At 72.0% G+C, this 57,671-nt stretch carries 46 protein-coding genes, 2 pseudogenes and 1 riboswitch (1 of these 49 running past the window's edge); of the genes and pseudogenes, 33 read left to right on the forward strand and 15 right to left on the reverse strand.

Annotated features, from left to right (window positions below; translation table 11 throughout):
- The first annotated feature begins 69 nt into the window (after positions 1-69).
- From ABZ840_RS32985 to ABZ840_RS33015, 7 genes and pseudogenes are all read left to right on the forward strand, one after another.
- Positions 70-402 carry a small basic family protein gene (locus tag ABZ840_RS32985; RefSeq protein WP_003984969.1) on the forward strand — a complete coding sequence of 111 codons (333 nt, stop codon included), beginning with the start codon at positions 70-72 and terminating at the stop codon, positions 400-402.
- Positions 403-1,133: 731 nt separating this feature from the next.
- Positions 1,134-2,060, forward strand: coding sequence for a DUF881 domain-containing protein (locus ABZ840_RS32990; RefSeq protein ID WP_361566163.1), 927 nt, complete (start codon positions 1,134-1,136; stop codon positions 2,058-2,060).
- A 439-nt stretch (positions 2,061-2,499) separates the two neighbouring features.
- Complete coding sequence (locus ABZ840_RS32995) at positions 2,500-3,036, forward strand: FHA domain-containing protein (protein ID WP_361566166.1); 537 nt, start codon at positions 2,500-2,502, stop codon at positions 3,034-3,036.
- Positions 3,037-3,053: 17 nt separating this feature from the next.
- Positions 3,054-3,803 carry a MerR family transcriptional regulator gene (locus ABZ840_RS33000; protein ID WP_361566169.1) on the forward strand — a complete coding sequence of 250 codons (750 nt, stop codon included), beginning with the start codon at positions 3,054-3,056 and terminating at the stop codon, positions 3,801-3,803.
- Positions 3,804-3,877: 74 nt separating this feature from the next.
- A complete protein-coding gene (locus ABZ840_RS33005) occupies positions 3,878-4,351 on the forward strand; it encodes a bifunctional nuclease family protein (protein ID WP_030263902.1) in 474 nt (157 codons plus the stop codon).
- A 219-nt stretch (positions 4,352-4,570) separates the two neighbouring features.
- Positions 4,571-5,188, forward strand: coding sequence for a MerR family transcriptional regulator (locus tag ABZ840_RS33010; RefSeq protein WP_361566172.1), 618 nt, complete (start codon positions 4,571-4,573; stop codon positions 5,186-5,188).
- 147 nt (positions 5,189-5,335) lie between these two features.
- Positions 5,336-6,697, forward strand: a pseudogene (locus ABZ840_RS33015) (DNA polymerase IV); the annotation flags it as partial.
- 161 nt (positions 6,698-6,858) lie between these two features.
- Here the strand turns inward: ABZ840_RS33015 and ABZ840_RS33020 are convergent.
- Positions 6,859-7,272: a PRC-barrel domain-containing protein gene (locus tag ABZ840_RS33020; RefSeq protein WP_361566175.1), complete on the reverse strand. Its 414-nt coding sequence runs from the start codon at positions 7,270-7,272 to the stop codon at positions 6,859-6,861.
- A gap of 113 nt (positions 7,273-7,385) precedes the next feature.
- Positions 7,386-7,483: riboswitch (glycine riboswitch) on the forward strand.
- Between the two features lie 188 nt (positions 7,484-7,671).
- Between ABZ840_RS33020 and gcvP the strand changes: the two genes are divergently transcribed.
- Positions 7,672-10,557 (forward strand): aminomethyl-transferring glycine dehydrogenase, encoded by a 2,886-nt coding sequence (gcvP, locus tag ABZ840_RS33025; protein WP_361566177.1) that lies wholly within the window; start codon positions 7,672-7,674, stop codon positions 10,555-10,557.
- 102 nt (positions 10,558-10,659) lie between these two features.
- Here gcvP and ABZ840_RS33030 read toward each other — a convergent pair whose 3' ends face one another.
- The gene (locus tag ABZ840_RS33030) at positions 10,660-10,866 is read right to left on the reverse strand and encodes a DUF5999 family protein (RefSeq protein WP_030263889.1); all 207 of its coding nucleotides are present in this window, start codon (positions 10,864-10,866) and stop codon (positions 10,660-10,662) included.
- Between the two features lie 433 nt (positions 10,867-11,299).
- On the reverse strand, positions 11,300-11,884 hold the full coding sequence (locus ABZ840_RS33035) for a hypothetical protein (RefSeq protein WP_361566180.1): 585 nt from the start codon (positions 11,882-11,884) through the stop codon (positions 11,300-11,302).
- A gap of 535 nt (positions 11,885-12,419) precedes the next feature.
- Here ABZ840_RS33035 and ABZ840_RS33040 point away from each other — a divergent pair.
- Positions 12,420-13,922 carry a glutamate-cysteine ligase family protein gene (locus ABZ840_RS33040; protein ID WP_361566183.1) on the forward strand — a complete coding sequence of 501 codons (1,503 nt, stop codon included), beginning with the start codon at positions 12,420-12,422 and terminating at the stop codon, positions 13,920-13,922.
- A gap of 339 nt (positions 13,923-14,261) precedes the next feature.
- Entirely contained in the window at positions 14,262-15,065 is an 804-nt protein-coding gene (locus tag ABZ840_RS33045; protein WP_361566396.1) for a CPBP family intramembrane glutamic endopeptidase, read from the forward strand.
- Positions 15,066-15,266: 201 nt separating this feature from the next.
- Here ABZ840_RS33045 and ABZ840_RS33050 read toward each other — a convergent pair whose 3' ends face one another.
- The gene (locus tag ABZ840_RS33050; protein ID WP_361566186.1) at positions 15,267-16,100 is read right to left on the reverse strand and encodes a PhzF family phenazine biosynthesis protein; all 834 of its coding nucleotides are present in this window, start codon (positions 16,098-16,100) and stop codon (positions 15,267-15,269) included.
- A gap of 232 nt (positions 16,101-16,332) precedes the next feature.
- On the opposite strand from ABZ840_RS33050, the gene ABZ840_RS33055 reads away from it, so the two are divergent.
- On the forward strand, positions 16,333-16,926 hold the full coding sequence (locus tag ABZ840_RS33055; RefSeq protein WP_361566189.1) for a PadR family transcriptional regulator: 594 nt from the start codon (positions 16,333-16,335) through the stop codon (positions 16,924-16,926).
- A 168-nt stretch (positions 16,927-17,094) separates the two neighbouring features.
- Here the strand turns inward: ABZ840_RS33055 and ABZ840_RS33060 are convergent, their stop codons facing one another.
- Complete coding sequence (locus tag ABZ840_RS33060) at positions 17,095-17,550, reverse strand: SRPBCC family protein (protein ID WP_361566191.1); 456 nt, start codon at positions 17,548-17,550, stop codon at positions 17,095-17,097.
- Between the two features lie 336 nt (positions 17,551-17,886).
- On the opposite strand from ABZ840_RS33060, the gene ABZ840_RS33065 reads away from it, so the two are divergent.
- Both ABZ840_RS33065 and ABZ840_RS33070 read left to right on the forward strand, forming a co-directional pair.
- A complete protein-coding gene (locus ABZ840_RS33065; protein ID WP_361566399.1) occupies positions 17,887-18,432 on the forward strand; it encodes a Clp protease N-terminal domain-containing protein in 546 nt (181 codons plus the stop codon).
- A 122-nt stretch (positions 18,433-18,554) separates the two neighbouring features.
- A complete protein-coding gene (locus tag ABZ840_RS33070; RefSeq protein WP_361566194.1) occupies positions 18,555-19,613 on the forward strand; it encodes an EamA family transporter in 1,059 nt (352 codons plus the stop codon).
- Positions 19,614-19,780: 167 nt separating this feature from the next.
- Here the strand turns inward: ABZ840_RS33070 and ABZ840_RS33075 are convergent, their stop codons facing one another.
- Entirely contained in the window at positions 19,781-20,482 is a 702-nt protein-coding gene (locus ABZ840_RS33075; RefSeq protein ID WP_361566197.1) for a pyridoxamine 5'-phosphate oxidase family protein, read from the reverse strand.
- Positions 20,483-20,519: 37 nt separating this feature from the next.
- On the opposite strand from ABZ840_RS33075, the gene ABZ840_RS33080 reads away from it, so the two are divergent.
- Positions 20,520-21,851 carry an aminotransferase class I/II-fold pyridoxal phosphate-dependent enzyme gene (locus ABZ840_RS33080; RefSeq protein WP_361566200.1) on the forward strand — a complete coding sequence of 444 codons (1,332 nt, stop codon included), beginning with the start codon at positions 20,520-20,522 and terminating at the stop codon, positions 21,849-21,851.
- Between the two features lie 140 nt (positions 21,852-21,991).
- On the opposite strand, the gene ABZ840_RS33085 is transcribed toward ABZ840_RS33080, so the two are convergent.
- On the reverse strand, positions 21,992-23,020 hold the full coding sequence (locus ABZ840_RS33085; RefSeq protein WP_361566202.1) for a DMT family transporter: 1,029 nt from the start codon (positions 23,018-23,020) through the stop codon (positions 21,992-21,994).
- 75 nt (positions 23,021-23,095) lie between these two features.
- Between ABZ840_RS33085 and ABZ840_RS33090 the strand changes: the two genes are divergently transcribed.
- Positions 23,096-24,001, forward strand: a complete 906-nt coding sequence (locus tag ABZ840_RS33090) for a LysR family transcriptional regulator (protein ID WP_361566204.1) — start codon at positions 23,096-23,098, stop codon at positions 23,999-24,001.
- Positions 24,002-24,388: 387 nt separating this feature from the next.
- Here ABZ840_RS33090 and ABZ840_RS33095 read toward each other — a convergent pair.
- From ABZ840_RS33095 to ABZ840_RS33105, 3 genes and pseudogenes are all read right to left on the reverse strand, one after another.
- Positions 24,389-25,630 (reverse strand): annotated as a pseudogene (locus tag ABZ840_RS33095) (carboxyl transferase domain-containing protein); the annotation flags it as partial.
- Positions 25,631-26,156: 526 nt separating this feature from the next.
- Entirely contained in the window at positions 26,157-27,725 is a 1,569-nt protein-coding gene (locus ABZ840_RS33100) for an acyl-CoA synthetase (RefSeq protein ID WP_361566207.1), read from the reverse strand.
- A 124-nt stretch (positions 27,726-27,849) separates the two neighbouring features.
- Positions 27,850-29,235, reverse strand: a complete 1,386-nt coding sequence (locus ABZ840_RS33105) for an SLC13 family permease (RefSeq protein WP_361566210.1) — start codon at positions 29,233-29,235, stop codon at positions 27,850-27,852.
- Between the two features lie 223 nt (positions 29,236-29,458).
- Between ABZ840_RS33105 and ABZ840_RS33110 the strand changes: the two genes are divergently transcribed.
- The gene (locus ABZ840_RS33110) at positions 29,459-30,226 is read left to right on the forward strand and encodes a FadR/GntR family transcriptional regulator (RefSeq protein ID WP_361566213.1); all 768 of its coding nucleotides are present in this window, start codon (positions 29,459-29,461) and stop codon (positions 30,224-30,226) included.
- Between the two features lie 46 nt (positions 30,227-30,272).
- On the opposite strand, the gene ABZ840_RS33115 is transcribed toward ABZ840_RS33110, so the two are convergent.
- Positions 30,273-30,743 carry a pyridoxamine 5'-phosphate oxidase family protein gene (locus tag ABZ840_RS33115; protein ID WP_361566215.1) on the reverse strand — a complete coding sequence of 157 codons (471 nt, stop codon included), beginning with the start codon at positions 30,741-30,743 and terminating at the stop codon, positions 30,273-30,275.
- A 169-nt stretch (positions 30,744-30,912) separates the two neighbouring features.
- On the opposite strand from ABZ840_RS33115, the gene ABZ840_RS33120 reads away from it, so the two are divergent.
- Complete coding sequence (locus tag ABZ840_RS33120) at positions 30,913-31,575, forward strand: cysteine hydrolase (protein WP_361566218.1); 663 nt, start codon at positions 30,913-30,915, stop codon at positions 31,573-31,575.
- A 30-nt stretch (positions 31,576-31,605) separates the two neighbouring features.
- Here ABZ840_RS33120 and ABZ840_RS33125 read toward each other — a convergent pair whose 3' ends face one another.
- The 3 genes from ABZ840_RS33125 to ABZ840_RS33135 form a co-directional block, all read right to left on the reverse strand.
- Positions 31,606-32,205 (reverse strand): Rieske (2Fe-2S) protein, encoded by a 600-nt coding sequence (locus ABZ840_RS33125; RefSeq protein ID WP_361566221.1) that lies wholly within the window; start codon positions 32,203-32,205, stop codon positions 31,606-31,608.
- 213 nt (positions 32,206-32,418) lie between these two features.
- Positions 32,419-33,321 carry a LysR substrate-binding domain-containing protein gene (locus ABZ840_RS33130; RefSeq protein WP_361566223.1) on the reverse strand — a complete coding sequence of 301 codons (903 nt, stop codon included), beginning with the start codon at positions 33,319-33,321 and terminating at the stop codon, positions 32,419-32,421.
- Positions 33,322-33,444: 123 nt separating this feature from the next.
- Positions 33,445-35,769 (reverse strand): prolyl oligopeptidase family serine peptidase, encoded by a 2,325-nt coding sequence (locus tag ABZ840_RS33135; RefSeq protein ID WP_361566226.1) that lies wholly within the window; start codon positions 35,767-35,769, stop codon positions 33,445-33,447.
- A gap of 184 nt (positions 35,770-35,953) precedes the next feature.
- Here ABZ840_RS33135 and ABZ840_RS33140 point away from each other — a divergent pair, with 184 nt between their 5' ends.
- From ABZ840_RS33140 to ABZ840_RS33185, 10 genes are all read left to right on the forward strand, one after another.
- Positions 35,954-36,955, forward strand: coding sequence for a LacI family DNA-binding transcriptional regulator (locus tag ABZ840_RS33140; protein ID WP_361566229.1), 1,002 nt, complete (start codon positions 35,954-35,956; stop codon positions 36,953-36,955).
- Between the two features lie 85 nt (positions 36,956-37,040).
- A complete protein-coding gene (locus ABZ840_RS33145; RefSeq protein ID WP_361566232.1) occupies positions 37,041-38,018 on the forward strand; it encodes a LacI family DNA-binding transcriptional regulator in 978 nt (325 codons plus the stop codon).
- A 233-nt stretch (positions 38,019-38,251) separates the two neighbouring features.
- Positions 38,252-39,646 (forward strand): NCS2 family permease, encoded by a 1,395-nt coding sequence (locus ABZ840_RS33150; protein WP_361566235.1) that lies wholly within the window; start codon positions 38,252-38,254, stop codon positions 39,644-39,646.
- A 125-nt stretch (positions 39,647-39,771) separates the two neighbouring features.
- Positions 39,772-41,571: an adenine deaminase C-terminal domain-containing protein gene (locus ABZ840_RS33155; RefSeq protein ID WP_361566237.1), complete on the forward strand. Its 1,800-nt coding sequence runs from the start codon at positions 39,772-39,774 to the stop codon at positions 41,569-41,571.
- 262 nt (positions 41,572-41,833) lie between these two features.
- On the forward strand, positions 41,834-43,117 hold the full coding sequence (locus tag ABZ840_RS33160) for an extracellular solute-binding protein (protein WP_361566240.1): 1,284 nt from the start codon (positions 41,834-41,836) through the stop codon (positions 43,115-43,117).
- A 12-nt stretch (positions 43,118-43,129) separates the two neighbouring features.
- Complete coding sequence (locus ABZ840_RS33165) at positions 43,130-44,086, forward strand: sugar ABC transporter permease (protein ID WP_361566243.1); 957 nt, start codon at positions 43,130-43,132, stop codon at positions 44,084-44,086.
- Complete coding sequence (locus tag ABZ840_RS33170) at positions 44,083-44,955, forward strand: carbohydrate ABC transporter permease (RefSeq protein WP_361566246.1); 873 nt, start codon at positions 44,083-44,085, stop codon at positions 44,953-44,955. The genes ABZ840_RS33165 and ABZ840_RS33170 overlap by 4 nt, the downstream gene beginning before the upstream one ends.
- Before the next feature lie 12 nt (positions 44,956-44,967).
- Complete coding sequence (locus tag ABZ840_RS33175) at positions 44,968-45,582, forward strand: hypothetical protein (RefSeq protein WP_361566402.1); 615 nt, start codon at positions 44,968-44,970, stop codon at positions 45,580-45,582.
- A gap of 64 nt (positions 45,583-45,646) precedes the next feature.
- Positions 45,647-48,388 carry a Tat pathway signal sequence domain protein gene (locus tag ABZ840_RS33180; RefSeq protein WP_361566248.1) on the forward strand — a complete coding sequence of 914 codons (2,742 nt, stop codon included), beginning with the start codon at positions 45,647-45,649 and terminating at the stop codon, positions 48,386-48,388.
- A complete protein-coding gene (locus tag ABZ840_RS33185) occupies positions 48,385-49,902 on the forward strand; it encodes an alpha-N-arabinofuranosidase (protein WP_361566251.1) in 1,518 nt (505 codons plus the stop codon). Before ABZ840_RS33180 ends, ABZ840_RS33185 begins: the two co-directional genes overlap by 4 nt.
- A gap of 17 nt (positions 49,903-49,919) precedes the next feature.
- On the opposite strand, the gene ABZ840_RS33190 is transcribed toward ABZ840_RS33185, so the two are convergent.
- Positions 49,920-51,737, reverse strand: a complete 1,818-nt coding sequence (locus tag ABZ840_RS33190; protein ID WP_361566405.1) for a rhamnogalacturonan lyase — start codon at positions 51,735-51,737, stop codon at positions 49,920-49,922.
- Positions 51,738-52,027: 290 nt separating this feature from the next.
- Between ABZ840_RS33190 and ABZ840_RS33195 the strand changes: the two genes are divergently transcribed.
- The 6 genes from ABZ840_RS33195 to araD all read left to right on the forward strand — a co-directional run.
- On the forward strand, positions 52,028-52,579 hold the full coding sequence (locus ABZ840_RS33195; RefSeq protein WP_361566254.1) for a SigE family RNA polymerase sigma factor: 552 nt from the start codon (positions 52,028-52,030) through the stop codon (positions 52,577-52,579).
- The gene (locus ABZ840_RS33200; RefSeq protein ID WP_361566257.1) at positions 52,579-53,304 is read left to right on the forward strand and encodes a hypothetical protein; all 726 of its coding nucleotides are present in this window, start codon (positions 52,579-52,581) and stop codon (positions 53,302-53,304) included. Before ABZ840_RS33195 ends, ABZ840_RS33200 begins: the two co-directional genes overlap by 1 nt.
- Before the next feature lie 104 nt (positions 53,305-53,408).
- Positions 53,409-54,242 carry a pectate lyase gene (locus ABZ840_RS33205; RefSeq protein ID WP_361566260.1) on the forward strand — a complete coding sequence of 278 codons (834 nt, stop codon included), beginning with the start codon at positions 53,409-53,411 and terminating at the stop codon, positions 54,240-54,242.
- Positions 54,243-54,403: 161 nt separating this feature from the next.
- Positions 54,404-55,072 (forward strand): GntR family transcriptional regulator, encoded by a 669-nt coding sequence (locus ABZ840_RS33210; RefSeq protein WP_361566263.1) that lies wholly within the window; start codon positions 54,404-54,406, stop codon positions 55,070-55,072.
- The gene (locus tag ABZ840_RS33215; protein ID WP_361566265.1) at positions 55,069-55,980 is read left to right on the forward strand and encodes a dihydrodipicolinate synthase family protein; all 912 of its coding nucleotides are present in this window, start codon (positions 55,069-55,071) and stop codon (positions 55,978-55,980) included. The genes ABZ840_RS33210 and ABZ840_RS33215 overlap by 4 nt, the downstream gene beginning before the upstream one ends.
- On the forward strand, positions 55,977-57,671 hold the 5' portion of the coding sequence (gene araD / locus ABZ840_RS33220) for an L-arabinonate dehydratase (protein WP_361566267.1). The gene runs 27 nt beyond the window's last position; 1,695 of the gene's 1,722 nt are visible here — the first part of the coding sequence; the start codon lies at positions 55,977-55,979; its stop codon lies beyond the right edge, outside the window. The genes ABZ840_RS33215 and araD overlap by 4 nt, the downstream gene beginning before the upstream one ends.

The following is a 57,671-nucleotide window of genomic DNA, read 5'->3' on the forward strand; positions in this document are numbered from 1 at the left end:
CGTACGAACCGCACAGCCGAAGACCGGTGCCCCGCAGCCGGGCGGCACCGACACAGGGAAGGGCACATCGTGATCGCCGTACTGGGCCTCATCGTGGGAGTCGTGGTCGGGCTTGTGGTCCGTCCCGTGGTGCCGACGGTGGTCGAGCCCTACCTGCCGATCGCCGTCGTCGCGGCGCTGGACGCCGTGTTCGGCGGCCTGCGGGCGATGCTGGACGGCATCTTCGACGACAAGGTCTTTGTCGTGTCCTTCCTGTCCAATGTGGTGGTCGCCGCACTCATCGTCTTCCTCGGGGACAAGCTGGGTGTAGGTGCCCAACTCTCCACCGGTGTCGTCGTGGTGCTCGGCATCCGCATCTTCTCCAACGCCGCCGCGATTCGCCGGCACGTGTTCAGGGCGTGAGGCCGATGCCATCCGACGAGCACGACGAGACTCCCAAGCGCGACGCGTCTTCGGAGAGCGACAACGAGGGGACGGCGCCGGTGAGCGCCGCGTCCCAGGAGAGCGGCGCGGCCGCCACGGGTGATGCGTCCTCCGAGAGCGGTGTGCCCCCGAAGGGTGACGAGTCGTCCGCCCACGAAGAGGCGACGCCCGCGGCCTCCGAGGGCGAGGGGCCGGAGCGTTCTGAAGGGGCGGCCGGGTCGCAGAAACGTCCCGTGGCGCCGGCAAGCGGCGCAGAGGCCGGAGAGCGTGGCGCTGCGGAGCGGCGCGATGTCCCGGAGCGCCGCGAAACGCCCAGGAAGCCCGAGAAGCCCGAGTCCTCCGAGGTGAAAGGCGCTACAGATGCGCCTGAGGAGCCCGAGTCGGGTGAGGCGCAGGGGAAGGCGACGCCGCCCGGCCGTGCGACCACGCAAGGCTCCGGGGAGGGCGCTCCGCAGCGCTCCGGACCGGGCCGCCTTCAGGGCCCGCTGCAGGGACCGCCTCAGGGGCGCCCGCCGCGCCCCGTACAGGGGCAGGGGCGCCCTCAGGGGCGGCCGGGTGCTCCTCAGGGGCGTCCGCAAGGGCCCGGGCAGGGTGGGCCGTACGGCGCTCACGGCCCCGTACGCGGCCGTCCGCAGGGCCCCGCACGCGGACCCGTACCAGGCCGTCCGCAGGGCCCCGGTGGCCGTCCTGGGCCCGCCGGACGGTTTCCCATGCCGCCCGAGAGCCAGGGGCCCGGCGGTGCCCCTCAAGGCGCGCAGGGCGGCCGTCCGGGCGGCGCGTCGGCTGCCCCTCACGGGCACCGTCACGCGGCCCCCACTGCCTCCGGAGCGGGGAACCACGGATCCGTACCGCCCGGACCGCCACCCACCGGGGGTCGGCCGTCCGGGGGGACCCCGGAGCCGGCGGACGGCCCCCAGCTCACCGGCCGGGAGCGCCTCAAGGCGGGCCTGTGGCCGCCGCGGCTGAACCGGGCTCAATTGATTGCGGCCGTACTGCTGTTCATTCTCGGGCTCGGGCTCGCGATTCAGGTACGTTCCACCAGTGACAGCAGTGCGCTGCGCGGAGCGCGCCAGGAGGACCTGGTGCGCATCCTTGACGAGCTCGACGACCGCTCGCAGCGCCTGGAGGACGAGCAGCGGCGGTTGGAAGGCCAGAAGACCGAGCTGGAGAACAGCTCGGACCAGGCCGAGGAGGCCCGTAAGCAGACGGTGGAAAAAGAACAGCAGCTCGGGGTGCTGGCCGGTACGGTGGCGGCCGAGGGGCCCGGCATCTCGCTCACGATCGACGACCCGTCGCGCTCCGTCGAGGCCGACAAGCTCCTGGACACGATCCAGGAGCTGCGCGCGGCCGGCGCGGAGGCCATTCAGGTCAACGACGTCCGTGTCGTGGCGAACACCTACCTCTCGGACGTGCGGGGCGGCGTGGAGATCGACGGGAAGCGGGTCGCCCAGCCCTTCCGCTTCAAGGTCATCGGCAAGCCCGAGGACCTGGAGCCGGCCCTGAACATCCCGGGCGGAGTCGTTCAGACATTGGAGAAGGAGCAGGCCACGGTGTCTGTGACCCGTCAGGACAAGATCGTCGTGGACGCCTTGCGCAAGGCGGAACGGCCCGACTACGCGCGGTCGTCGTCGCAGTGAGGCGGGAACGTATGGCGAGGCCTGCGACGGGGCATGAGCTAGCCGGGGGTCGGCGCACCGCACAAGTGGTGCGTGGTGGAAACTGTGTGAAGGCCACGGACGTTGAATGGATGTCCGGATCGGCCGGTGTGTGCATCGAGGGTTCGTCCTGCCCCACGGGCGGGTCTGTTTCGTTCAAGGGGAATCGCCCGTGAGTTTTTTTGCAAAGCTGTTCGGCAAGAGTGACCGCAAGGACGGCGGCAACGTCTCTGCGCGGCACGCCGCGCCGCGGCAGTCAGGTGAGCCGGCGGCAAATGAGGAGCGTCCGCTCTTCCGTGACGAGGTGGCCGGCTCCGCCGGTGGCACTTCCGGTGGTCAGCGGCCGGGTTCTGTTGACCCTGCCGCGTCCGCCCCCATAGGTTTCCAGGAACCATCAGCCGCTACGGGTGGAGGGTCCGCCTTGCCGGTTTGTACGAGGTGCGGGCACCGCAATGCCGAGGCGAGCCGGTTCTGCTCCAACTGCGGCGCGCCGCTGCGCGCCGGGGGGCAGGCCGAGCGTCCGTCCGAGACGACCTCGACCATCTCCATCTCGGGGATCGAGGCCTACGACGCGGAGACGACGGGGCAGACCCCGATGCCTTCGCTGTCCCCCGAGGCCCAGGCCGCCGTGGACGCGCTGCCGCTCGGCTCCGCGCTCCTCGTCGTACGCCGGGGCCCCAATTCCGGCAGCCGCTTCCTGCTGGACAGCGACCTGACCACGGCGGGGCGCCATCCGCAGAGCGACATCTTCCTGGACGACGTGACGGTCTCCCGCAGCCACGTGGAGTTCAGTCGCGGCCAGGACGGCGGCTTCACCGTCGCCGACGTCGGCAGCCTGAACGGCACCTACGTCAACCGTGAGCGGATCGACTCCGTCCCGCTCGCCAACGGCGACGAGGTGCAGATCGGCAAGTTCCGCCTGGTCTTCTACGCGAGCCAGCGGGGCGTCGGCATCTGACCCGCCAGGGAAGGCACATGCACCACACAGCGTCGGGCGGTGCCGGGTCCTCCGGCACCGCCGCCGCGGGCGGCGAGCTGGTGAGCATCGGTACGGTGCTCAACCTGCTGCGCGACGAATTTCCCGAGGTCACGATCTCCAAGATCCGTTTCCTGGAGTCCGAGGGGCTCGTCGAGCCGCAGCGTACGCCGTCCGGGTACCGGAAGTTCAGCACGGAGGACGTGGAGCGGCTGGCGGGCGTGCTGCGCATGCAGCGCGACCACTACCTGCCGCTGAAGGTCATCCGTGAGCATCTGGACGCCCTGGCGCGCGGTGAGGACGTGCAGCTCCCGGCGCCGGCCGCGGCGCCCAAGGAGCTGCTGGACGGTGTACAGGAGCCGTCCGGCGAGTATCCGACGGCCGCCCGGATCGGCCGCGACGAGCTGCTGGCCGCCACTGAGGTGGACGAATCCGAGCTCGCGGACTGGGAGGCGTACGGACTGCTCGCCCCGGCGTCCGACGGCGGGTACGACATCGAAGCCGTCGCGGTCGCCAAGCTCGTCGCCGAGCTGGGCCGTTTCGGCCTGGAAGCGCGTCATCTGCGGGCGGTAAAGGCCGCGGCGGAGCGCGAGGCGGGCCTGATCGAGCAGGTCGTGGCGCCGCTGAAGCGGCACCGCAACCCGCAGACCAGGGCCCACGCGGAGGCCACGGCCAGGGAGCTGGCCACGCTCTCCGTACGACTGCATGCGGCCCTGGTCCAGGCCGCTCTCCACGTCCGGCTGCCGTGACCTTGGGTGAGGGCGTCCCCGCCGAGGGGGTGCCCGACTATCCAAACCGGCCGGGCACGTCCTAGGGTTGCTGTGTGAACGAGCTCGACGTCGTGGGTGTCCGGGTGGAAATGCCTTCCAACCAACCGATCGTGCTGCTGCGCGAGGTGGGAGGCGACCGCTACCTGCCCATTTGGATCGGGCCCGGCGAGGCGACCGCCATCGCCTTCGCCCAGCAGGGGATGGCCCCTGCGCGGCCGCTGACGCACGACCTGTTCAAGGACGTGCTGGAGGCGGTGGGCCAGGAGCTGTCCCAGGTGCGCATCACCGACCTGCGGGAAGGCGTCTTCTACGCCGAGCTGGTCTTCGCCAGCGGCGTGGAGGTCAGCGCCCGCCCGTCCGACGCCATAGCGCTGGCGCTGCGCACGGGTACGCCGATCTACGGGACCGACGGGGTGCTGGACGATGCCGGCATCGCGATCCCGGACGAGCAGGAGGACGAGGTGGAGAAGTTCCGCGAGTTCCTCGATCAGATCTCGCCCGAGGACTTCGGGACCAACAGCCAGTAGGGCGGGTGCGGATTCGCCGTCGGCAGGTGGCGTGCGGGGCGCACGACAGCACGCCCGGCGCACAACCCACCAGACATTCCCCGCATAAAGTCACGTGAAACCACTCGTAGGGTGATTATCACTCGGCGTGGCGAGCGCGGCGATCGTTGACGCACCCCGAGTGACTGCATACCGTCGATGAGGCAGGTCCCGTCCGGGACGTGGAGGACGGAGGTCGGCGTGGCAATCACCGGCGACGGTACGGCGGCGGGAGGGGCATTGCCGCTTCACACTGGCGCGGCGAACCGTGCCCCGATAAACCGTGCCCCGGCGCAGGCCACCGGCAAGCCGGTGGACAGGGGCGCCGAGACCATTGGGTACCGAGGTCCGACGGCGTGTGCCGCTGCGGGCATCACCTACCGGCAACTGGACTACTGGGCGCGTACGGGCCTGGTGGAGCCCAGTGTGCGGCCCGCGTACGGGTCGGGCACCCAGCGGCTCTACAGCTTCCGGGACGTCGTCGTCCTGAAGATCGTCAAGCGGCTGCTGGACACCGGCGTCTCCCTGCAGAACATCCGCACGGCGGTGCAGCACCTCGCCTCGCGCGAGCTGTCCGATCTGGCGCAGATGACGCTGATGAGCGACGGCGCGACGGTGTACGAGTGCACCTCGCCCGACGAGGTCGTCGACCTGCTCCAGGGCGGCCAGGGCGTCTTCGGCATCGCCGTCGGCGTGGTCTGGCGGGACGTGGAGGCCGGGTTGGAGCAGCTGCACGGGGAGCGCGTGGACACCGGCGAGACCCTCGTCGGCCACAATCCCCACGACGAGCTGGCCCGCCGCCGCAACCGCGCGGTCTGACGCCGCCGGGGCCCGTCGAGGAACGGGCCGACGGCAGGCACGAGGGGTCCGGCCGACCTGGCCGGACGACATCTTCCAGCAGGTCACCAGAGGCTTCACGGCCCGCCGAGCGGCCGATTGTCAGTGGCGTACGGCACCATCAATCACGTGAGACGTGCGCCGACGATCCTGCATCTGGACATGGATGCGTTCTTCGCGGCCGCCGAGCAGGCGGCCAAGCCCAGCCTGCGCGGAAAGCCCGTCGTCGTGGGTGGCATCGGCGGGCGCGGCGTCGTCTCCACCGCCTCGTACGAAGCCCGCGTCTTCGGGGTCCGCTCGGCCATGCCCACCGCCCAGGCGCGCCGGCTCTGCCCGAACGCCGCCTACCTCGCGCCGCGCTTCCATGTGTACCGCGAGGTCAGCGACAAGGTCATGGCGCTGCTCCACGAGCTGTCGCCCCTGGTGGAGCCGCTGAGCCTGGACGAGGCGTTCGTCGACCTGGAGGCCGGCGGGGTCGCCGACGACGGAGATTCGGCCCGCGCGGTGGGGGAGCAGCTGCGCCGCGACATCCTCGCCGTCACGGGGCTGACCGGATCGGTGGGCCTCGCCGGCGCCAAGATGCTCGCGAAGATCGCGTCCGAGCAGGCCAAGCCGAACGGGCTGGTGCTGATCGAGCCGGGCACCGAGCGGGAGCTGCTGGGGCCGATGTCCGTGCGGACGCTGCCGGGCGTGGGCCCCGCCACGGCCGAGGCGCTGCGCAAGGCCGGGATCCACACGATCGCCGAGACCGCCGAGGCCGGCGAGGCCGAGCTGGTGCGGCTGCTGGGGCGGGCGCACGGCGCGGGGCTGTACGCCATGGCGCTGGGGCAGGACGACCGGCCGGTGGTCGCGGAGCGGGACGCCAAGTCGATCTCCGTCGAGGACACCTTCGAGGTCGACCTCACCGACCGTACGCGGGTGCGCGCCGAGGTGATGCGGCTGGCGGACCGGTGCGTGCAGCGGCTGCGGGCGGCCGGGCGCTCGGGCCGTACGGTCGTGCTGAAGGTGCGCAACTACGACTTCTCCACGTTGACCAGGTCCGAGACCCAGCGCGGGCCGACGGACGACCCCGCGGTGGTGCGGGATGCGGCCGGGCGGCTGCTGGACCTGATCGACACCACCGGTGGCGTGCGGCTGCTCGGCGTGGGCGTGAGCGGCCTCGCGGACTTCACGCAGGAGGACCTCTTCGCCCAGGCGGCGACGGAGCGGGCGGCCGAGGAGGCCCGGCTCGCCGAGGAGGCGAAGGCGGCCGCCGGAGCGGCCGGCGGGGAGAGTGGGGCGGAAGAGGCGGAGGAGGTCGCTGAGCGCCCCAGGAAGTGGGTGCCGGGCCTGGACGTGGTCCATGCCGAGTACGGCCCTGGATGGGTCCAGGGAAGCGGTCTGGGGCGGGTCACCGTACGGTTCGAGCAGCCGTGGTCGGCGCCGGGGCGGGTACGGACCTTCCTCGTGGACGATCCGGCACTCACGCCGGGGGAGGCGCTGCCCCTGGTGGGCGGCGGGCCGGACGCGCGCGCTGGGGAAGCGCCCATGAAGGCCGACGACAGCGCGGCGTCGCCGCCGATCCCCGACGGCTCGTTGCCGCCCTCGTCGGTCCCCGACGGTCCGCAGCCGTCCTCGTCGATATCATCCGACGGCTCGCCGTCGTCCGGTGTTCAGTCCTCCGGCGAGCCCGCTATGCGGCCGAACTCCCGGTCGGTGGAGCCGGCAGGTGAGCGGTCCCCGGGGTCCTCGCCGGCGAGCACCGCGTCGGTGGCGGAGATATCCAGCCGGTAGTGGTGGTAGAGCTGGAGTTCCTGCTCGGGGGAGAGGTGCCGGCCCACTCCGAAGTCCGGCGCGTCCTTGATCAGCTTCCGCTCGTACGGCACGTGCAGCGCGTCGTCGACCAGCCGGCTCGGCTCCAGCGGCACGAACGCGTCCCGGCTGAAGAGTCCCGTCCGGATCGCCGCCCACTCCGGCTCGCCGGTCGCGTCGTCCAGGTACACCTCGTCGATGGTGCCGATCCTGGTGCCGTGCCGGTCGAACGCCTTGCGGCCGATCAGACTGCGGGGATCGATGTCGGTCTGCACGGTTCCTCCTACCTGCCGGAACTGCCCTGTGCACCCTACGAAACGGCACATTTCCCGCCCCGGCCACTCGGGGGATGCCGAGCAGCCACGCTGGTAGGCTGGTCAGCGATCGATGACCCCGTGCGGGAGAGCCCTCCGTCCCCCGGGCCGGAGGCGCCGAAGGAGCAACTCCTCCCCGGAATCTCTCAGGCACCCGTACCGCGCGGACGAGATCACTCTGGAAAGCAGGGTGGGCCACGGACCAGCGCAGTGCCGGAGCCCCTCCTCACCGACGGTGAAAGCCGGGCGTTGCGTACGTTCCGGTGAAGCTCTCAGGTTGAGATGACAGAGGGGGAGGCCGTCCGGGCACCCGCGCCGTGGTGCCCCTCGTAGGTCCCAGAGACCAGGAGGCCCCCGCAGATGACCACCAACCGCATCTCGCTGACCGAGCTGGAACGCGGCACCCCCTTCGAGCAGCGTCACATCGGCCCGGACCAGGAGTCCCAGGCCAAGATGCTCGCCCACATCGGCTTCGGCTCGCTGGACGAACTCACCGCGGCCGCCGTCCCCGATGTGATCAAGAGCGCGGAGGCGCTGGACCTGCCCCAGGGGCGGACCGAAGCGGACGTCCTGGACGAGCTGCGGGCCCTCGCGGACCGCAACCACGTGCTCGCCCCCATGATCGGCCTGGGCTACTACGGCACGTTCACGCCGCCGGTCATCCTGCGCAACGTCATGGAGAACCCCGCCTGGTACACCGCGTACACCCCGTACCAGCCGGAGATCTCGCAGGGCCGCCTGGAGGCGCTGCTCAACTTCCAGACCATGGTCGCCGACCTCACCGGCCTGCCCACCTCCGGCGCCTCCCTGCTGGACGAGGGCACCGCGGCGGCCGAGGCGATGGCGCTCTCCCGCCGCGTCGGCAAGGTCAAGAAGGGCGTCTTCCTCGTCGACGCCGACTGTCTGCCGCAGACCATCGCCGTCATAGAGACCCGTGCCGAGCCCACCGGTGTCGAGGTCGTCGTCGCCGACCTGAGCGACGGCATCCCCGCCGAGATCGCCGAGCGCGGCGTCTTCGGCGTGCTGCTCCAGTACCCCGGCGCGTCCGGCGCGGTCCGTGACCCCCGCGCCCTCATCGAACAAGCTCACGAACTTGGCGCGATCGTGACCGTCGCGGCCGACCTCCTGGCCCTGACGCTGCTCACCTCGCCCGGCGAGCTGGGCGCCGACATCGCCGTCGGCACGACCCAGCGCTTCGGCGTCCCGATGGGCTTCGGCGGCCCGCACGCCGGTTACATGGCCGTCCGCGAGAAGTTCGCCCGCAGCCTCCCCGGCCGCCTCGTCGGCGTCTCCGTCGACGCCGACGGCAACAAGGCCTACCGCCTGGCCCTCCAGACCCGCGAGCAGCACATCCGCCGCGAGAAGGCCACCAGCAACATCTGCACCGCGCAGGTCCTCCTCGCCGTCATGGCCGGCATGTACGCCGTCTACCACGGCCCCGAGGGCCTGGCCGCCATCGCCCGCCGTACCCACCGCTACGCCACCGTCCTCGCCGAGGGCCTGCGCGCCGGCGGCGTCGAGGTGGTGCACGGTACGTACTTCGACACCCTCACCGCACGGGTCCCCGGCCGCGCCGCCGAGATCGTCGCCGCCGCCCGCGAGGCCGGCGTCAACCTCCGCCAGGTCGACGCCGACCTGGTCGGCATCGCCTGCGACGAGACCACCGGCCGCGCCCAGCTCACCGCCGTCCTCGGCGCTTTCGGTGTCCAGGGCGACATCGAGCAGCTCGACGCGGCCGCCGCCGACGCGCTGCCCGAGTCCCTGCTGCGCGCCGACGACTACCTCGGCCACCCGGTCTTCCACCAGTACCGCTCCGAGACCGCGATGCTGCGCTACCTGCGCACCCTCGCCGACCGCGACTACGCGCTGGACCGCGGCATGATCCCGCTCGGCTCCTGCACGATGAAGCTGAACGCCACCACCGAGATGGAGCCGGTGACCTGGCCGCAGTTCGGCCAGCTGCACCCCTTCGCGCCGGTCGGCCAGGCCCAGGGCTACCTGACCCTCATCCAGGAACTGGAGGAGCGCCTCGCCGTCGTCACCGGCTACGACAAGGTCTCCCTCCAGCCCAACGCCGGCTCCCAGGGCGAGCTCGCCGGCCTGCTCGCCGTCCGCGCGTACCACCGCGCCAACGGCGACGAGCAGCGCACCGTCTGCCTCATCCCGTCCTCCGCGCACGGCACCAATGCCGCCAGTGCCGTGATGGCCGGCATGAAGGTCGTCGTCGTCAAGACCGGCGACGACGGCGAGGTCGACACCGACGACCTGCACGCCAAGATCGAGCAGTACCGCGACGAGCTGGCCGTCCTGATGGTCACCTACCCGTCCACGCACGGCGTGTTCGAGGAGCACATCACCCAGATCTGCGCCGCCGTGCACGACGCGGGCGGCCAGGTCTACGTCGACGGCGCCAACCTGAACGCGCTGGTCGGCGTCGCCGAGCCGGGCAAGTTCGGCGGCGACGTCTCGCACCTGAACCTGCACAAGACCTTCTGCATCCCGCACGGCGGCGGCGGTCCCGGCGTCGGCCCGGTCGGCGTGCGCGCGCACCTCGCGCCGTACCTGCCCAACCACCCGCTCCAGCCCACCGCGGGCCCCGAGACCGGCGTCGGCCCGATCTCCGCGGCCCCCTGGGGCTCGGCCGGCATCCTGCCGATCTCCTGGGCGTACGTCCGCCTCATGGGCGGCGAGGGTCTCAAGCGCGCCACCCAGGTCGCGGTGCTCTCCGCCAACTACATCGCCAAGCGCCTGGAGCCGCACTACCCGGTGCTCTACACCGGCCCCGGCGGCCTCGTCGCGCACGAGTGCATCATCGATGTACGGCCGCTGACCAAGGCCACCGGCGTCAGCATCGACGACGTCGCCAAGCGCCTGATCGACTACGGCTTCCACGCGCCGACCATGTCCTTCCCGGTCGCCGGCACGTTCATGATCGAGCCGACCGAGAGCGAGGACCTCACCGAACTGGACCGTTTCTGCGACGCGATGATCGCCATCCGCGCGGAGATCGAGAAGGTCGGCACGGGGGAGTGGGACAAGGACGACAACCCGCTGCGCAACGCTCCGCACACCGCGGCCGTCCTCACCGGCGAGTGGCAGCACGCCTACACCCGTGAGGAAGCCGTCCACCCGGCCGGCGTCGACGCCACCGCCAAGTACTGGCCGCCGGTGCGCCGCATCGACGGAGCCTTCGGCGACCGCAACCTCGTGTGCTCCTGCCCGCCGCTGGAGGACTACGCCGGCTGACGGCAGTCCGGCGCCCGTACGGCACGCACCACACGGGCGCCCGCACACAAAAGGGCCCTCGGCGCTATCCGCCGGGGGCCCTGCTCGTTCCCGCTCACCGCGTCAGGCCGCGGTGACGACCTGCCCGGTGCCCATCGGCCGGTGCGGGTCGATGACCTGCCCGTCCGGCAGGAGCTCACCGGTGTCCTCGAAGAGAAGTACGCCGTTGCACAACAGGCTCCAGCCCTGTTCCGGGTGGTGCGCCACGAGATGCGCGGCTTCCCGGTCGGCGGACTCTGCTGACGGACACGGTGGCTGGTGCTGGCACATGGATGCTGTCTTTCGCTGCGGTGTGGTGGTGGACGTCTTCCTGCGGCGCGATGAAGTGTTCATGGCCGCCCCCCGTTCGGTAGTTCGCTCCCAGTGTTGCCCTACAGAACTGATTCCGCAGGGATTTCGCAGCAGCCGTACTTACTCGGTAAGGACGCATCACCCGTGCGGGCGGTTGCCGCCGCCAAGACAGCACCTATGGGTGGTTCCGTCTGGTCATTCCGGGCTAGTCCCGTGGCGGAACGGCGCGTTCGGGGAAGTTCCGGACGGACATGCGCCCGCACATGGCTACCCGTACTGATGCCCCGCCGAACCACCCGGGACACCCGCGGACAACAGTGCGCCCCGCGGTGAGGAGAACCGCGGGGCGCACTCCGGCAATGCGGTACCTGCCCGGCAGACGGCGTTTCGAGGGACGCCGCGTACCGAGTGCCTACGCCGGCGAGCCGAGGAGGGGTGCCGGGGTGAGGCGGAGCGTGAGACGGGACAGGAGATCGGCGACACGGTGCGGCCGGTGGGCGGCGATGCCGGGCGGTGCCGGGGCCAGTGGGACCAGCAGGTCCCCCGGTACCGGGCAGCCTTCGGCACCGTCCGCCGAGATGTCCTCGTGCAGCCACAGCGTGAGCATGTACAGCTCCGGCACGGAGAGCAGCCGTGGCTGATACGCGGCGGGCACGGATTCGGCCTGGTGCAGGGCCCGTTCGATCGCGGACACGTACGGTCCCTCACCGAAGTGCGAGAACGCCCAGCCGTCCGGCGTGAGCATGGCATCCGCCGTGGCCAGCGCGCGTTCGCCGCCACGGATGAGGAATCGCCAGCCGGTCAGGCGGGTACGCGGGGTGCCGCGCCGCGAGACGTCGTCGAGTACATGGACGGGCAGGGGACGTTCGGGGCGCAGCGGCCCCTGATGGACACGGAGGGCGGGAGTCGGGGCCTCACGTACGGCAGTAGGAGAACCGAGGGCGGTGAGGACGCTGCGCAGGGCGGGAGCAGGGGCAGGGGGTACATGCAGCGGCATGGTGGGTCGCCTCTCACTTGGGAGACACGGTGGTGCTGGGCACGTGCGGACGACGCTGTCAGCAGGCGGGAGCAGAGCGTGGCCGACCGGGGCCATGGCCCGGCGGGGGTGTCAGCCGCTGTGCCTCAGCCTCGGAAATGCCCCGCTAGCTGGGCGCCAACTCTCTGCCTCGTCCACGAAGTTTATACGACAGGTGTTCAGTGCTTGTTTCGGCTACCGCTGACGGAGATTTTTGGCAAGTCGTATTACGGCCCGTTCTCCGCGGTGTTTTCGATGCAATTATGCACCCTGTTGGTGCACGGACCTCGGATTACTCCGACGACGCGGTCGGCCGGATGTCATCGTGCTTTGGAACAGGGCCAATGCGCCGGGCGCGAGCCCCCGCCGTATGCCCTCGGAATGTGCCATTCGGTCCGACCTCCCAAGCCTATCGGGGGCACCCGGCCCCCCGAGGCGTTATCGAACCGATTGCCGGGCATCATCGACCGCACGGACCCGCGCCCCGCGGGCCCGCCACGTCAGGAGGGACGCTCCGATGGGGGAGAAGGTCAGCGCCGGCGGAATTGATCCCGGCGACCGGCAGCGTTATCGAAGAAGGCTCAACGAGTGCCTGGAGGCATTGGAGAGGCTACTGGCCGAGAAGCGGTTCGACCGCCCCAAGAACCTCATGGGCCTGGAGATAGAATTGAATCTTGCCAGCGCCGACGGCATGCCCAGGATGATGAACTCCGAGGTGCTGGAACGCATCGCCAGCCGGGATTTCCAGACCGAGCTCGCCCAGTTCAACCTGGAAGTCAATATCCTGCCGCACCGCCTCTCCGGACGCGTGCTGGACCAGCTCGCCGAAGAACTGCGCACCGGCCTCGCCTACGCCGACCGCAAGGCCCGCGAAGTCGCAGCACGCATCGTGATGATCGGCATTCTGCCCACCCTCACCGCGGAGGACCTGGTCTCCTCCAACCTCTCCGAGGCCGACCGCTACACACTCCTCAACGACGAGATGCGGGCCGCCCGCGGCGAGGACTTCGAGATCGACATCGAAGGAGTGGAGCGGCTCACCGCCACCTCACCCTCCATCGCCCCCGAAGCCGCCTGCACCTCCGTACAACTCCACCTCCAGGTCACCCCCGGCCGCTTCGCCGCCGTATGGAACGCCGCCCAGGCCCTCACCGCCGTACAGATCGCCATCGGCGCCAACTCGCCCTTCCTCTTCGGCCGCGAACTGTGGCGCGAATCCCGGCCACCCGTCTTCCAGCAGTCCACCGACACCCGCCCGCCCGAACTCCAGGCCCAGGGCGTCCGCCCCCGCACCTGGTTCGGCGAACGGTGGATCGAATCGGCCCACGACCTCTTCGAGGAGAACGTCCGCTACTTCCCCCCACTGCTCCCCATGTGCGGCGAAGAGGACCCCCTCGCCGTACTGGAGAAGGGCGGCGTACCGGAACTCTCCGAACTCGTCCTCCAGAACGGCACGGTCTACCGCTGGAACCGCCCCGTCTACGCCGTCACCGAAGGCGTCCCGCACCTCCGCGTCGAGAACCGCGTGCTGCCCGCCGGCCCCACCGTCACCGACGTGATCGCCAACGTCGCCTTCTACTACGGCCTCGTACGCGCCCTCGCCGACGACCCGCGGCCCGTATGGACCCGGCTGCCGTTCGCCGCCGCCGCCGAGAACTTCGAGACCGCCTGCCGCTACGGCATCGACGCCGCCCTCCAATGGCCCCGCCCCGGCCGCTCCGGAGGCATCGCCCAGATCCCCGCCGTACGCCTCGTACTCCAGGAACTGCTGCCCATGGCCGCCGCCGGGCTCGACGGCTGGGGCGTCGCTCCCGCCGACCGCGACCACTACCTGGGCGTCATCGAGGCCCGCTGCCGCCGCCGCGTCAACGGCGCCTCCTGGCAGGCCGCCGCCTACCACCGCGCCCTCCAGAGCGGCCTCGACCGCCAGGAAGCCCTCGCCGCTATGACCCGCCGCTACAGCGAACTGATGCACGAGGGAAGGCCGGTGCACGAGTGGGAGCTGGAGGGGGTCGTGTAGTCGTGTAGGAGGGGAATGGGTGTGGGGGGGCGGGGAGTGTTGCGCTGCGCGTCTGCGGACGCCGGGCGCTGTCCGTCCCCCTCCCCGGCGCGCGGGCGCTGCGCGGGCCGCCGGTGGCCGGCGGGCGGAAGCGCTCCATGCAATGCCCCGTGCGACGCCCCCGCGTGCGACGACTTCGGGGTCTTCGGGCAAGCTGTGACCTCCACTGCGGTGTGTGCCACGTGGATGCGCTCGTCGCGGCCTGTCGAGTGCGATCCCGTAGCCGCATTCGAGACCCTGGCGAGGCAGTGGAGGCGTACAGGCGCTATCGCGGAACTGGAGGCAGGCGTGCAGTCCGAAGTGCACCCCGTTGCTGAATCTCTCCCCGGCGAAGGCCCGCCCGGCGGCCTCTCCCGCAGGACACTGAGGAACGAGACACTCATCGTCCTCGCGCTCTCCCTCGGGGCCAGCGCGGTGTCCGCCCTCATCAGCTTCGTGGGAGCACTCACCGAACCCGGCGGCCTCAAGGACCAGGCGGCGAACCTCAACAGTTCCCACGCGCCCGGCCGCCCCTGGCTCGATCTCGCCTGGCAGCTCTTCGGGATCGCCACCGCGCTGGTTCCCGTAGTGCTCGTCGCCCACCTGCTCCTCAGGGAACGCGCGGGCGGACTGCGCGCTCTCGGCCTCGACCGCCGACGCCCCGGGTTTGACCTCGGGTGGGGAGTCCTGGTGGCCGCCGCCATCGGAGGCAGCGGACTGCTGCTCTACCTGGGCGCCCGAGCGGCCGGCGCGAACCTCACCGTCGTCCCCGAATCACTGCCCGACGTCTGGTGGAAATTCCCGGTACTGATCGCCTCCGCCGTGCAGAACTCGGTCGTGGAAGAAGTGATCGTCCTCGGCTACCTGCTCCGCCGCCTCGGCCAGTTGGGATGGTCACCGACGGCCGCGCTCCTAGCCAGCTCGCTCCTGCGCGGCTCGTACCACCTGTACCAAGGCATCGGCGGATTCGTCGGCAACGTCGTGATGGGCGCACTCTTCGTACTTATCTACCGCCGCTGTGGACGACTAGCCCCCCTCATCATCGCCCATGCCACCATCGACCTAGTCGCATTCACCGGCTACGCCCTCCTGGCGGGGAGGGTGGGGTGGCTGCCGACGGGGTGAGGGGGAGTGGGGTGGGGGTGGGGGGGAGGCCCCCCGGGGGAAGCGGAGATCAAACGGGGACGCCGCCACTTACCCCCGCCACCTCCCCACCCGACCTTCTCTCCCCAGCCACCCCTCCCAGCCACCCCCCCCAGCCACCTTCCCCCAGACCACCCCCCCCACCCGCCGCCGACCGCCCCGCCTCACCGCGCAGGTCGCGTCTCACCGCCCAGGTCGCGCCGCCTCCGTCAGTTCGCCCCTGATGACGGTCACCGCGCTGCCGGTCAGCAGCGTGCGATCGCCGCGCAGCGTGGTGCGGACGAGGCCGGTACGGGTGGAGCCCTGGAGCCCGGTCAGCTCGTCGCGCCCCAGCCGCGCTGACCAGAACGGCGCGAGCGCCGTGTGCGCGCTCCCCGTCACCGGGTCCTCGGCGATGCCGACGCCGGGGAAGAAGCAGCGCGTGGCGAAGTCGTAGTCGCCGTCCGGGTTCTCGGCGCGCGCGGTGGCGATCACGCCCCGCTCCCCGAACCGGACCAGCGCCGCGAGATCGGGCGACAGCTCGCGGACGGTCCGCTCGTCCGCCACCTCCACCAGCAGGTCCCCCACCTGCGGGCCCGTCTCGTACGTGGAGACCGGCTGGGTACCGAGTGCCGCGGCCAGCCCCTCCGGTACCGGTACGGCGGTGAGCGGCGCGGTCGGGAAGTCCATCCCGATGGAGCCGTCGTCGGACGCGGTGGTGGTGAGTACGCCGCTGCGGGTGGCGAAGCGCACCGTGCCGGTGGCGATGCCGGCGGAGTGCAGGACGTGCGCGGTGGCGAGCGTGGCATGGCCGCACATGTCGACCTCGGTGGCAGGCGTGAGCCAGCGCAGCGCCCAGTCCGCCTCGTCGCTGTCCGGGAGCGGCAGCGCGAACGCGGTCTCCGAAAGATTCACCTGGGCCGCGACCTGCTGCAGCCAGGACTGCTCGGGATACGACGAGCCGTCGAGCGGGACGACTCCCGCCGGGTTGCCGCCGAAGGGATGGTCGGTGAAGGCGTTGACGATATGGATCTGCATGACGTGAGCGTAAGCACCCTGGCCCATGAGCAATGAGTGCCAATCGAAGGAAATTGGACTGGCCTGAGGGCCGTTGGATTGGCGCCGGCCCGCCATCACCCGTTTGGCATGTCAATGTGGCCGCCTTCTATGAGGCCACTCCGAATCTTCTCCATGTCGACGCTTGTCGGCCGAACGCTTCCGATATATCGTTGAAGCATCGCGACAGATCAAAGATAGGAGTGACGCGAAGATGCGAGCACATGGACATGAACACTGGAACTCCGGACGCCGAGGTGGCGGTCGGGGTGAGTACGAGGGGCGGCGTGCCGCCTTCGGGCCGTTCGGGCCGCCCTTCGGTGGGCCTCCGTTCGGCGGCGGTCGAGGTCGAGGGGGTCCGCGCGGTCGTGCGCGGCGCGGTGACGTACGCGCCTCGATCCTGGCGCTGCTCAAGGACCGCCCCATGCACGGTTACGAGATGATCCAGGAGATCGCCGAGCGCAGCGGCGGCGCGTGGAAGCCGAGCCCCGGTTCGGTCTACCCGACCCTGCAGCTGCTGGAGGACGAGGGCCTGATCGCCAGTCGGAGCGAGGGCGGCAAGAAGCTGTTCGAGCTCACCGACGAGGGGCGTACGGAAGCGGAGAACGGCTCGGACGCCCCTTGGGAAGACGCCGGTCGTGGCGTCGACTGGGAGGCGATGAGTGAGATCCGTAAGGCCGGCGGCGGCCTCGTCGAAGCCTTTCGGCAGGTGTGGGCGACCGGTACGCCGGAGCAGCGCGAGAAGGCGATCGCCGTGGTCAACCGGGCGCGGAAGGATCTCTACCTGATCCTCGCCGAGGATGAGTGAGCCGGTCGGCCCATGGTGGAGGCGAGGGCCGTGGTCGTGACGATGTCCGACCGCGGCCCTCGTGTGCTCAGCCGGTCGGCAGGCCGGCCGTTCAGTGGCTCGGCTGCTCAGGAGACGAGCTGAGCCCGTGGCAAGACCGCTGGTCAGTCGATCGGGCCGGTCAGCTGGTCAGGCCACGAGCCCCGCGAGTCTGTCGAGGGACTCGTCGAGTGCCGACTTCGCCGAATCCTTGAGCTTGCCGGCCATCAATGACACGGCCGCGCCGGTGAACGACCCGTCGATCCGGACGGTCGTCGCCTCGGTCGCGGGCCCGTCCGTTTCCTCCGTGCCGGCCGGCGTGAGGGCGTACCGCATACGGAGGGTGACGCCCATCGGTCCCTTGCCCTCTATGTCGAGCAGGCGTGCGGGTTCCACGGCGCGTACCGTCCAGCTCACCTCGGCGGGGAAGCCCATGAGCTTCATGTTCTCCGCGTAGGTGGCCCCGGGCTCCAGCGTCGCCGGGCCCCCTTCGGGGAAGCCGGTGTGGGTGGCGTTCCACCGGCCGTAGGCGTCGAAGTCGGTCACGTGGCGCCAAATCTCTTCCGCTGGTGCTGTGATGCGGGCCTGGGTGGTGACGTCGGCCATGTGGGCACCCCTTGGTGACGGCCCGGTGGGCCGTCCTCGTCGGCGATGATCCTGGCGAGAGCTCGGTGACCGTGCGTCCGGCCGAGCCTTCACTCCGGTGGTGCCGCGGAAGGTAGCCGCTGGTGGCGCAAGGTTCAAGGCTGATGACCCGTCAGGTTGCTGGGTGCGCACCGGCGGGGTGCGAGGGCGCGTACGCATCCCTGGGCGCCCGCGTACGTGCCGGGCATATCATCCGTAGGGATGAGATTTCCTTACCAGGTGCCCAACCATGGTGGGATGCGCAAATGCTCCCTCCCGGGGATGTTCCGGTAGCAGGAGGCTGGTGGGGTGGGGTACGTGCAAAACCGTACTGCGTACAACAGCGGAGCGGGTCCGTCCCCGGAGGATCTCGACGCCTGTCTGACTGCCGAGCTCGCGTCGGTGCTCTCAGCTGCCCGCAGGCGGGCCACGCGTGATGGAGACCGGCAGGTGGACACTGCCCACCTGCTGCACGGACTTCTCGAATCCGACCCCGCCGTGCGCGAGGTGGTCGATCCCGAAGGGGACAGGACGGCACGGCTGCTGGGCTATCTCGTGCAGCGCAGCATCGGTTACGGCCTGCAGTGGCACGGCACCGTGGAGGACTCCGGGGCCGTGCCGATGGTGGCCGAAGGCGGGGTTCCGGGCTGGTCGCCGGCCGCGGCGGCCGCCATGGACGGCGCGCTGGACCGTGCGCACGCCCGTTACGCCATGCATGCCGGGTGTCTCGATCTCCTGGCCGCACTCGTCGACGACTCCGAGTGCCGGGCCGTCGAAGTGCTGCGCCGTGCCTCTGTCGACACGGTGCTCCTTGCGGCGCGGCTCGACCGGCAGACCCAGGAAGTGGTGGCGGACGAGTTTTAGTTCCCGGGGCTTCACCTGCGACGGCACGCCTGCCGCAGTAAGCCGCGATGTTCTCTCTCCGCCCTTGCCGTGACAGGGGTCTCGGTGGTGAAGCTGCTGACCTCCCCTGTCATGATGGCCGGATGCACGAGACTTCGGGGACGGAAACGAGCCTGCGTGGCCGGTCGAGAGGGTTCGGGCTAGGCCTCGCTCTCCTGTCGGCGTTGGCCTTCGGAGGATCGGGTGTGGCCGCGAAACCGCTGATCGCGGCCGGTCTGGAACCGCTGTACGTCACCTGGTTGCGGAGCGCGGGCGCCGCCCTCGTCATGCTGCCGGTCGCCTGGCGCCACCGCGCCCTGCTGTTCCGCCGCCCCGCACTGCTCATGGGCTTCGGACTGCTCGCCGTGGCGGGCGTCCAGGCCTGTTACTTCGCCGCGCTGTCCCGTATTCCGGTCGGTGTCGCGCTGCTCATCGAGTACCTCGCCCCCGCGCTCGTCCTCGGCTGGGTGCGATTCGTCCAGCGGCGGCCCGTCAGCCGCGCCGCCGCGGCCGGGGCCGTCCTCGCCGTCGGCGGTCTGGCCTGCGTCGTCGAGGTGTGGGCGGGGCTGAGCTTCGACGTGCTCGGGCTGGCGCTCGCGCTCGGCGCGGCCTGCTGTCAGGTGGGGTACTTCGTCCTTTCCGATCACGGCGGCGACGACGAGGACGGCGCCCACCCGCTCGGCGTGATCGCGTACGGGCTGATCTTCGGCGCGCTCCTTCTGACCGTAGTGGTGCGGCCCTGGAACGTGGACTGGTCGGTGCTCGCGGGCAGCGCCGACATGGACGGCACGACCCTCCCCGCCGTACTGCTGGTCGCCTGGCTCGTGCTGCTGGCGACGGTGCTCGCCTACCTCACCGGCGTGATCTCCGTCCGTCGGCTGTCGCCCCAGGTCGCGGGTGTCGTCGCGTGTCTCGAGGCGGTGATCGCCACCGTACTGGCCTGGGTGCTGCTCGGCGAGCACCTGTCCGCGCCGCAGATCATCGGCGGCGCGGTGGTACTCATCGGCGCGTTCATCGCGCAGTCCAGCACGCCCAAGCCGCCCCGGGACGTGGCCTCGCGTACCGGTGACGAGACGCGCGCGGAGGCGGCGATGCCGGCCGGGTCGACCAGGTCAGCCGGGTCGACCGGGTCAGCCGGGTCGGTCGGCTCGACCGGCACGTAAGGGCGCAGCCCGGTTCTCCTCGATCCTCCTGCCCCCTCACTCCTCGCCCCTTGGCCTCTCGCCCGTCGCCTCTCACCCCTCACGCCTTGCGAGCCGGGGCGGAGGTTTGCCCGGCCGCGGGGCGTCGTCGGAGGGCGCGCCCCAGGGGTGGACGGGCGTGGCCGGCCTCAGAGGTTTTGGAGGTAGGCGGGGACGGCCGTGCCGGGGGCCAGGTCGTCGGAGGGTATGAGCGGGCCGTATGTCGGAGCCACCGGTACGACGCCGCTCCAGTGGGGGAGCGAGAGATCTTCGGGCTCGTCGTTCGGCCCGCCGGTACGGATCTTGGCGGATACCTCCGTCAGGTCGAGCCGGATGACGGCCGTGGCGGCGAGCTCCCTGGTGTTGCCGGGGCGGGAGTCGGCGGCGCGGCCGGGCAGGACGTGATCCACCAATGCGTCGAGCGCTGCCGTCTTTTCTTCCGGGTCGGTGACCTGGTGGGCGGTGCCGTGGACCACGACGCTGCGGTAGTTGATGGAGTGGTGGAAGGCGGAGCGGGCGAGGACCAGGCCGTCGACGTGGGTGACGGTCACGCACACCGCCAGGCCGGGGTCCGTCCCGCCGGCCATCCGCAGCGGTCGTGAGCCGGTGGACCCGTGGAGGTAGAGGCGGTCGCCGACCCTGCCGTAGAGCGTGGGGAGCACGACCGGGGCGCCGTCGCGGACGAAGCCGAGGTGGCAGACGTACCCGGCGTCGAGGATCGAGTGCACGGTGTCGTGGTCGTACGCGGCGCGGTCGGCGGACCGGGTCGGGACGGTGCGCTCGCCCGGAGCGTAGGCGGCGGGGGACTCTGCGCCGGCTTCGGCCGTTGTGGTGGATGCGGGCTCAGGCATGTTGCCAACTCCATTGCACTAGTGCATAATCATGTTTGTGCTAGGAGAGTATCGGATTGAAGGGCGGCGCGCATCGGATATTGCCGCCAGCGTCGAGCGAGCCATCGGTGCGGGCGAGCTCCAACCAGGTGAAGTCCTCCCGCCCATGCGGGAGTTGGCTGTCTATCTCGAGGTGAATCCCAATACGGTCGCGTCCGCGTACCGGACGCTGCGTGACCGCGGAGTGGTCGAAACCGCCGGGCGGCGCGGCACTCGCGTCCGGTCGCGCCCGACCAGTACGCCACGCGAGGCGCTGCGGGTCGACGTGCCTCCGGGCGTACGCAACGTGTCCGACGGCAATCCCGACCTCGAGCTGCTTCCGGCGCTGGGCCCGGCGCTCGCCGCCGCGGCCGATCGCGCCGCCGCCCGCCCGACGCTGTACGGCTCGCCGTTGGTGGACGAGGAACTGGCCGGACGGGCGCGAGCCGCGTTCGACGCCGACGGGGTGCCGGCCGGACCGGTCGCCCTCACTTCCGGCTCGCTCGACGCCATCGAGCGGGTCCTCGCCGCGCACCTCCGCCCCGGCGATGCGGTCGCGGTCGAGGATCCGGGGTGGGGGAGTCTGCTGGACCTGATCCCGGCGTTGGGACTGCGCCCCGTTCCGGTCGGCGTGGATCAGGACGGGCCGCTGCCGACGGAGTTGGAGCGCGCGTTGGCGCTCGGCGTACGGGCGGCGATCGTCACGGATCGGGCGCAGAATCCGACCGGTGCGGCGGTGGGCGCGACACGCGCCGAGGAGCTCCGGTCGCTGCTGGCCGACTACCCGACCGTTCTGCTGGTCGAGGACGACCACAGTCACCCCATCGTCGACGTTCCGCTGCGACCCCTGGCGGGGGTGACCGACCACTGGGTGCTGATCCGGTCGACGGCCAAGGCGTACGGCCCGGACCTGCGGCTGGCGGTCGTCACCGGCGACACGGTCACGGTGGACCGGCTCCGCGGACGGCAGCGGCTCGGGCCCGGCTGGGTGAGCCATCTGCTGCAGGACACGGTGATCCATCTCTGGCGGACGGAGGCCGTGGACCCGGCCGAGGTCGCCGAGTCCTACGGGCGTCGCCGCGACGAACTGATACGGGCCTTGGCCGAGCGGGGTGTCGAGGCGCACGGCCGGAGCGGGATGAACGTGTGGGTGCCGGTCCCGGACGAGACGGGCGCGGTGTCACGGCTGCTGCACGCCGGCTGGGCGGTGGCTCCCGGAGCCCGGTTCCGGATGGATTCGCCGCCCGGCATACGGATCACGGTGTCCAGCCTCTCCCACGAGGACATCGAGCCGCTCGCCACCGCCGTGGCCACGGCCTGCCTGCCGGGGGAGGCCCGTCGATACGTCTGATCGATCAGTACGTCTGATGCGTCGGTACGCCTGACCGCTTCGGTGCGTCTGACCGCTCGGCGGTATGTGGGGCCCGGGCGCGACGGCCTGGGCCCGGCTGGGGAAACGCAGGAAGGGGAACGGGGGACTGGCTGGGAAGGTCAGGAACGGGACGGGCGGGGGCGGCTCTGGGTGAGGGCGGCGCCGGCCAGGACGATCAGGGCGCCTACCGGGGTGTTCCAGCTGAGGTGTTCGCCCAGGACGGCGACGCCGGCGGCGGTGGCGATGACCGGGATGAAGTACGTGACCATCTGCGCGGTGGTGGGGCCGACCTCGGCCACCAGGCCGTACTGGAGGAGGAAGGCGAAGCCGGTGCCGAGGGCGCCGAGAGCGATGATCGACAGCAGGGGGACGACGGGGAACGAGGTGGGGAGAGCGGTGAAGAGCGGCGTCACCACGGCCAGTTGCAGTGTGGCGAGCAGCAGCTGGGCGCTGGACATGGAAAGGCTGGAGTTCTTGGAGCCCGCGAGGGTGCGGCGGACGTAGATCCAGCCGATCGGGTAGCAGAGCGAGGCGCCCAGGGCCATGAGCGTGCCCAGGGGATCGGTACCGGAGAAGCCCTGCCAGGCGCCGAGGACGGTCAGTACGCCGAGGAAGCCGAGGCCCAGGCCCGCGACGCGGCGGCGGGTGGGGCGGTCCTCGGACAGCGCCACGACGGAGAGGGCCATGCCCCACAGCGGGGAGGTGGCGTTGCAGATGCCGGCCAGAGTGGAGGGGATGGTCAGTTCGGAGTACGCGAAGAGTGAGAAGGGCAGCGCGTTGAGGAACAGGGCGGACACCGCCAGGTGAGCCCAGGTGCGCCGGTCGCGTGGCAGCCGGTCCCGCTTGGCGATGAGCACGGCGGTGAGTACGGCCGTTCCGAAGATCATGCGGCCGAACGTGACCTGGAGCGGGGCGTACCCCTGGGTGCCGACCTTGATGAACAGGAAGCTGAAGCCCCAGATCAGCGCCAGTACGGCGAACCGGATGCGCCAGTCGAGCGCGGAACGGGGCGTGGCGCGGCGAGACGTCCTCGCCGGGGTGCTTCCGCCGCTGCCGCGATCGATGCCAGGGGCGGGGGCCGTGGAGAGGGGGCCGGGTGCTTGTGCGGGAGCAGGGTGGGGTGACGAGGAGGAGGGGGCGGTGCTCATGGCGTCAACGATCGCGTGCGGTTATCGCGTAGCACAAGTGAGTTTTTGTGGGCCCTACCGCGTAGCATCGCTTATATGTTGAACATGGAGAGGCTGCGGACGCTCAGCGCCGTGGCGCGGCACGGTTCGGTGCGCGCGGCGGCCGAGGGGCTGCACGTCACCACCTCCGCCGTCTCGCAGCAACTGGCCAAGCTGGAGCGGGAGACGGGGCAGCAGCTGCTGGCCAAGAACGGGCGGGGAGTGCGCCTGACCGACGCGGGGCGGCTGCTCGCCGGTCACGCGGCGCGCATCCTCTCGCAGGTCGAGCTGGCCGAGGCCGAGCTGGAGGCGCACCGCGGGCAGGCGGTGGGGGAGCTGCGGATGGGGGCCTTTCCCACGGCGGCACGTGGACTGTTCCCGGACGCCCTTGCCGCGCTGCTCGTCGACCATCCGCAGCTGCGGGCGCGGTTGTCGGAGATGGAGCCGGGCGACTCGGTGCGGGCGGTGGTACGGGGCGACATCGACCTGGGTGTCGTACTGGACTGGTACAACCGGCCGTTGTCGCTGCCGGAGGGGCTGGCCAAGGCTCCGCTGCTGGACGATCCGGCGGATGTCGCCATGCCGTCGGACCACCGGCTGGCGGGGCGGCGGACGGTGGAGCTGGAGGACTTTGCGGACGACGCGTGGATCTCCTGGCCGCAAGGGGAGTTCTGCCACGACTGGCTGATGTTCACGTTGCGCAGTAAGGGGATCGAGCCGCGGATCGCGCACATGGCAGAGGAGCACGGCACGCAGCTCGCGCTGATCGCCCGGGGACTGGGGGTGGCGGTGGCGCCGCGGCTCGGGAGGGGGCCGGTTCCGGAGGGCGTCAGCGTGGTGCCCGTACGGCATCCGATGCGGCGGCATGTGTACGCGATCTGGCGCGCCGACGCGGACCGCCGCCCGTCGATCCGCGCGGCGGTCGGGGCCCTGCGCGAGGTGGGGCGGGCGTTGGAGGTGTGAGGGGGAGGTGGGGTCAGGGCGGGGAGGGCCCCGGAGCGGAGGTGGTGAGTGGGGGAGATGGGGAGGGGGCGTCGGGGGGCCGGGGGCTGTCTGCCAGCAGCGGTTGCCCTTTCGCCCGGCCCGGCTCGGCTCGGCTCGGCCCGGCCCGGCTCGGCTCGGCCCGGCTCTGACCCGACCGGCCCGGCCCGGCCCTGGCCCGACCGGCCCGGCCCGGCCCTGACCCGACCGGCCCGGATCGGTCCGGGCCCGACCGGATCGGTCCGGGCCTGACGTGACCTGCTCCCTGGCACCGTCGCCGGCAGGGGGCCGGGGCGGTGACAGGGAGCAGGGGGCGGGTGCCCGGGATCTGGTACCTGGTGCCTGGTGCTTGGTTGGGGCGGGGTGGGGTCAGTTGGCTGGGACGATGCCGCGGATGACGCCGAGGGACATCAGGTCCTGAGGCCGTAAGTGGAGCTGGTCGGCGGTTCGGGGGACGTCGGAGGGGGTGCGTTTGAGGATGGCGGTGGCCAATTCGGGGGCGATGACGGAGAAGTAGCTGTCCGGGGTCGCCCACAGGCGGCCCGGCGCGGCCAGTGCGAGCGCGCCGCCCGAGCCGCCCTCGCCGATGAGCAGCGAGGTCAGCGGAGTGCGCGCTTCGGCCATCGCCGTGAAGAGGTCCGCGATGGCGGCGCCGGCGCCGGACCGTTCGGCCGCCGCGTCGTTGGCCGCGCCCGGCGTGTCCACGAGGGTGAGGACGGGGATGCGGAGCCGGTCGGCGAGGCGTACGAGGCGGGCCGCGGTGCGGAAGCCGGCCGGGCGGGTGGCCGTACCGCACTGTGCCGCGTACGCCACCGTACGGCCGGCCCGGTGGCCGAAACCGCAGCGCATGCCGTCGTCCACGCCTCCGCAGCGGTCGCCGCTGATCTCCTCACGCCAGTCGAAGTACGTGTCCAGGTACGCGTCGGCGTGCGGGCGTGCGGGGGCGCGGGTCCGCTGCACCGCGCTCCAGCCCGATTCCGGCAGGTCGCCTGCGCCCTGCGCGGTCGGTACCGGTGCCGATTCCTCGTCCGAGGTGGTCAGCAGCCGCAGCCAGCGGGCGAGGGTGACCCGCAGCCGCTCGGGCGGTACGACCGCGTCGATGTGGCCCGTGGCCAGCTGGCCTTCGGCGGTGTACGCGGACGGGTCGGCGTCGGCGGGACGTACGCGGGAGCCGGCGAAGCCGACCTGTGCGCCCGGCAGCGCGAGGATGACGTCGGCTCCGGCGCCGAGCGTCGCCCAGCCGCCGCCGGTCGTCGGGTCGCGCAGGACCGCGAGCTGCGGGAGGCCGGCGGCGCGGGTGAGCGCGGACTGCCCGGCGATGCGCTGGAGCTGGGTGAGGGCGAGCATGCCCTCCTGCATGCGGCTGCCGCCGGTGGCGATCAGGGAGACGACCGGGAGGCGGAGTTCGCGGGCCCGGGTGTACGCGGCTTCCAGACGGTCGCCGGTGTGCCGGCCGAGGGAGCCGCCGAGGTAGCGGAACTCGAAGGAGATGACGACGGCGGGGGTGCCGCCGAAGTCGGCGGTGCCGCAGACGACGGACTCGCGTTCGCCGGTCGTCACCGTGGCACGGGCCCGCGCGGCACCGTAACCGTCCCAGCGGAGGGGACCGTCGTCGGCTGCCGGGGCGTGCTCCGGTTCCGCGGATGCGGGCTGTGCCGATGCGGGCTGTGCCGATGTGGGCTGTGCCGATGTGGGCTGTGCCGATGCGGTCTGTGCCGATGCGGGCTGTACCGGTGCGGGCTGTACCGATGCGGGCTGTCCCGACGGGGGCTGCGCTGATGTGGGTTCCTGGGAGGCGCGCGCCCCGGCCGGCTCCTGCGGTGGGGGCGCCGGCTCGGGCGGGCCGTGGGCCGGCCTGGACGAGGCGGTTGCTCCGTGTCCTGCGGCGGCGGGGCCGTGGCCCTTGACCCTGTCGGTCGGCCCCGGCTCCCGTACGACGGGCTCCGAGCCGGGGAAGGGCCGGAAGGTTCCCTCGTCCGTCAGGCGGGCCAGTACCTCCCGCGCGGAGAGCCGGGCCGAGGGCGCACCCTCGGCATCCGGCACCCCGCCCGCGGACGGCCCGCCCGCGGGACCCGACGCCCCCCGGCCCGGACGTACCGCCCCCGACCCCGACGACGCCCCCTCATCGTTCGTGTGGTTACGCATGGAGGCCCCGCTTGAGGATCTTGCCCATGTCGTTGCGCGGGAGGGCGTCGAGGAAGTGGACGATGCGGGGGCGCTTGTGGGGCGCGAGCTGGGCGGCGACGTGGTCGATGAGTTCCTGCGCCGTCGGTGCCGCGCCGCCGTTCTCGTCGGTGTCGGCGACGATCCAGGCCACGATGCGCTCGCCGAGGTCCTCGTCCGGTTCGCCGGTGACCGCGGCTTCGGCGACGCCGGGGTGTTCCAGCAGCGAGTTCTCGATCTCGCCCGCGCCGATCTTGTAGCCGCCGCTCTTGATCAGGTCGGTGGCCTTGCGGCCGACGATCCGGTACCGCCCGCCCGCATCCCGGGTGGCCATGTCGCCCGTACGGAACCAGCCGCCGTCGAACGCCTCGGCCGTCGCGTCCGGCCGGTTCAGGTACTCCACGAAGAGGTTCGGGCCGCGTACCTGGATCTCGCCGACCGTCTCGCCGTCGCTCTCCTCGATGGCCGTGCCGGACTCGTCGACCAGGCGCGCGTGCACGCCCGGCAGCGGCACGCCGACCGTTCCCGGCGCGGCGGTGTCGTCGGCCCGGACGGCGGTGTTCATCAGGGTCTCGGTCATCCCGTACCGCTCGACGACCCGTGCCCCGGTCGCCGCCGTGATCTTCTGGTGGTCCGTCAGCGGCAGCGCGGCCGAGCCGGAGACCAGCAGCCGCGCACCGCCCAGCGCCTTGGCGAGCGCCGGGTTGTCGCCCGCCTCGGCGGCCAGCCGGTGGTACATCGTCGGCACGCCGAACAGCATCGTGCCGGGCCCGGCCAGTTCGCGCGCGACGCCCTCGGTGGAGAAGCGGCCGAGGTGGTGCACGGTGCCGCCGCGGCGCAGCGGGCCGAGAATGCCCAGGATCAGGCCGTGGACGTGGAACAGCGGCAGGCCGTGGACGAGTACGTCGTCAGCGGTCCACTGCCACGCGTCCTCCAGCGCGTCGAGCGTGGACGCGATCGCCCGCCGAGGGATCACCACGCCCTTGGGGCGGCCCGTCGTCCCGGAGGTGTACACGATGACGGCGGGAGCCTCGGCACCCGGCTCCGGGGGCAGCTCGACCACCCCGTCCGCCGCCCCGCCTGCCGCACCGGCCGGAGCGCCGGGCTCGGCGCTCGCACCGCTCGCGCCCGGCTCCCCGGCCGCCGTACCGGGTTCGCTTCCCTCGGCCGTCGCGCCCGATTCGGTCCCCTCGTACGGATCGACGTCGATGCGGGGCAGTGCGGCGAGCGGGCCGGGGAGTTCGGCGTCCGGTTCGGCCAGGACGAGCGTGGGCGCGCTGTCGGAGACGATGTGCGCGAGCTCGCTCTCGCCGATCTTGGGGTTGACCGGTACGGCCGGGATTCCGGCGAGCAGCGCCGCGACCACGGCGACCGAGGTCTCCATCGTGGGCGTGGCCCACACCGCCACCCGCCGCTCGGCGCCGATCCGCGCCGCGAGCGTGCCTGCGGACGCGGCGAGCTGGCCGTACGTCAGCGCGCGGTCCTGGAAACGCAGTGCGGTACGGGAGGACGCCGTACGCAGCGCCGGGAAAAGCTCGTTCACCGAAACTCCTTCGTTCTCTTGCTGGGTGGGTACCCACTCCTGGATACCCCAGGTCCCTGTGGAACCGTGGCGGGTGATCCCTGCCCGGGACACCCGAGGACGATGACCGAGGTGGCCCCCGCCGTCAGCCGAAGCCCGGTACCACCAGTGCGAGCCAGACCAGTGCCGGTACGGCCACGACCACGAGGGCTCCGTACACCATCAACTGCCGGAAAAAACCGTCCCGGTCGACATTCTTGGCGTTCGCCAGGACCAGTGCGCCGTTCGTGGAGAACGGACTCACGTCGACGACGGTGGCGGAGACCGCGAGCGCCGCGACCATCCCGACCGCCCCGATCGAGCCCTGGGCCAGGAACGGTACGGCCAGGGGGATCAGCGCCCCGATGATGCCGACGGAGGAGGCGAACGCGGAGACCAGCGCGCCGATGTAACACAACAGCAGCGCGGCCAGTAGGGGTATGCCGATACCGCCGACGGCGTGGCCCGCCCAGGTGATGGTGCCCATCTCGTCCAGGACGCCGACGTAGGTGAGGACACCGCAGATCAGCAGCACGGTGGGCCAGGTGATTTCCGAGACCGCGGCCTTGCTGTCCTGCGGCCATACGGCGCTGAGGACGACGGCGAGGGTGATCGCGGTCAGGCCGGCGTCCAGGTCCAGGACGAGGACCGCCACGACCAGCGCCAGCAGTGCGAGGAGGGTGGCCGTGCGGGCCGGTGTGAGGGAGAGGGAGCCCACCGCCGTGGCGTCTTCGCCACTCGTTCGCGTGGTGGTTTCCGTGCCGCTGCGGTCACCCGCGAGCGTGGCGCTCTCCGTGCGGTCACCGGCACCCGTGAGCGTGGTGCTTTCCGTGCGGTTGTCGGCACCCGTGAGCGTGGTGTTCGCGGTACGGGCTCCGCCACCCGTCCGGGGGAGGCGGAGTCCGCCCAGGGCGACGAAGAGGGCTGCCGCGATGACGAGGTTGACGACCAGGCTGGCGGCGAAGAGCGCGAGTGGGCTGCCGGGCAGGTGCTCGCGCGCGACGATGCCGTTGACGGTCGAGCCGTAGATGCTGATCGGCGAGAACCCGCCGGCCTGCGCGCCGTGCACCACCAGCGCGCCCATCAGCAGCGGACTGATGCCGTACTGCGCCGCGAAGCCGAGCGCGAGTGGGGCGACGATCGCCACCGCCGCCGGGCTGACCGCGCCGATCGCGGTGAGCGCGCCCGTGACCGCGAACATCACCCACGGGATGAGCGCGACCCGGCCGCCGACCAGCCGCACCGAGGCGTGCACCAGCCAGTCGGTGGTGCCGTTGGCGCGGGCGATGGCGAAGAGGTACGTCACGCCGACCAGGACCACGAACAGGTCACCGGGGAAGCCGGCGAAGATGTCGTCCGCGCTCATCCCCGCGACCAGCGTGCCCACGCCGAACGCGGCGGCGAACGCCAGCGCGCCCATGTTGATCGACCGGGTGGTGGCCAGTACGAAGACCACGGCGAGCACGAGGATCGAGATCACTTCGGGCGACATCTGCGGCTCCGTTCATGACCGGCCCGAGCGGCCTGAGCGGCCTGACCGGCTGGGAAAAGTGGGGCAGGGACAGGGCAAGGACAGGAACGACGGTCCGGCGGGGTCGCAGGAGGCACCCGGCCCGGACACTGGATCAATGGCCAATTGGCTGAGCCACTTTGATGGCCAAAGGCAACGTGCGTCAATACTCTTGGCACGGCGAACGAACCGAGGGGGCGACCGGATGTCCGAGGCACTGCGGCCGATGACCAGGCCACGGCTCTACGAGCAGGTGGTCGAGAGACTGCGTCAGTACGCCGCCGAGAGCGGGCTGGGCGCGGGCGACCGCCTGCCCCCGGAGCGCGAACTGGCCCAGCGGCTCGGGGTCAGCCGCGCGTCGGTGAAGCAGGCCATCGTGGTGCTGGAGGTACAGGGCCTGGTCGAGGTCCGGCACGGCGGCGGTACCTATCTCGTGCGAGGGACCCTGGACGCCGCTGAGCCCGTCGAGCGGCTGGTCGAGCGCCGCCGCCGGCTGCCGGACGTGCTGGAGGCGCGCGAGGCCATGGAGACCAAGCTCGCCGAACTGGCCGCCCGCCGGCGTACGGACGCCGACCTCGAAGCGCTCGACGACGCCCTCGCGCACATGGCACAGGAGGTCGCGGACGGCGGACCGGGCGTGGAGGGCGACCGCCGCTTCCACGCCGCCGTCACCGCGGCCGCGCACAGCACGCTGCTCGCCGAGTTCATGCGCGCCATCGCCGAGCAGATCACCGAGAGCCGAAACGAATCGCTGCGCCAGCCCGGCCGCCCCAAGCGCTCGCTCGCCCAGCACCGCCGGATCCTGGAGGCCATCAGGGAAGGCAATCCGAGGAGCGCGGCGACGGCCATGCGCCGGCACCTCCGTACGGTCGCCGAGGTACGGCTACTGACCTGGACGCCGGAGGACGGCGACGACGCGGCGGGTGCGCAGGACGTGCAGGACCACACCCCCGACAGAAGCCCTCACAGCTGACCCCTCAGGCCCTGTCCCGCGGGCACTGCTCCTCAGGTACGGCCTCTCACTCCGGGATCTTGCGGAAGTCCCACGACACCACCGCGTCCGGGGTGAGGCGCATCCAGGCGTGGCGGCCGTCGTGCAGCATCGTCTCCATGCCGAAGTACTTCTCCGCGAGGAGACGCTCGGGCTCGATCAGCTCCGGGCAGGGCTCGCCGTGGCGCGGTGCCTCGCCGACGAACTCCACGCTGCCCGACAGTTCGGCGCCGCGCAGCTCGCCGTACTCGTGGCCGTCGTCGACCACGACCGCCGTGCGCGGGTCCTTCACGAGCTGCGCCCAGCGCTTGCTGCGGGTGAGCGAGTACAGCCACATCGACGTGCCGTCCCATACGAACCACAGCGCGCCGACATGCGGTGCGCCGTCCGGGCCGACCGTGGCGATCCGGCAGGTCCGCTGCCGGGTCAGGAAGGTGTCCAGCTCCTCCGGGCTCATCATGATCCGGCGTCCTCTGCGCTGCCCCGCCGCTGTCGCCATCTGCCGCCACCTCCGGTGTGCCGTACGTCCCGTGTCCGCGCCGGCCCCGGTCCGACCGGCCGGCGGCGGACCCTGGCCGTCTGACCAAGTGTCAGGAATCATGGGCCCTCCGCTCAGCGAACGCAATGGACCCTCGGGCCCGACCGTCCGCCCCCAGGAGGCACCCCGCATGGCCACGGAAGCACAGGCAAACCAGGCCGCTCATCTGGTGGAGCAGCTCGACCCCGCAACCACCGCGCTGCTCACCGTCGAGTGCCAGAACGGCGTCGTCGGACCGGAGAGCGCACTGCCCGAACTCGCCGAGGCGGCGCGCACCACCGGCGCGCTCGCCCAGGTGGCCCGGCTGACCGACGCCGCGCACGAGGCCGGTGTGCAGGTACTGCACGCGGTCGCCGAACGCCGGCCCGACGGCCGCGGCGCCAGTCACAACGCCCGTCTCTTCCATGCCGCCGGGCGGCTGCCCGTACAGCAGATCACCGGGTCGGACGCGGTGCGGATAGCCGATCCGGTACCGGTGGCCGAGGAGGACCTGATCGTGCGCCGGCTGCATGGGCTGTCGCCGATCGCCGGTACGGACGTGGACGCGCTGCTGCGCAATCTCGGCGTCCGCAACATCGTGGTCGTCGGCGTCTCGGCGAACGTGGCGATACCCAACGCGGTCTTCGACGCGGTCAACCTCGGCTACACGGCGGTGGTGCCGGCCGATGCCATCGCCGGGGTGCCCGCCGAATACACCCCGGCCATGGTGCGCAACACGCTCGCCCTCGTGGCCACCGTCACCTCCACGGACGCGGTGCTCACCTGCTGGAAGCGGCCGCGCCAGGAGCGGTGAGGGGAGCAGGGGGAGCGGCGGGCGTTGCCCTCAGGCCAGTTCGATCTCGCCGCCGCTGACCTTCAGCGGTACGGAGGACAGGCCCTTGGTCGCCGGGCCGTGGCGCACGCTGCCGTCCGCGATGGCGTACTTGCTGCCGTGGCAGGGGCAGTCGATCGTGCCGTCGCTGACCTTGCCGACCAGGCAGCCCGAGTGGGTGCAGACCGCGGAGAAGGCCTTGAAGTTGCCCTCGGACGGCTGGGTCACCACGATCTTCTGTGCCTTGAAGATCTTGCCGCCGCCGGAGGGGATCTCCGAGGTCTTGGCCAGTGCCTTCCCGCCGCCGCGGCTCGGGCCGCTGCCCTCGGACGACTCCGAACCGCCCGGCGACGGCGATGACGAGCCGTAGTTGCCGCCCCCGCCCCCACCGCCCCCGCTGTCGTTCCCGCACGCCGCGAGCGCCGCGGTCAGCCCCGCGGCACCGGCCGCCGCCACGAACGTACGCCGGGCGCTGCCGGGGCGCGGCGCCGATCGGGCATCGCCGGGCCTTCTGGCATGGCCGGCCGATCCGGCGTTCTCCGGCGATCCGGCGTTCTCCGGCGATCCGGCGTTCTCCGGTGATCCGGCGTTCTCCGGTGATGGTGAACTCATGGTGCCTCCACAGGCCCCGGTCCCGGTCGGGAGCCGGGACGGATCCTGAGGACCGGTGGTGTACCGGTCCCGTGCGGGTGTCCACTGGCTCTTGTGAAGGTTCCATACGGACCGCGAGCCTCCGGTGTTCAGTGGCTCGGCCGACCGGGTGTTTCGAGCGGCGGACCATCGACCGTCGGCACAGCGGGAGAACGAAAGGCCGTGCGACCCGGCCTACGGTGCGTACTCCGTGGGCGTGGGGAGTATCCGTTCCGCGACCTTCAGTACGTTGTGCAGGGCCGTCGACTCGTTGTCCGCGTGCCAGGCGAGGGCGATCGGCAACGGGGCCACCTCGCCCGCCAAGGGGCGGAAGATCACCTGCTCCAGGCGGATGCGGCGGGCCGACTCGACGACCAGCGCCACGCCCACCCCGGCCCCGACCAGGCCGAGGAGGTGGTACGAGTCCGGTGCTTCCTGGGTGATGCGTGGCGCGAAGCCGGCGTTGCGGCAGGCGTGCACCGCCGCGTCCCGTACGGCCGAGCCGCGCGCGGCAGGTAACGTCACGAAGTGCTCCGCCGCCAGCTCGGCGAGGTCGACCACCTCCCGCGCGGCCAGCGGGTGGCTGTCCGGCAGTGCGCACACCAGCCGCTCGACGCGGACGACGCGGGAGAGGATGCCGCGGCGTACGGGGAGCGGGACGAAGCACAGGTCGAGGGTGCCGTCGGCGATCCGGTCGAGCGCCTCGCCGGAGTGCACCTGGCCCTGCAACGCCAGTTCGATGCCCGGGAATTCGGCGGTGACGGCGCGGGCCAGCGGGGGCAGTGCCGCGTAGCCGCCGGCGTCCGCGTACCCCATCGTCACCCGGCCCGCCTCGCCCAGACTGACCGACCGCACCGTGCGGCGCGCGGCGGAGGCGTCGGCGAGGAGGCTGCGGGCCGGTGCCAGCAGGGCCTGGCCGGCCGCGGTCAGCCGGACCGAGCGCGTGGTGCGCTCGAAGAGGGTGGCGCCCAGGTCCCGTTCCAGCAGCCGGATCTGCTGGCTGAGCGGGGACTGGGCGATGTGCAGGCGTTCCGCCGCCCGGCCGAAGTGCAGCTCCTCGGCGACGGCCACGAACCCGGAGAGATGGCGCAGTTCCACGCGCCGCACCCTCTCAGGGTGCGCGACCGCCGCTCAAGCGCGGTACGCGGGCCCCGGACCGGGCGGCCGGGTTCCGGCGGCGTTCCGGCCAGATCCGGTCCGCACCGCTCGCATCCGGTTGCCTCAGGCGGACCCCGGGCCCCCCGCCACCGGCTCCGTGCCGATGCCGAGCGCGTCCCGGAGGAAGTCGCGCTGGAAGAGGAGGAGGTTCTCGTTCACCCGGTCGTCGGCGGGGGCGTGGGTCGCGCCCGACAGGGGCAGCACCGTGTGCGGGCGGCCCGCGGCGAGCAGTTCGGCCGAGAAGCGCAGCATGTTGGCGGGCGCGACGTTGTCGTCGGCCAGGCCGTGGATCAGCAGCAGCGGGCGGCGCAGCAGGTGGCCCCGGCCGGTGAGCGAGGACCGGTCGTAATTCTGCGGCTCCTTGTCGGGATGGCCGAGGAAGCGCTCCTTCCAGTACGTGTCGTACAGCCGCTGGTCGGTGGGTGCCGCGCCCGCCACCGCCGCGTGGAAGACCTCCGGGCGGAGCAGCACCGCGGCGGCGGCCAGGAACCCGCCGAAGGACCAGCCGCGGATCGCCACCCTGGTGAGGTCGAGGTCCGGCACCTGCTCGGCGGCCGCGTGCAGGGCGTCCACCTGGTCCTCCAGGGCGGGTGTCAGCTGGTCGCCGTGGATCTCCTTCTCCCAGGCGGGGCCGCGGCCCGGCGTGCCGCGCCCGTCGGCGACCAGCACCGCGAAGCCCTGCTCGGCGAACCACTGCGAGACGAGGGTGGGCCACCCGCGCGCCGCGACCGCCATCTGCATCCCGGGCCCGGCGTACGGGTCGAGCAGTACGGGCAGCGGCCCCGCACCCGGCTCGTACCAGGACGGGAGGTACAGCGCGGCCCGCAACTCCCGTGCTCCGAGCAGGAGATGGCGCGGGCGCGGGGTGACGTCCGGGGCCTCCGCCAGGGAGGCGAGGGCGGTCACGGCCGGGGAGGCGGCGGTGGCGAAGGCCCCTGCCGCTGTCGTCGCCGTCGCCGTCGCCGTCGCCGTCGTCGCCGTCGTTCCGTCCGCCCGGCGGACCTCCGCGTACGGTCCGTCCGGCGTCAGTCCATGGAAGACGGCCGTGCCGCCACGCACCACGGCCGTATGCGTGCCCGGCCCGTCGCTCAGCCGCACCGGTTTCGCCTCCTCCGTCTCCTTCGCTTTCTCCGCTTTCTCAGCCTCCTTCGCCTCCTCCGGGGCGTGGCGCCACACATGGGTCTCCATCGGGTCGTCGGAGGCGGTGAAGAAGACCCGCTCGCCCTCCGTGCCCAGCACGGCCCGGACTTGGAGACCGGCCGGTGTCACCACCTCTCCGCCGACCGCCAGATGCCGGGTGCCGGCCACGTCGTACGTGACCACCAGCGCGCCGGACGCGGTCCTGACCGGCGTACCGGGCACCGGCTCCACCCACGCGGGGTCCGTCCGCTCGTCGAGCACCGAGGTGGCGCCGGTGTCCGGGTCGACGGCGAGGGTGCGCAGCGTTCGCTGGTCGCGGGAGTGCACCCCGAGGAGCGGGCCGTGCGCGTCCCAGCCGGCGGTGACCAGGTACTCGTACGCCGTCCGGTCCCACACCACCTCGGTGCGGCTGCCGTCCAGCCGGTACACCCACAGGGTCACGTCGGCGTTGGCCGTGCCGGCCACCGGGTAGCGCACCATGCGCGGCGGCCGGTCCGGGCGGGCCGGGTCGCTGATCCAGCGGCGCTGCACCGGTGTGGTGTCCACCCGCGCGACGAGCAGCCGCTCGCCGTCCGGGGACCACCAGTGGGCGCGCAGCCGGCCCATGGACTCCGCCGCGGTGTAATCGGCGAGGCCGTAGCTGATCTCCGGCCCCTCGGCCGCCGCCAGCCGCCGGTCCTCCTGCCCTGCCGCCAGCCGCCGTTCCTGCCCCGCCGTCTCCGCACCGGCCGAGCCCGCAGCGGCGACCGATCCGTCCGCACCGGCCGAGCTGCCCGGTACCGGCACGACGTGCAGCGATCGGCCCGTCACATAGGCGATGTGCCGCCCGTCGGGGGAGGGGCGCGGGTCGACGACGGGGCCCGCCGCCGGGACCGGGAAGGGCTTGCCCTCGTCCGTGCGCACCGCCCACAGTGCGCCGCCCAGCGCGAAGACCGCGAGACGGGCCGCGCTGTCGGTCGCGTACGACACCACTCCGGCGGAGCGCTCGCGGGCCCGCTCCCGGCGCAGCCGCTCCTCCTCCGGCACCTCGGCACCGGCACCCACCAGCACGGTCGGGTCGACGAGCAGCCGCTCCCCGCCCTCCGCGAGCAGCCAGAGCCGGCCTATCGGGTCCCGGCCGCCGCCGGTACGGGTGAACAGGACGCGCTTGCCGTCGGGGGAGAGGGTGAAGTTCCGTGGCACGCCGAGCGAGAAGCGGCGGGTGCGGGCGAATTGGCGGGGGAAGTCCGCGGAGGAAGAAGAGTTCATGAAGGAGTCCTATCGGTAATCCGCGGGACGGCGACAGCGAATACCTCCAGGGGACTGCCAGGGCATCGAAGGCCGGTGACGACCGGTCGTGGCCGGCGGCAAGCCCCAGCAAGCGTTGATAAGTTTGCGCAAGCCCTGAAACAGGCGGCGGCCTCCGCCGACCCTCGCCGCGAGGAAGGCAGTCATGTCGCCCACCCTGACCGACGTCGCCCGACGTGCCGAAGTGGCGCTCTCCACGGCGTCCCGGGCGTTCAGCGAACCCGGGCGGCTGGGTCCGGAGACCTTGCGCAAGGTGCTGGCCGCCGCACAGGAACTGGGGTACCGGCCGGCCGTGCCCCGGGCGTCCGACGCGGCCGGGCGCGCGGAGACCACCGTCGCCGTGGTCGTACCGGACATCGCCAACCCGGTCTTCGGCGCGTTCGTCAAGGCGGCCCAGGGCGTGGGCTGGTCACGGGGGCAGACGGTCGTCCTCGCCGACACCGACTTCGACCCGGACCGCGAGCGGGCGCTGCTCACGTGCATGCGGGAGCAGGCCGACGGCCTGGTCGTGTGTTCGCCGCGGCTGCCCGCCGACGAGGTGCTGTCGCTGTGCGGCCGCACCCCGGCCGTACTGGTCAACCGGGAGACCACCGGGACGGACTGCGTGCTGGCGGACGCGGAGGACGGGCTGCGCCAGGCCGTCGACCACCTCGTCGCGCTGGGCCACCGCCGGCTCGCCTACGTACAGGGCTCCCGGCACTCCTGGTCCAACGCCCGGCGCGTGGAACTCGTCCGTGCGCAGGCCGAACGGGCGGGCATGGAGCTGGAGTTGCTGGGCTGGCAGGCCGAGACCGTGGCCGGCGGCTCCGCCGCGGCCGCCGGTGTGCTCGCCTCCGGCGCGTCCGCCGTGCTCACTCACAACGACCTGATGGCGCTGGGCGTGCTCACGGGAGTCCGCGCGATGGGCGTACGGGTGCCCGAGGAGCTGAGCGTCATCGGCGTCGACGACATCCCCTTCGCCGCGGTGTCGCACCCGGCGCTCACCAGCATCGCGGTCCCGATGGACCGGGCCGGCTCGCTCAGCCTCGACCTGCTGGCACGCGCCGTCGCGGGCGAGCGGCAGACACCCCGGGTGCTGCCACTGCCCACCCAGCTCGTCGTCCGCGGCTCCACGGGCCCGGCCCCACAGGGGGCGGGCACCAGCTGAGGCAACCATTTCCCAACTCGGGCAACCGGTTCCAGGAACCGGTTCCACTAGGATGACGCCGGGCGCGCGGAGAGTGGAGGGCGACATGGCGACACTCGCGGACGTGGCGCGGGCGGCCGGGGTTTCCAAGGCCACCGCCTCGCGCGCGCTGACCCGGCCCGAGATGGTCACCGAGGCGTCGCGGGAGAAGGTGCGGGCGGCAGCGGAGCGGCTGGGGTTCCAGCCCAACCGGAGCGCCCGCGCGCTGACCACGGGCCGTACGGGCATGATCGGCCTGATCGTGCCGACGCTCGCCAACCCCTTCTTCTCGCCGCTCGTGCTCGGCGCGCAGCGCGCCGCCGAAGAAGCCGACGGGCACCTGCTCATCAGCGTGTCCGAGTACAGCGCGGAGCGGGAGGCGACGCTGGCCGACCGGCTCGGGGAGCAGGCCGACGGCGTGGTGATGGTGGCGCCCGTCGGCACCGACGCCGTCCTGCGGGAACGGGCGCGGCACCGGCCGCTGATCCTGGTCGACCGCCGGGTCGGCCGGCTGCCCGCGGTCGTCCTGGACGCCGAGGAAGGCGCCGACCGCCTCGCCGGGCATCTGTTGGAGCTGGGGCACCGGGAGATCGCGTACGTCTCGGGCCCGCCCGGCTCCTGGGCGGACACCCGCCGCCGTGCCGCGCTGGCCGAGCGGACGGCCGCCGCCGGGGCCCGGCTGCATGTGCTGGGGCCGCTGCCGCCCACCTTCGACGCGGGCATAGCGGCCGCCGGGCAGCTGCCCGGCGGGGCGACGGCGGTGCTCGCGTACAACAGCTACCTCACCCTCGGGCTGCTGCACGGGCTGCGCGCCGCCGGGCTGCGGGTGCCGGCGGACGTGAGTGTGGCGGCCGGTGACGACCTCAGCGCGCTCGGGGTGACGGATCCGCCGGTCACCGCGTTGCGGGTGCCGGTCGAGGAGGCGGGCGCCACGGCGGTCCGGCGGCTGCTGGACCTGTGTGCCGGTGCCGGTACGCGGACGACCACCCGGCTGGCGCCCGGCCTGGAGGTCCGCGCGTCGACGGCGCCGCCGCGTACGCGCTGACGGCCGCTCGCCGAGCCGGCCGTCCAGGCGCCCCTTAAAGCGGCCGAGCCGGCCGTCCAGGCGCCCGTCGCCGCGGTCATCACCCGATGTGACGCACTCATGGGTTCCGCCCCGCGGTGGAGCCGTGCGATGCTGTCTGCAACCGGTCTCTGCAACCGGTTTCATGCAGCGTCGCAACGATGCCGCGGAGACCCGGCCCCCGACCTCGCCCTTTCACCCCTGCTGAGGTGCCCATGCCCCACCCCGACGTACCCGGCGCCGCGTCAGCCGCCGGAGCCACGGCGGACGCCCCGCCGCCCCCGGCCCCGGCCTCCCCCTCGGGCTCGCTCCTGGAACGGCTCTTCCGGGTACGCGAGCGCGGCAGCACGCCCCGTACCGAGGCCCTGGCCGGCGCCTCCATGTTCGTGGCGGCGGCCTACGCGGCGGTCGTGGTCCCCGGCCAGCTCGCCAAGGCCGGCATTCCGCTGGGCGCGGCCACCACCGCCGTTCTCATTGCCATCGCGCTGGCCACCCTGTGCATGGGCCTCTTCGCCAACCTGCCGTTCGTCGTCGCGCCCGGGCTGGGCGGCGTCGCGCTGCTCGCTGTGACGATCGTGGGCCAGGACGGGGTGCCCTGGGACGCGGCGCTCGGCATGGTCCTCTGGTCCGGAGTGGCCTTCCTGCTGCTGACCGCGCTCGGCATCCGGGACCTGATCACCCGCATGATGCCGCTGAACCTCAAGTACGCCATCAGCGGCGGCCTCGGCCTCTACATCGCCCTGATCGGCTTCCGCGACAGCGGACTGGTGATCGCCAAGCCCGACAGCGCGGCCCTCGCCGTCGGCGACCTCTCCCGGCCGGCCGGACTGCTCGCGCTCGGCGGCCTCGTCGTCCTCACCGCGCTCGCCACCCGCAAGGTGCCCGGCGCCTTCCTCATCACGATGGCGCTGGTCACCGTCGTGGGCATCCCGCTCGGCGTGACCGAGCTGCCCGACCACCTCTTCGGGCTGCCCGCGAGCCCCGGCCCTGCCGTCTTCCACATCGACATCCTCGGCGCCCTCAAGCCCGAGTATTTCCCGTACATCTTCGCTTTCTTCGTCTCGGAGTTCTTCTCCATGACCGGCACCCTGCTCGCCGTCGCGGGCCGGGCGGGCCTGACCGACGAGCACGGCAACCTGCCGGGCGTCCGCCGGCCCTTCTACGTCGACTCCGGAGCGGTCATCGGCGGCGCCGCACTCGGTGCGCCCAGCATGACGGCGTACCTGGAGTCCTCCGCCGGCGCCGACAGCGGGGCCCGCACCGGGCTGGCCTCGGCGTGGGCGGCGCTCGGCTTCGCCGCGCTGCTGCTCGTCACCCCGTTCGCCACGCTCATCCCGTCGGCCGCCACCGCACCTGTCCTGATGTACGTGGGCCTCACCATGCTGGGCGCCCTGCGCAACGTCGACTTCAAGGACCCGACCGACGCGGTGCCGGCGGCGCTCACCGTGGCCACGACGCTGTTCTTCGGGAACTTCGGCACCGGCATCGCGGTCGGTCTGGCCGCGCACGTCCTGGTCAAGGCCGTCGCCGGCCGCTTCCGGGAGATCCCCTGGGGACTGTGGATCGTACTGATCCCGCTCGGCTACTACTTCTACACGCTGGTCCCCTGACAGCAGCTCTACACGCCGGCCCCCTGACAGTCGCCCGGCGGGACGGCCCCGTGCTCTCCACTTCCCCCACTCCTCTCACCGCCACTTCTTCACTCACCTCCCCACTCGACACAGGAGTTGCCCCCATGACCTCCCAGCGCCCGCACGACCTCCGGATCAGCGGCGGCCAGGTGGTGTCCAGCTTCACCGGAGAGTCGTTCGCCGCCGACGTCCTGGTGCGCGACGACATGATCAGTGGTGTGCTGCCGCCCGGCACGCCCGCCGAGGCGCGTGCCCACCTGGACGCCTCCGGGATGCTGGTCGCGCCCGGCTTCGTCGACGCGCACATGCACATCGAGAGCTCCTTCCTCACCCCGCAGACGTTCGCGGCCCTGACGCTGGCCCGCGGTACGACCACGGTGCTGGCCGACCCGCACGAGATCGTCAACGTCGCGGGCGCCGAGGCGATGCGCTGGATGATCGAGGCGGGTGCCGGCACCCCGCAGACCCAGCTGTGGGGCGTGCCGTCCTGCGTGCCCGCCGTGGAGGGCCTGGAGGACGCCGGGGCGAGCCTGTCGGCCGCCGACATCGACGAGATGCTGAGCTGGCCGGGGGTGATCGCCCTCGGCGAGGTCATGGACTACCGGGCCGTGGTCGGCGGCGACCGGCGGATGCGCGACGTGGTCGGCGTGGCCCGCGAGCGCGGCATGATCCTGGACGGGCACTGCCCGAACCTCAGTGGCGCCGACCTCAGCGCGTACCTCGCCACCGGTGTCGACTCCGACCACACCAAGAACCGCACCGAGGTCGTCCTGGAGAAGGCGCGGCTCGGCATGCTGATGATGCTGCAGGAGAAGTGCCTGCTCCCCGAGGTCGCCGAAGCACTGCTCGCACTGCCGACGCTGCCGCCGTTCTGCCTGGTCACCGACGACCTGGCCGCCGACCACATCCTGGCCCACGGCCACCTCGACCACATCGCCCGGGTGGCCGTGCGCGCCGGGTTCCCCGCCGAGGTCGTACTGCGCGCGCTGACCTGGAATCCGGCCCAGCGGCTGCGGCTGTACGACCGCGGGGTCGTCGCCCCGGGCAAGCGGGCCGACCTGGTCCTCCTCCGCGACGAACTGGCCGCCTTCGACCCGGCCGTGGTCCTGTCCGGCGGCCGCGTCGTCGCCCGGGACGGTGCCGCGGTGTACGAGGAGACGGGCCCGGTCGCCGGCCCGGCGGACGCCGGTGACCGCGCAGCGCACCACAACGGCGGGGCAGCGGACCACGCGGATCACCACGGTGACGCCGCCCCCCTGACCGCCCCCCTGACCGGCACCGTGGACGTCGAGCCGCAGCACCCGGACGGCTTCCGCTGGCGCGTGGAACTCCCCGACGGCACGCACCGTTTCCGTGCCATGCGGGTCAACTCCCGGGACACGTACACCGAGGAGGCGGAGGTCGAACTGCCGGTGCGCGGCGGGGAGGTCGACTGGGAGGGCCGGGTCACCCTCGTCCGGGTGCGCAACCGCTACGGGCGCGCGGGGACCGTCTTCGCGCCGCTGCTCGGCCGCACCCTCTCCGCGGGCGCGGTGGCCACGACGTACGCGCACGACAGCCACAACCTGGTGACCATCGGCACCTCGCGCGCGGCGATGGCCGCGGCGGCGGACGCAGTCGTCGCCGACGGCGGGGGAGTGGCGGTCGCGCACGGTGCCCAGGTGGCGGCGCGGCTGCCGCTCCCGGTCGGCGGCGTGATGTCGCCCGCCGCCGCGCCGGAGATCGCCCGGCGTTCGGAGGAGGTCCGTACCGCGCTCACCGCCTGGGGCTGGGACCACCTCAACCCCTTCATGAGCGTCTCCACGCTGACCCTGGCCGTGTCCCCGAGCCTGAAGATCACAGACCGGTCGCTGGTGGACGTGGTCCGCCGCGAACCGGTCGGCGCGCTGGCCACAGAGGGCTGAGCACCGGTTCACCGGCCCTGCCGTGCCCGCAGATGCGGGCACGGCAGAGCCGACGCGTTTCATGAATCGATTCACCATATCGACATCTCCCTCACCCCTCGGCTCTTTCTCAATTCCGTCCGACCCGTTGACCGCGCCGCGGTGCGTCCCTACCTTGTTCGCACAACACAGCAAGCGCTTTCCTTGAACGATTCAAATCGACACACCTGTGGGCTGCTTCGACGCCCTTGTGGGCTGTGCGGGATACGTGCGGAGGACGACTGTGCGTGCCAGTGGGAGAGTTGACCGGCGCGGCCTGCTGAAGATCACGGGGGGCTCGGTCGCCGCCCTCGGTCTGACGGCGGCCGGCTGCGGCACCGGCGGGGGATCGGCGGACGGAACCGTCACGATCCGGTACGCGTGGTGGGGCGCCGACGACCGGGCCAAGCGGATCAACAAGAGCATCGCGCTCTTCGAGGAGAAGCACCCCAAGATCAAGGTCAAGACGGACTTCCAGGACTACGTGGCCTTCTGGGAGAAGTTCCAGACCCAGGCCGCGGGCGGCAATCCGCCGGATGTGTTCCAGTGTGCCGTCGCGTTCCTGCGGAAGTACGACAAGCGGGGTGTGCTGCTCGACCTGAAGCAGCAGGCCGACGCGGGCCATCTGAAGATGACGGGCTTCCGGTCGGGCCTGGAGAAGGTCGGCGAGGTGGACGGCAAGCTGCTGGGCGTCCCGGTCGGCTCCAACACGATGTCGCTCGTCATCGACGAGAAGGTGTTCAAGAAGGCCGGCGTCGTGCCGGAGCAGGGGTGGACCTGGGACCAGTACTTCGCCGCACTGAGGAAGATCCGCGACACCCAGCACCGCGCCGGGGACAGCGGCTACTTCGGTGTCATGTACCTCTACGACCTCTACCTGCGGCAGCAGGGCAAGGCGTTCTTCACCGAGCGCGGCCTGGGCTTCGACGAGGCCGACCTGCGCGAGTGGTGGGCGGACGGCTACCGCGCGGTGCGGTCGGGGCTGGTCGCGGACCCCAAGAAGGTGGTGCAGATCGCGCCCAAGTCGGCCGTCTCCGACGGCATGGCGGCCTCGGAGTTCACCTGGGACAACTTCTCCGTCCGCTACGACTCGGAGGGCGACAGCACCTACGGGCTCGCGCCCGTCCCCACCACGGACGGCAGGAAGACCGGGCAGTACCTCTCCTCGCTGATGCTGAGCGCCTCGGCCCGTACCAAGTACCCGCAGCAGGTCGCGCGGTTCATCGACTTCATGGTGCACGACCCCGAGGTCGGAAGGATCATGGGGTACGACCGCGGCATCCTCGCGACCGAGGCGCAGTACAAGGCGTTCCGGCCGGCGGATCCGGTGAACAAGGCCATCGCCGCGTACGAGGAGAAGACCGCGGCGGCCGGGGTCTTCGGGCCGATCACGCCGCACCCGGCGGGCGCCGACACGGTCGAGGCCGCCTTCCTGCGGATCGGGACCGACCTGGGCGTGGGGAAGACGAAGACCGCCGATGCCGTGCGGCAGTTCTTCTCCGAGGCGAAGACGGCCCTGGCCGGCTGAGGGGAAGCCGCCGTGACCCTCGTCAAGGAACCGCCGGGCCGCGTGCGGGCGCGACGCACCGTGGCCGTGCCCGCCCTACGGCGACGTGACCGCCGCGACAATCTCGCGGGCTACCTCTTCATGTCCCCCTGGATCGCCGGGTTCCTCCTGCTCACCGCGGGCCCGATGATCGCGTCCCTCTACTTCGCCTTCACCGACTACAACCTCTTCACCACCCCGTCCTGGATCGGCCTGGACAACTTCACCCGGATGTTCGCCGACGCCCGCTGGCGCAAGTCGGTCGAGGTCACCGCCCAGTACGTGGTCATCGGCACGCCGCTGAAGCTGCTGCTGGCACTCGGCGTGGCGCTGCTGCTCGCCCGCAACGGGCGCGGCCAGGGCTTCTACCGGGCCGCCTTCTACGCCCCCTCGCTCATCGGCGCGAGCGTCACCGTCGGCTTCGTCTGGCGCGCGCTCTTCTCCGACGACGCGCTCGTCGACCGTGCGCAGTCCTTCCTCGGCCTGCACGTGGGCGGCTGGGTCGGCGACCCGGAGTGGGTGCTGTACTGCCTGGCGGCGCTCACCGTATGGCAGTTCGGCGCGCCGATGGTCATCTTCCTGGCCGGGCTCAAGCAGGTGCCGCGCGAGCTGTACGAGGCGGCCGCGGTGGACGGCGCGGGGCCGCTGCGCCGGTTCTGGAGCGTCACCCTGCCGATGATTTCCCCGGTGCTGTTCTTCAACGTCCTGCTGGAGACGATCCACGCGTTCCAGATCTTCGGCTCGGCGTACGTGGTCTCCAACGCCACCTGCGGCCCGGCCGACTCCGCCCTCGTCTACACCTGTTACCTGTATCAGAAGGGCTTCAAGGAGGCCCAGATGGGCTTTGCCTCGGCGATGGCCTGGATGCTGCTGCTCGCCGTGGCACTGGTGACGGCGGTGCTGTTCCGGTCCCAGAAACGGTGGGTCCACTACGAGGAGGCAGCCCGGTGAGCGCCCTCGGTACGTCCGGTGCATCCCGTACGTCGTCCCGCCGGCGCGCCGGCCTCGCCTGGCACCTCGGTGCCCTGGCCGTCCTCGCGGTCGTCCTCTATCCGGTGGTCTGGGTGATCGGGGCCGCCTTCAAGCCCAGCCGGGAGATCGTCGGCAGCCTGGAGCTGTTCCCGGTCCGGCCCGTCCTGGACAACTTCCGTGGGCTGGCGGACGGCATCGCCGACATCCCGATCGCCACGTTCTTCGGCAACTCGCTGTTCTACGCGATGGGTTCCGTGGTGGGCGTGCTCGTCTCGGCCTCGCTGACGGCGTACGCGTTCGCCAGGATCCGGTTCGCCGGGCGGAAGCTGATGTTCACGCTGATGATCGGCACGCTGCTGCTGCCGTACCACGTGCTGCTCATCCCGCAGTACGTGATGTTCCAGAAGCTCGAACTGATCAACACGTATGTGCCGCTGCTGATCGGAAAGTTCCTGGCCACCGAGGCGTTCTTCGTCTTCCTGATGGTGCAGTTCATGCGCAACCTGCCGCGCGAGCTGGACGAGGCGGCCCGCCTCGACGGCTGCGGGCACCTGCGGATCTACTGGTCCGTGGTGCTGCCGCTGTGCCGCCCCGCACTGATCACCAGCGCTATCTTCACGTTCATCAACGCCTGGAACGACTTCATGGGCCCGCTGATCTACCTCAATGAGCCGGGCAAGTACACCGTCTCGCTCGGCATGATGATGTTCCGGGACCAGGAGAGCGTGGCCAACTACGGTGGCATGATCGCGATGGCGCTGGTGGCGCTGCTGCCCGTACTGGCCTTCTTCCTCGCCTTCCAGCGGTACCTCATCGACGGCATGGCCACGTCCGGGCTGAAGGGCTGACCGATGGCCACGGTGAGCGGATCCCGGGCGGCGGCGCGCCGCAGGGCTGTGGAGGAGACGCGGTTCCAGGAGCGCTTCGGGCTCTTCGCGGAGGCGCTGCTGACCGGCGTGTGGATCGCGCTGGCGGCGCTGCCGCTGGTCACGTACCCGGCGGCGTTCGCGGCCGGCGCCCGGCATCTTCGCCGCCACTTGAGTCATCAGCCGTCCGGCTTCCGGCAGTTCGCCGCCGATGTGCGCGCGGCGGTCCGGCGTGGCTGGCTCGTCGGTGTCGGCGGCTGGGTGGCCTGCGGGCTGATCCGCGTGGATCTGTCGGCGGTGCGCAGCGGGCTGCCCGGCGGGCCGCTGGTCGGCGCGGCCGGCGTCCTCGCGCTGTGCGGGGCGGTGGTGGCGGGGCTGCGGGCGGCCGCGGTGTGGGAGCCCGGTGCGTCCTGGCGGGCACTGCTGGCCGCGGCCGGACGGCGCACGGTGCTCGACCCCGCCGGGTCGTTCCTGCTGGTGGGCGGGGTGGCGGTGGTCGCCGTCTCCGCCTGGGCGGTGCTGCCGCTGGCGGTGCCCGTGCTGGGGGCCGTGGCGGCGGGGGCGATCGCGGTGGAGGAGCGGTACGGGCGGCGCGCGGACGCGCCGTAGATCTCACCGGCCGTCGGTGCCGGGGCCACAACTGCTGACGAGTCGCAAACCGAAGGGAACGACGATGTCTCCGATCCCCCGCAGATCCCTGCTGCAGGCGGCCGCGGCCGCCGGGGCCGCCGCCCACTTCAGCTGGTCCCTGGGCAGCGCCCCGGCGGCCGCCGCCGACGGGCCCGGCAAGCGGGCGGCCGGCGGTCCCGTCGAGCTGACCTGGCTGGAGGACGGCGGGCTCGGCGCGGCGCCGGGCTCGACCGTCGGCGTGCCCTGGCCCAAGGGCGCGTACGAGGCCGACCAGACCTTCACGCTGACCGACGATGGCGGTCGGGCCGTGCCCGTACAGACCTGGCCGCTCGCCTACTGGCCCGACGGCTCCCTGAAGTGGACCGCGCACGCCGTCGGCCCGCAGTCCGCCGCCGAGAAGTACACCCTGAAGGCCGGTGCCTCAGCGGCCCCCGCGAAGAAGGTCATCGTCGACCGCAAGGGCGGCACCGTCGAGGTCGGCACGGGCGTCATCACCGCACGGATCGGCACGAGCGGCGCCACACTCGTGAAGTCCGTCCGCCGGGGCGCCACCGAGATCGCCAAGGACGGCCGGCTCGTCCTGCTGCGCCAGGGCGAGATCGAGGACGGCGACCAGGGCACCGCGCGGTACGAGCGCTTCGAGAGCGCGATCGGCGAGGTGGCCGTGGAGCAGGAGGGCCCGGTCCGGGCGGTGGTCCGCATCGACGGCAAGCACCGCCGCGGCGGCCGGTCCTGGCTGCCGTTCTCCGTCCGGCTGTACTTCTACGCCGGCGCCGAGTCCTTCCGCATGGTCCACACGATCACCTACGACGGGAAGCAGGAGCCGGGCAGGGCGAGCGGTGACTTCGTACGCGGGCTCGGCGTGCGCTTCACCGTCCCGATGCGCGACGCGGCCTACGACCGGCACATCCGTATCGGCGGCGACGGCACGGGCCTGCTGCGCGAGGCGGTCAAGGGCATCACCGGGCTCCGCCGGGATCCGGGCGCGGCCGTGCAAGCCGCCCAGTTCGAGGGGGAGAAACTGCCCGACCCGGCCACCTGGGACCAGCGGGTGACCGGCCGTCTGCACCTCATCCCCGAGTGGGGCGACTACACCCTCTCGCAGCTCTCCGCCGACGGCTTCACCCTGCGCAAGCGCACGAAGAAGGGCCACGGCTGGATCGCGGCCGGCGGCGGGCACCGCGCGTCCGGCTTCGGCTACGTGGGCGGCGCGAGCGGCGGACTCGCTTTCGGGCTCCGCGACTTCTGGGAGAAGCACCCCGCGGGGCTCGACATCCGCGGCGCGCAGACGGACGAGGCCGAGGTCACCCTCTGGCTCTGGTCGCCCGAGGCCCAGCCCATGGACCTGCGCTTCTACCACGACGGCATGGGCCAGGACACGTACGAGAAGCAGCTGGACGGGCTGGAGATCACCTACGAGGACTACGAGCCGGAGTTCGGCACCCCGTACGGCATCGCCCGCACCAGCGAGCTCTTCTTCTGGGCACACGACAGCACCCCCGCCGCCGACACCCTCGCACGTCAGGTCGAAGCCGTCCGCACACCACCCCAACTCAGCGCATCACCACGCCAGTTCATCGCCGCCGGAGTCTTCGGTCCCGGGCTCTACGCCGAGCCGGACCGCTCCACGCCCGCCAAGGCGGAGATCGAGGACCATCTCGACTTCCTCTTCACCTATTACAAGGACCAGGTGGAGCAGCGGCGCTGGTACGGCTTCTGGGACTACGGCGACGTCATGCACTCCTACGACACGGCCCGCCACCAGTGGCGCTACGACGTCGGCGGCTACGCCTGGGACAACTCCGAGCTCTCGCCCGACCTCTGGCTCTGGTACGCCTACCTGCGCTCCGGGCGCGCCGACATCTTCCGCTTCGCCGAGGCGATGACCCGGCACACCGGCGAGGTGGACGTCTACCACCTCGGGAAGTGGGCGGGGCTCGGCACCCGGCACGGCGTCCAGCACTACGCCGACAGCGCCAAGCAGCAGCGCATCGCCAACACCACCTACCGCCGCTTCTACTACTTCCTCACCGCCGACGAGCGGGTCGGCGACCTGATGCACGCCAACGTCGACTCCGACGAGACGTTCCTCGCGCTCGACCCGCAGCGCAAGGTCCGCACCGACCCGTACACCCCCGACCGGCACGCCCTGTCCATCGGCTTCGGCACCGACTGGTCCGGGCTGGTCTCCGCGTGGCTGACCGAGTGGGAACGGCGCGGGCCCAAGTGGCGCAAGGCCAGGGCGCGGGTGCTGTCCACCATGGAGACGATCGCGGCCCAGCCCAACGGCTTCGTCCAGGGCAGCGGGCTGTACGACCTGGACACGGGGAGGTTCGCGGTCGCCGACAAGGCCGTCGTCAGTGTGTCGCACCTGTCGGCGGTCTTCGGCCTCAACGAGCTGTGCGCCGAGCTGATCGACCTGGTCGACCACGAGAAGTTCGAGGAGGCCTACCTCGACTACTGCCGCTGCTTCAACGCCACCAAGGCCGAGCAGAAGGCCCGCTACGGCTCCGACTTCGGCAGCCTGATCCTCTTCCAGGGCCACTCGCGGCTCGACGCGTACGCGGCCCACCGCACGGGCGACAAGAAGCTCGCGCAGCGCGCGTGGGACAAGTTCCTGCGCTCCGACGGCTACACCGAGAAAGCGCCCTGGAAGACGACGAAGGTGTCCGGCCCTGCCGCCCTCGTCCCCGGCAGCGAGGCCGCCTGGGTCTCCACCAACGACACCGCGCTCTACGGACTCGCCGCCATCGAGAACCTGGCGCTGCTGGGGGAGCCGAAATGAGGCACACGGCCCGCTTCACCCTCGACCCCGCCTTCACCGTCGGCGAGTCCGGCCCGCGGCTCTTCGGGGCTTTCGTCGAGCACCTCGGCCGCTGCGTCTACACCGGCATCTTCGAGCCGGACCACCCGGCCGCCGACGGGGCCGGGCTGCGCACCGACGTGCTGGCACTCATCCGCGAGCTGGGCGTCACCGTGATCCGCTACCCGGGCGGCAACTTCGTCTCCGGCTACAAATGGGAGGACTCGGTCGGCCCGGTCGAGCACCGGCCGCGCCGGCTGGACCTGGCCTGGCGGTCGACGGAGACCAACCGCTTCGGTCTCGCCGAGTACGCCGGTCTCCTCAGGAAGCTCGGCCCGCAGGCCGAGCCCATGATGGCGCTCAACCTCGGCACCCGGGGCGTCGCCGAGGCGCTGGAGCTCCAGGAGTACGCCAACCACCCGGCCGGCACCGAGCTGTCCGAGCGCCGCATCGCACACGGCAAGAAGGACCCGTACGGCATCCGCCTGTGGTGTCTGGGCAACGAGCTGGACGGATGCTGGCAGACCGGCCACAAGACGGCAGCGGAGTACGCGCGGCTGGCCGCCGAGACGGCCCGCGCGATGCGGCAGGCCGACCCCGGCGTCGAGCTGGTCGCCTGCGGCTCCTCCAGCCGCGCCATGCCCACCTTCGCCGCGTGGGAGGCGACCGTGCTCGCCGAGACCTACGACCTGGTCGACCACGTCTCCCTGCACGCGTACTACGAGGAGCAGGACGGCGACCGGGACTCCTTCCTGGCCTCGGCCGTCGACATGGAGTCGTTCATCGAGGAGACCGTGGCGACCTGCGACCACATCGGCGCGCGCCTGAAGTCGACGAAGCGGCTCACTCTCTCCTTCGACGAGTGGAACGTCTGGTACATGTCCCGTGCGCAGGCCGAGGCCGCCGCCGCGCCGGCCGGCTGGCCCGAGGCGCCGCGGCTGCTGGAGGACCACTACAGCGTCACCGACGCGGTCGTCGTCGGCTCGCTGCTGATCGCGTTGCTGCGCCACGCCGACCGGGTGGCCGTCGCCTGCCTCGCCCAGCTGGTCAACGTCATCGCCCCGATCCTGACCGAGCCGGGCGGTCCGGCCTGGCGGCAGACCACCTTCTTCCCCTTCGCGCAGGCCTCGCGGTACGGCCGCGGGCAGGTCCTGGACGTACGGGTGGACTCACCTACGCACACCACGGCGAAGTACGGCGAGGTACCGCTGCTGCACGCCACCGCGGTACGCGATCCGGAGACCGGAGCGGTCACCGTCTTCGCGGTCAACCGCAGCCAGGACGCCGCGCTGCCCCTGGAAGTGGCCCTGCACGGGCTGGACGTGACGCATGTCGCCGGGCACAGCGCGCTGGCCGACGCGGACCCCGAGGCCCGCAACACCCTCGACGCGCCGGACCGGGTCGTGCCGCACGAGGTGGCGGGGACGGTGCTCCAGGGCGGCACACTGCGCGCCACCCTGGAACCGCTGTCGTGGAACGTCGTCCGGCTCGGCTGACGGGCCGTCCGATGTGCTTACGGAGTGGTGATCGTCGGCCGCGGCGGCGTCCCCATGCCGGCGCCGAGGAAGAAGCTCGGGTGCGGCGGCTGGTTGTAGCCGGAGTTCTGCCAGGCCAGGCCGGTGCGGTACATGGTGTCGTGCAGCAGTGTGGTGATCCTGGTGCCGGTCTCGTGCGGCGTCGAGTAGATCCGCAGGTTGCGGTTGTCGGAGGTGCGCCAGACGACCTCCTCGCGCCAGTCGCCGAGGAGGTCGCCGGAGAGTACGGGGGTCGCCTTGGTGCCGTTGTTGGAGGACACCGACGCGCCGGTCAGCAGGCGGGTGTCACCGCCGGTGCCGTACTTGTCGATGTGGGTGCCGTCCAGCAGTTCGCGGGTGGTGTCCCCGTCCCACCAGCCGAGGAAGTTCGCCGAGGACGGTTCGCGGCCCTTGGCGGCGCCGGCCTCGTCGCGTATCTCCGTGTCGGAGGCGGACCACACCTCGGCCCCGTCGTTGCCGGACCAGATGTCACCGGCGACGCCGCGCCCGTTGTCGCAGCAGGCGGCGAGCTTCCAGCGGACCGAGCCGTTTTTGGGGGCGATGTAGAGCTCGGCGGGCTGCCCTGTGGACTCGGAGACCTTGAAGTACTCCAGGCCCGCGGTGCCCGGGTCCAGGTCGCCGAGGTGCTGGGCGTCGCCGTGTCCGGTCTTCGTGGTCCACAGCGCGTTGCCGTCGTCGTCCACCGCCATCGCGCCGTGGACGACCTCGTCCTTGCCGTCGCCGTCCACGTCGCCGACGGAGAGGCTGTGCGAGCCCTGTCCGTCGTAGCCCTTGCCCTTGTTGGTGGAGGAGTCGGTGTCGAAGGTCCAGCGCCGGGTGAAGGCGCCGTTGCGCCAGTCCCAGGCGGCGATCACGCTGCGGGTGTAGTAGCCGCGCGCCATGATCAGGGAGGGCCGGGCGCCGTCCAGGTAGGCGGTGCCGGCGAGGAAGCGGTCCACGCGGTTGCCGTAACTGTCGCCCCAGGAGGCGACGTTGCCGCGTGCGGGGACGTAGTCGGTGGTGCCCATCGCCGCTCCCGTCCGGCCGTCGAACATGGTCAGGTACTCGGGCCCGGACAGCACGTACCCGCTGTCGTTGCGGTGGTCGGCGGAGGCGCTGCCGATGGCCCTGCCCTGCCCGTCGACCGTGCCGTCCGCGGTCTTCATCGCGACCTCGGCCCGGCCGTCGCCGTCGTAGTCGTACACCTGGAACTGCGTGTAGTGCGCCCCGGAGCGGATGTTGCGGCCCAGGTCGACGCGCCACAGCCGGGTGCCGTCGAGCCTGATGCCGTCGACGATGGTGTTGCCCGTGTAGCCGGACTGGGAGTTGTCCTTGGCGTTGGTGGGCTGCCACTTCAGTACGAAGTCCAGCGCGCCGTCGCCGTCGAGGTCGCCCACCGACGCGTCGTTGGCCTCGTAGGTGTACGCCACGCCGTCCGGGGTGGTGCCGCCCGCCGGGGGAGTGATCGGCACGTCCTTGTAGCCGGCGCGGAACTGCACGGCGTGCACCGAGTCGCCCTGCTCGGTGCCGTTGACGACCGCGCGGACGGTGTAGTCGGCCTGCTCGGGCGCGCCCGCGTGGAAGTAGTTCGTGGAGCCGGTGACGGGGGCGGAGTTGACCTTGGTGCCGGCCCGGTAGACGTTGAAGGAGACGTTGTCCGGGTCGGTGCCGAGCCAGCGCCAGCTGACCAGATTGCCGCTGCTGGTGTGGACGCTGACCACGCCGCGGTCGAGCTTCTCGGCCTGCCGGACGGGGGCGGCGGACGCGGTGTCCGGGAGCGCGGCGAGGCCGGCCGCGGTGAGCGTGCCGGCCACCACGGCGGTGACCAGGGCGCGGCGGCGGTCGCTGCGTTGTCTCCGCCGGGGGCGGGGGAGTCGGTGATGCTGCACGTTGCCTCCTGGCGTGCGGTGCGCGTGGGGTACGGGAGGGCTCCCGTGTGCTCCGGTGGGCGCAGCGCCCGGAAGGGTTGCCGCCGTTGCCGTCATCGCCGCCACCGTCCCCCGAACAGGAGCGGGCCTTCCGGACGGTTGCCCGATACATGGCCCGCCCCTAGCCTGTGTTCGCCATGTCGAGGAGTGGTCGAAATTCCGAACAATGGGGAGGGTGGGTGAACAGGTCCGTGGACGGAGCAGTGGCCGCACCCGCCGATGCCGCCACGGAGTTCCGCGCGTTCTTCGAACGCCACTACGCCGAACTCGGCCGGCTCGCCCGGCTGCTGACCGGCGACACCGAAGGCGCCGACGACCTGGCGGCGGACGCGCTGGTCGCGCTCTGGCACCGCTGGGACCGGGTCCGCGCCGCCGACCACCCCGCCGCGTACGCCCGGGGTGTCGTCGCCAACCTGGCCCGCAGCCACATCCGCAGCGCCATCCGGGAACGCCGCCGGATCGCGCTGTTCTGGGCGCAGTGCTCCGAGCACGCCGACGCGCCGGACGTGCCCGCCGTCGTCGACGTGCAGCAGGCGCTGCGCACCCTGCCGTTCCGCAAGCGGGCCTGTGTCGTGCTGCGGCACGCCTTCGACCTGTCCGAACGGGAGACCGCGCTCGCCCTCGGCATCTCGGTCGGTACGGTGAAGAGCCAGACCTCCAAGGGGATGGCGCAGCTGGAACGGCTGCTGGGTGCCCGCGCCGCGGGGGAACTCGTCGGCAGGAGGATGTGATGGACGAGGTGCGCCGCCGGCTGCGGCAGGCCGCGGCGGCCCACCGCCCGGACCGGGAACGCATGCTGGCCCGGGTCGAGCGCGGCATGACCGTGCCCGACCGGCCCGTGCCGGGACGGTCGGGCCGTACGGCGCCCTGGCTGCGGATCGCGGGCGCGACGGCCGCCGTAGCCGGAGTCCTGGCGGCCGGCGGCTACGGCGTGTCCGCGGTGCTGGACGACCACGGCCGCGGTGGCAGGCCCGAGCGTGCCGCCCCGCCCGCCCACAGTGCGCCGCCCGTGCCGAGCGGCTCGCCCGCGCCCGGTGGCACCCGGGACGGCACCCGCACCGAGGACGGCCCGCTCTGGAGCGACGGCTCCGTCGACCCGCACAGCAACGACTTCTGGGCCCAGAGCAATGTGACCCTGCAGACGGCGAAGCAGCTCACCGCGCTGACCGTGGAGCTGCGCGTCGCGCGTACCGCAGGGGTGCGGTCGACCGGCGCGTGGCGCACGCTGCCCGAGAAGGACTTCACCTTCACCGTACGGCCCGAGGGGGGATTCCTCGTCTACCGCTGGACGCTGAAGGACGGCCGTACGGTGCCCGCGGGCCGGCATGTCTTCGCAGGGCAGTACGACCACGCGCGCGGCGGCCGGGACGCCGGAGCGGACGGCTACGCGGCCACCGCGAGGTACGGCGGTGAACGGGCCTCGGTGCGTGGCGACTTCGCGCCTCGCCGCGACTGAGGCAAAAATTCCGGAGCCGCGGCAACCCCTTCAACCTTCGGTGGCGACAGCACGGCGTGGGTTTCATCCCCACCGAAGTCACCCCCCATCGAAGGGCATTGGACATGACCTCAGCAGCACGGCGGCCCGCCGGCCGCCACCGCAGGACGATCGCCCGCCGGAAGGCGGTGCTCGGCGGCATCACCGCGGCCGGGCTGACCGGGGCCGCTCTGCTCGCCACCTCGCTGACCGGCACGGCGAACGCCGCCGCCGACTGGCCGACGCCCAACGGCAGCCAGGCGGTGAGCAGGACCATCGAGGTGTCCGGCAGCTACGACGGCGGCCTCAAGCGGTTCTACGGCAGCGGCGACCTCGGCGGTGACGGCCAGGAGGAAGGCCAGGACCCGATCTTCAAGCTGAAGGACGGCGCGGTGCTCAAGAACGTCGTCATCGGCTCGCCGGCCGCCGACGGCATCCACTGCTCCGGCAGCTGCACCCTGCAGAACGTGTGGTGGGAGGACGTCGGCGAGGACGCCGCCTCCTTCAAGGGCACCTCCTCCGGCGCGACGTACACCGTCACCGGCGGCGGCGCGAAGCAGGCCGACGACAAGGTCTTCCAGTTCAACGGCGCGGGCAAGCTGAACATCAGCGGCTTCCAGGTCTCCGACTTCGGCAAGCTGGTGCGCAGCTGCGGCAACTGCTCGACCCAGTACAAGCGCACCATCAGCGTCAGCGACGTGGACGTGACCGCGCCGGGCAAGTCCCTCGTCGGCATCAACACCAACTACGGGGACACCGCCACGCTGAAGAGCGTCCGCATCCACGGCGACAGCAGCAAGAAGATCAAGCCGTGCGTGCGCTACACCGGCAATAACACCGGCAAGGAGCCGGTCGAGACGGGCAGCGGCCCGGACGGCACCTACTGCCGCTACTCGACGTCCGACATCTCGTACAACTGACCCTGACCCAGGGCCAGTAGGCCGCGGGCGGCCGCTCTTTCCCCGTTCTCTGTCAGAAGCGTTGACGAACCTTCCGGGTCGCTCTAGCTTCATCGCGTCGTACTTCATATGTCATATACGAGACGTGATGCGCGAGATATGAGAACTGAGAGCGGCCGCCCATGACTTTCGCCCCCGCCCCGATCCCCTCCCGCACGCAGTACGTGCTGGAGGCGGTCAAACACCGCATCCTCACCGGCCAGTTGAGCTCAGGGCAGTCGCTGGTGGAGACCGAACTCGCCGCCCAGTACGGGGTGTCCAAGACCCCGGTGCGCGAGGCGCTGAAGACCCTCGCCGGCACCGGGCTCGTCGTCATGAGCCAGTACAAGGGCGTCACCGTCCGGACGGTCGACGCGGCCATGGCACGCGAGGTCTACGACGTGCGGCTGCTGCTGGAACCGGAGGCGGTCCGCCGCACCGTGCGCGGCGGCGCCTCCGTCGAGGCCGCCCGTACGGCGCTGGCCCGGGCGGCCGAGGCGGCCGACCCCGCCGACCGGTCGCTCGCCAACCGCGACTTCCACCGCGCGCTCTACCTGCCGTGCGGCAATCCGCTGCTGGCCCGGATGCTCGACGAGGTCCGCGACCAGGCGGCTCTCGTCTCCACCGTCGCCTGGGCGGCCGTGCCGTCCTGGGAGCGGGAGGCCGCCGAGCACGAGGAGATCCTCCGGCTGGCCGCGGCCGGCGACGCCGACGGCGCGGCCCGCGCGGTCCACACCCACATCGCCTCCTTCGTCGAGCGGGCCTTCCCCGCCACGGACGAGGCCCCCACCGGAGGAGGGGCCCCGGAATGACAGCGGCCGCGTACGAGACCCACCGGGCGGCACTCGCCGATGTCGTCGCCATCCCGGTCACCCCGTTCACGGTGGACGGCACGCTCGACACCGACGCGCACCGCGCCCTGCTGCGCCGGCTGCTCGACGGTGGCGTACGGACGTTGACCCCGAACGGCAACACCGGCGAGTTCTACGCCCTCACCCCCGACGAGCGGCGCGCCGTCACCGAGCTGACCGTCGAGGAGGCCGGCGGCCGTGCCACCGTCCTGGTCGGCATCGGGCACGACGTGCCGACGGCGGTGGCCGCCGCGCGCCACGCCCGCGACGTCGGCGCACAGCTGGTGATGGTGCATCAGCCCGTCCATCCGTACGTCTCGGAAGGCGGCTGGGTCGACTACCACCGGGCGATCGCCGAGGCCGTGCCCGAGGTGGGCGTCGTCCCCTACCTGCGCAATCCGGCCCTGAGCGGCTTACGGCTCGCCGAACTCGCCGACGCCTGCCCCAACGTCATCGGCGTGAAGTACGCCGTACCGGACGCGGCACACTTCGCCGCCTTCGCGCGGGACGCCGGCCTCGAACGCTTCGTGTGGATCGCCGGCCTCGCCGAGCCGTACGCCCCCTCGTACTTCTCCGCCGGTGCCACCGGCTTCACCTCCGGGCTCGTGAACGTCGCCCCGGCCGTGTCGCTGCACATGCTCGAAGCGCTCAGGGCGGGCGACTACCCGGCCGCGATGAAGGTCTGGGAGCAGATCCGCCGCTTCGAGGAGCTGCGCGGCGCGAACGGCTCCGCCAACAACGTGACGGTGGTCAAGGAGGCGCTGGCCTCGCTCGGCCTGTGCCGCCGCGACGTCCGGCCGCCGAGCAAGCCACTGCCGGAGGACCAGCGCGCCGAAGTCGCGGCGCTCGCGGCCGGGTGGTCGGTATGAGACGCCCGGAGGAGTACCGGAGCCACCAGTGGTACGGCACGCAGGGCCTGCGCTCGTTCAGCCACCGCGCCCGCACCCGGCAGCTCGGCTACCTGCCCGAGGAGCACCTCGGCAAGCCCGTCGTCGCGATCCTCAACACCTGGTCCGACATCAACCCCTGCCACCAGCACCTGCGGGACCGCGCGCAGGCCGTCAAGCGCGGGGTGTGGCAGGCCGGCGGCTTCCCGCTGGAGTTCCCGGTCGCCACGCTCAGCGAGACCTTCCAGAAGCCGACCCCGATGCTCTACCGCAACATGCTCGCGATGGAGACCGAGGAGCTGCTGCGCTCCTACCCGGTCGACGGCGCGGTGCTGCTCGGCGGCTGCGACAAGTCCACGCCCGCGCTGCTGATGGGCGCCGCAAGCGTCGACCTGCCCACCCTCTTCGTGCCCGCCGGGCCGATGCTCCCCGGGCACTGGCGCGGCGAGACGCTCGGCTCCGGCACCGACATGTGGAAGTACTGGGACGACAAGCGCGCGGGCCTCATCGGCGACTGCGAGCTGGCCGAGCTGGAGAGCGGCCTCGCGCGCTCGCCCGGCCACTGCATGACGATGGGCACCGCCTCCACCCTGACCGCCGCGGCCGAGGCCCTGGGCGTCACCGTGCCCGGCGCCTCCTCCATACCGGCCGTCGACTCCGGGCACGACCGGATGGCCGCGGCGTCCGGCATCCGCATCGTCGGCCTCGTCCGCCGCGACGTACGGCTGTCCCGCCTCCTGACCGCGGAGGCCTTCGAGGACGCCGTCACCACCGTCCTCGGCCTCGGCGGCTCGACCAACGCGGTGATCCACCTGATCGCGATGGCAGGCCGCGCCGGGGTGCGGCTGACCCTTGACGACTTCGACCGGATCGCCCGCAAGGTGCCGGTGCTGGCCAACGTCCGCCCCGGCGGCGGCCCGTACCTCATGGAGGACTTCCACTTCGCGGGCGGGCTGCCCGGCTTCCTCGCCCGGCTCACCGACCTGCTCCACCTGGACCGGCCCACCGTCGCCCACCCGACGCTGCGGGAACAGCTGGCCGGCGCCCTGGTCCACAACGATGACGTCATCCGCACCCGGGCGAACCCGGTCGCGGCCGAGGGCGGCGTCGCGGTACTGCGCGGCAACCTCTGCCCCGACGGCGCGGTCATCAAGCACATCGCCGCCGAACCGCACCTGCTCCGGCACACCGGGCCCGCCGTCGTCTTCGACGACTACCGCGCGATGCAGCGCACCATCAACGACCCGGCGCTCGGCATCACCGCCGACCATGTGCTCGTGCTGCGCAACGCCGGGCCCAAGGGCGGCCCCGGCATGCCCGAGTACGGCATGCTGCCGATCCCCGACCACCTGCTGAAGCAGGGCGTGCGGGACATGGTGCGGATCTCCGACGCCCGGATGAGCGGCACCAGTTACGGCGCCTGCGTGCTCCACGTCGCGCCCGAGTCCTACGTGGGCGGCCCGCTCGCCCTGGTCCGCAGTGGCGACCTCATCACCCTCGACGTCGCCGCGCGCACCCTGCGCCTGGAGGTGTCCGACGAGGAGCTGGCGGAGCGCCGGGCCGCGTGGACGCCCCCGGCGGAGCGGTACACACGCGGATACGGCGCGCTCTACGCCGAGCAGATCACCCAGGCCGACACCGGCTGCGACTTCGCCTTCCTGGCCCGCCCCGGC

It is taken from the genome of Streptomyces sp. NPDC047117 (assembly GCF_040643545.1).
Lineage (GTDB): Bacteria > Actinomycetota > Actinomycetes > Streptomycetales > Streptomycetaceae > Streptomyces.

Bases quoted from the DNA above. Each gene is read 5' to 3' on its own strand.
- ABZ840_RS33090 (WP_361566204.1), top strand. From the start codon at position 23,096: ATGTTGAACATGGAGAGGCTGCGGACGCTCAGCGCCGTGGCGCGGCAC.
- ABZ840_RS33200 (WP_361566257.1), top strand. From the start codon at position 52,579: ATGGACGAGGTGCGCCGCCGGCTGCGGCAGGCCGCGGCGGCCCACCGC.
- ABZ840_RS33055 (WP_361566189.1), top strand. From the start codon at position 16,333: ATGCGAGCACATGGACATGAACACTGGAACTCCGGACGCCGAGGTGGC.
- ABZ840_RS33050 (WP_361566186.1), bottom strand. From the start codon at position 16,100: ATGCAGATCCATATCGTCAACGCCTTCACCGACCATCCCTTCGGCGGC.
- ABZ840_RS33185 (WP_361566251.1), top strand. From the start codon at position 48,385: ATGAGGCACACGGCCCGCTTCACCCTCGACCCCGCCTTCACCGTCGGC.
- ABZ840_RS33205 (WP_361566260.1), top strand. From the start codon at position 53,409: ATGACCTCAGCAGCACGGCGGCCCGCCGGCCGCCACCGCAGGACGATC.
- ABZ840_RS33085 (WP_361566202.1), bottom strand. From the start codon at position 23,020: ATGAGCACCGCCCCCTCCTCCTCGTCACCCCACCCTGCTCCCGCACAA.
- ABZ840_RS33135 (WP_361566226.1), bottom strand. From the start codon at position 35,769: ATGAACTCTTCTTCCTCCGCGGACTTCCCCCGCCAATTCGCCCGCACC.
- ABZ840_RS33140 (WP_361566229.1), top strand. From the start codon at position 35,954: ATGTCGCCCACCCTGACCGACGTCGCCCGACGTGCCGAAGTGGCGCTC.
- ABZ840_RS33115 (WP_361566215.1), bottom strand. From the start codon at position 30,743: ATGGCGACAGCGGCGGGGCAGCGCAGAGGACGCCGGATCATGATGAGC.
- ABZ840_RS33180 (WP_361566248.1), top strand. From the start codon at position 45,647: ATGTCTCCGATCCCCCGCAGATCCCTGCTGCAGGCGGCCGCGGCCGCC.
- ABZ840_RS33035 (WP_361566180.1), bottom strand. From the start codon at position 11,884: ATGCCGCTGCATGTACCCCCTGCCCCTGCTCCCGCCCTGCGCAGCGTC.
- ABZ840_RS33210 (WP_361566263.1), top strand. From the start codon at position 54,404: ATGACTTTCGCCCCCGCCCCGATCCCCTCCCGCACGCAGTACGTGCTG.
- ABZ840_RS33070 (WP_361566194.1), top strand. From the start codon at position 18,555: ATGCACGAGACTTCGGGGACGGAAACGAGCCTGCGTGGCCGGTCGAGA.
- ABZ840_RS33215 (WP_361566265.1), top strand. From the start codon at position 55,069: ATGACAGCGGCCGCGTACGAGACCCACCGGGCGGCACTCGCCGATGTC.
- ABZ840_RS33145 (WP_361566232.1), top strand. From the start codon at position 37,041: ATGGCGACACTCGCGGACGTGGCGCGGGCGGCCGGGGTTTCCAAGGCC.
- ABZ840_RS33105 (WP_361566210.1), bottom strand. From the start codon at position 29,235: ATGTCGCCCGAAGTGATCTCGATCCTCGTGCTCGCCGTGGTCTTCGTA.
- ABZ840_RS33125 (WP_361566221.1), bottom strand. From the start codon at position 32,205: ATGAGTTCACCATCACCGGAGAACGCCGGATCACCGGAGAACGCCGGA.
- ABZ840_RS33150 (WP_361566235.1), top strand. From the start codon at position 38,252: ATGCCCCACCCCGACGTACCCGGCGCCGCGTCAGCCGCCGGAGCCACG.
- ABZ840_RS33030 (WP_030263889.1), bottom strand. From the start codon at position 10,866: ATGTGCCAGCACCAGCCACCGTGTCCGTCAGCAGAGTCCGCCGACCGG.
- ABZ840_RS33040 (WP_361566183.1), top strand. From the start codon at position 12,420: ATGGGGGAGAAGGTCAGCGCCGGCGGAATTGATCCCGGCGACCGGCAG.
- ABZ840_RS33060 (WP_361566191.1), bottom strand. From the start codon at position 17,550: ATGGCCGACGTCACCACCCAGGCCCGCATCACAGCACCAGCGGAAGAG.
- ABZ840_RS33110 (WP_361566213.1), top strand. From the start codon at position 29,459: ATGTCCGAGGCACTGCGGCCGATGACCAGGCCACGGCTCTACGAGCAG.
- ABZ840_RS32990 (WP_361566163.1), top strand. From the start codon at position 1,134: ATGCCGCCCGAGAGCCAGGGGCCCGGCGGTGCCCCTCAAGGCGCGCAG.
- ABZ840_RS33075 (WP_361566197.1), bottom strand. From the start codon at position 20,482: ATGCCTGAGCCCGCATCCACCACAACGGCCGAAGCCGGCGCAGAGTCC.
- gcvP (WP_361566177.1), top strand. From the start codon at position 7,672: ATGACCACCAACCGCATCTCGCTGACCGAGCTGGAACGCGGCACCCCC.
- ABZ840_RS33000 (WP_361566169.1), top strand. From the start codon at position 3,054: ATGCACCACACAGCGTCGGGCGGTGCCGGGTCCTCCGGCACCGCCGCC.
- ABZ840_RS33120 (WP_361566218.1), top strand. From the start codon at position 30,913: ATGGCCACGGAAGCACAGGCAAACCAGGCCGCTCATCTGGTGGAGCAG.
- ABZ840_RS33155 (WP_361566237.1), top strand. From the start codon at position 39,772: ATGACCTCCCAGCGCCCGCACGACCTCCGGATCAGCGGCGGCCAGGTG.